Here is a 56,469-nt window from a genome sequence, read left to right as displayed (position 1 = left end):
CGATCGCGATCGACGACTTCGGCTTGCGCCAGCTCGCGAGCGCGCCCTCGCCCATGTCGAGGGCCTCCTCGGCGTGCACGATCGGGATCTTCCCGGCGAAGCCGTGCCGGTCCAGCTCGCGCTGGATCCGCGGCGCCTGCCCGACCAGCACCACCCGGACGCCGTGCGCGCGGACGGCGTCGACCGCGCCTTCGATGATCTCGCCGGGCGCGTGGTCGCCGCCCATCGTGTCGACCGCGATCGGCAGCGGCCGCACCGTCGCCGGACGGCGGGCCGCCGGGCGCGGCGGCTCGCCTTGACCGGTCATGGGCCGCTCCAGAGGGGAGAGGGACGGGTGGCGCGCGCGAGATCCGCAGCTCATCGCATGGTAAGTCCTCGGTTCGGGTGCCTTGGCGGTCCGCGCGCCCGGGGTGGCGAGCCTCACGCGCCCGGCAGGGCGTGCCCGCCGCGCCGGACGGCCCGCCCCGCCGGGCAACGAATGCGCATGATCAGGGAAAAGTCCGGCACGCACCGCATGCGACCCGGTACGGACGGTGATGTACCGGACGTGGAAATGGTGATGAATCGCAAGAAGGTCCTGATCCTGGGCGCCGCCGTGCTCATGGTCCTGGTGGTCGCGGGCGGCGCCGCGTGGCTGCTGGTCACCTCCGGCGGCGAGCTGACGTACAAGACGCAGGCGGCGCTGCGCAAGGCGATGCCGGCCAAGGCCGCCGACGAGCTGAGCGTGCGCGGGCTGACGCTGCGGTCGCCGCTGAAGTGCGCGGACCTGCACGGCTGGACGAAGGGCAGCATGCGGGTGTCCTGCACCGGCACCACGGCCGACAACAAGCAGGTCAAGGTGCTCGGCACCGGCGAGCAGCAGTCGAAGAAGAACTACTTCACGATCCTGGTGGACGGCCGCCCGGTCGTGGAGAACGCGCAGTGCCTCGGCGCCGCCTGCCACAAGAAGGGCGGCTGACCGCCGCGACCTGAGGGCCGGCGCGGTCAGGTGCAGCCGAGTCCGAGGCAGCCCTGGTCCAGCACCCGCCGTCCGGCGACGGTGACGGTGTAGTCCTCGACGGGGTGCGCGCTGTCGGCGTCGCGGGCGGTGCCGGACACCACGACGGGCTGCCCGGCCTTCGTCCGCGCGGTGCAGGACACCCGGACCGTGTCGCCGGTCTTCGGCGTCCGGCAGGACGGGCGGGCCTTCAGCGGGATGCCGCGCTTGTCCAGCTCGGCCACGACCCCGTCGGTGACGGCGTTGCGGTAGGACTCCTCGGAGATCCGCTGCATCACCTTGCACCCGGACAGGGTTGCGGCCAGCGCCGCCGCGGCGAGCAGGGCCAGGACGCGCCTCATACCGTCTCCTCCGCCCGCAGCACCTGCGCGACCGCGTCGGCGACGGCGTCCGGCCGGTCGAGCTGGACCATGTGGCGCGAGTCCGGGAGATCGACCTGGACGCCATGGGGCGTCATCTTCGCCAGCCGCGCGTGCCCCTGCGCATAGGCGCGCTTCTTGGCCTCGCCCTTGACGTCGCCGAGCGCGGTCAGCACGACCAGCGGGACGGCCGGGAACGGGCGGCGCTCGCGGAGCCGCGCCAGGTCGACGGCCTGCTCCCGGTACGCGATGTCCTCCGCCATGACCGTGCCGAGGACGGTCCCGCGCCCGTAGACCGAGCGGACGACCGCGTCCGGGACGGGTTCGCCGCGCCGGCTGGTGTGCTTGAGGACGGCCCGACGGCCGAGCGGCCCGAGGACCTTCGCCAGCCGCGTCGCGCCGAAGAAGACCCCGGCCGCGGTGGCGAGCGGCGTCACGGCGGCCGCGTACCGGACGAGTTCGTGCGGGTGCGGCTCGTAGCTCGGGTCGACCAGGACCATCCCGCGCACGAGGTCCGGGCGGAGCCGGGCGAGCGCCTCGGCGTGGAACCCGGCCATCGAGTGCGCGACGACGATCACCGGCCCGCCGGCCCGCTCGGCGAGCGCGGCGAGCACGCCGGCCTCGCGGCGCAGCGTCGGCGCGGCGATCGCGGCGGGGCTGAGGCCGAGCCCGGGACGGTCGAAGGCGATCACCCGGTTCCGGTCGCGCAGCAGGTCGACGCTGGGCCGCCAGTCGAACCAGGCGCCGCCGAGGCCGGAGCTGAGCAGCAGCGGCGGCCCGCCGGCCGGGCCCTCCTCGACGACGTGGACCTGCTCGCGGCCGACGTTCACGAGCTCGCTCGCGGTGACGGCCGTGCGGCCCCTCGGTCCGGCGCTCGCCGGGCTGCTGCCGCTCATAAACATGTCCTCTCCCGTAGCGGCGACGGGGAGGCGGGGGCCCGCCCGGCGTTCCGGCGGTCGATGTAGAGCGCCCAGGCGATCAGGAGCAGCCCGGCGCACAGGACGGTGATCTGCACGCGCTGGATGATCCCGAGCCAGCGGCCCAGGTACATCGCGAGCAGCGTGCTCAGCGCGAACACGGTCTCGGCCGCCGCGACCACCCAGCCCCAGCGGGCCAGCGCGGGCCACCACCCGTAGCGGCGGGCGGCGAGCGACAGCAGGAACAGCGCGATCACCCCGCAGGTGATCACGACGGTGCTGGTGACGGAGTGGAACTCGTGCGAGAACGACACGTGCTCGGAGCGCTCCCGCAGCGCGCACCAGGTCTCCAGGTTCGGGGCGCAGTCCAGCGGGAACGAGGCGTCGCCGATCGCCCAGACGCCGAACAGGCCGAGGAACGCCCAGCCTGCGGTGGCCAGCGGGCGGCGGCGCAGCCGGCGCAGCGTGCCGGCCGACACGATGATGGACAGGATCCCGGTGATCAGGTCGCCGCCGCTGTAGACGAGGTGGAAGGGCTGGTCGATCGCCGACAGCTCGCTGACGTAGCCGTTGACGACGTCGAGGTCGGGGCTCAGCGCGTTCTCCAGGAAGAAGGAGGCGTAGCAGAGCGCCGCGAGGAACGCCAGGACGATCACATAGCGCGGGGCGACGCCGGGGCCGCCGGGGTCGTGGAGGTCCGGTCCGCCGGTGCCGGGGCCGGGCGCGGCCGCGCCCCGGCCGCCGGCCGGCTCTGCCGGACCGTCTGCGTCATGGGAGTGCACACCAGCCCCTTCGCCCGTCCGCGGTGCCGCCCCCGCCAGTATTTCCGAACATCCTGTCAGCGTGTGACCTGGGGCGCGGTTTCCGGAGTAACCGCTGGCCGAAGCGTGGGCCCCGCGTGACGGAGAGGTTGACGTCCCGTAGTCGTTGAACAAGGGGCGGGACGTCCACGATGATGCAGGGGCGATTTGTCGGGATCCGGGCTGACCAGCTTTTTCCTTACCCTGTAAGGGGTATCAATTCGGTATGAGCCGGTCCCAAACGGTTGAATGGGGGTGTCCTGCGGCTTTTTGATCACCGTCCGTGACGACGCGCCCGGGGGCCCGCTTCCCCCGCTGACATCAAGGAGTACCAACACGTGACACTGGTGAACGACGCGGCTCCCGCAATGCGATCCACCGGTCGCAAGTTCCGCGCCTTCACGGCGAAGCACCTGGACGAGCTCACCGCTCGCGCCGGTCTGTCGCCCGAGCAGCGGCTCGCGACCCGGGCGGTCGCGACGGTCCTGCCCTTCCGGACCAACGCCTACGTCATTGAGGAGCTCATCGACTGGTCGGCCGCGCCGGACGACCCGATCTACCGGCTGGTGTTCCCGCAGGAGGACATGCTCCCCGCCGAGGACGTCGCGCAGCTGTCCGACCTGCTGCGCCGCGAGGCCCCCAAGGCCGAGATCGAGGCCGCCGCGCACGCCGTGCGGATGAGGCTGAACCCGCACCCCGCCGGCCAGCTCGAGCTCAACGTCCCGAGCTTCGGGGACGGCAAGATCCCCGGGATGCAGCACAAGTACGGCGAGACGGTCCTGTACTTCCCCAAGCAGGGGCAGACCTGCCACGCGTACTGCACCTACTGCTTCCGCTGGGCCCAGTTCGTCGGCGAGGCCGACCTGAAGATGGCGGGCGACGAGCCCACCGCGCTGCGCGACTACCTGCTCGCGCACCCCGAGGTGACCAACGTCCTGTTCACCGGCGGCGACGCGATGATCATGGGCGAGCCGGTGCTGCGCCGCTACCTCGAGCCGCTGCTCGAGCTGGAGCAGCTGGAGGCGATCCGGATCGGTACCAAGTCGCTGGCGTACTGGCCGCAGAAGTTCGTCACCGACCCCGACGCCGACGCCATGCTCCGGCTGTTCGAGCAGGTCGTCGAGGCCGGCAAGAACCTCGCCTTCATGGCGCACTTCTCGCACCCGCGCGAGCTCGAGCCGCTCATGGTCGCCGAGGCCTGCCGCCGCATCCGCGACACCGGCGCCGTGATCCGCACCCAGGCTCCCCTCATCCGGACGATCAACGACGACGCCGCGACCTGGGAGACCATGTGGCGGGCGCAGACCCGGATGGGCCTGATCCCGTACTACATGTTCATCGAGCGCGACACCGGGCCGCAGGACTACTTCGCCGTCCCGCTCGCCCGCGCCTACGAGGTCTTCCGGGATGCCTACAAGAACGTCTCCGGGCTCTCCCGGACCGTCCGGGGCCCGTCCATGTCCGCCACCCCCGGCAAGGTGTGCGTGGACGGCGTCGTCGACCTGATGGGCGAGAAGGTGTTCGCCCTGCACTTCATCCAGTGCCGCGACGCGGACCTGGTCGGCAGGCCGTTCTTCGCGCGGTACGACCCCGACGCGGCCTGGCTGGACGACCTCAAGCCCGCGTTCGCCGACCGGTTCCCCTGGGAGAAGTGACCGGACACCGCTGAGCGGCACCCGCGTCCCGCCTGAGCGCCTGCTCAGGCGGGACGCAGGTGGCGGGCGAGAGCCAGCGCGGCGAGCATCGCGGCGGCGCCGCACAGGGCGATGGACGGCCTCCCCGCGCCCGAGGACGACGTCCGGGCCGTCCTGCACGCCCCCGACGCCGTGCGGCGCCTCACCGACGCGCTGGAGGCCGCCTGGACGCGCTCGTCGAGCCCGACTGGCCGGTGCTGCGCTCGATCCTCGAACAGGACATCGTGCACCGCGCCGGACGGCTCGCCGCCTACGGCTGGGCGGAGGCCCTTGACGGGCTGTCCCGGCAGGTCCGGTGGCGCGGCGGCGCGATCGAGATCGACATCCCCGGCGGCGGCGACCACCGGCTGGCGGCGCCGGGCTGATGTTCGTCCCGACCGTCGGCGACCACCTCGCGGTGCTCCGCGCGTCCGGCCTCGTCACCCGCGAGCGCGGCGGCCGCTCCGTGCTGTACCGCCGGACGGCCGTCGGCGACGCGCTGGCCGGCGCCGCGTGAGGCCGCCCCGGCGACCGGGACGGCCTCGACAGGACGTCAGACGCCGAACTCGGGAATGATCGTCGCCCGCGCGATGGTGTGCGCGGTGATGTTGAAGCCCGCCACGGCCGGGGAGACGTCGGAGTCGATCCCGAGCGACTCCACGTCCAGCGCGTGCACCGTGAACACGTACCGGTGCGGGGCGCCGGGCGGCGGCGCCGCGCCGCCGAACTCCTTCTTGCCGAAGTCGTTGCGCGCGTGGATCCCGATCTTGGTGTCCGCGGTCCCGGCGCCGGTGGGCAGCTCGGTGACGTCCGCCGGGATGTCGAACAGCGTCCAGTGCCAGAACCCGCTGCCGGTCGGGGCGTCGGGGTCGAAGCAGGTCACGGCGAAGCTCTTGGTCTCCGCCGGGAACCCGGACCAGCGCAGGTGCGGGGACAGGTTGGGGCCGTCGAAGCCCCAGTCGTTGTACACGTGCTTCTTGCCGAACACCTCGCCCTCGGTGACGTCGTCGCTGGTCACGGTGAAGGACGGGACCTCGGGAAGGTGCTCGTGGGGAAGCGGTGGCCGGCCGGCCATGGCGACCTCCTCGTCAGGGGATCGGTTGTCGCTCCATCTCTATCAGGAGTGGATCACGTCGCGCGGGCCGCGGTGGCATCCGCGGTGACGTGGATCACTTCCCGGCGGCCTCGGTGTAGGCCGCGATGACCTCTTCCGGGGCGCCGTCCATCCGCATCCGGCCCTCGTCGATCCAGATGACCCGGTCGCACATCTCCTTGACCGTGTCCAGCTGGTGCGCGACGAGGAAGACCGCGCCGGCCTCCTTGCGCAGCTCCTCGATCCGCTTCTTGCTCTTGCGCTTGAACTTGGCGTCGCCGGTGGCGAGCGCCTCGTCGATCAGCAGCACGTCGTGGGTCTTCGCCGCGGCGATCGCGAACCGGAGCCTGGCCCCCATGCCGGACGAGTACGTCCGCATCGGGTACTGGATGAACCCCTCCTTGAGCCCCGCGAAGTCGACGATCTTCTGGTACTGGGCCTTCGTCTCCGTGGGGGTCATGCCCATCGCCAGGCAGCCGAGCACGATGTTGCGCTCGCCGGTCAGGTCCTTCATCAGCGCCGCGTTCACGCCGAGCAGGGACGGCTGCCCGTCGGTGTACACCGCGCCGCTGTGCGGCGGCAGCAGCCCCGCGATCGCCTTCAGCAGCGTCGACTTGCCCGAGCCGTTGGTCCCGATGATCCCGACCGCCTCGCCGCGGTACGCGACGAACGACAGCCCCTTGATCGCGTGGACCTCCTTCATCGAAGGACGGTTCTTGCGGCGCAGCACCCGGGAGAACGCGCTGGCGGCGTTGCCCTTCCCGCCCGCGCCGTACACGCGGTAGATGATGTGCAGGTCGTCGACGACGACGATCGGCTCCCGCGCGGGGTCGACGTCGATGGCCGTCCCGCCGCGCACCTTGGTGTCAGCCACGGCCGTAACGCTCCTCGGCACTGAAGAAGAACAGGAACCCGCCGATGATCGCGACGGCCGACCAGATGCCCGCGTAGAGCCACAGCTGGCCGGTGGACTCGCTCAGCTTGGTGTGGACGAAGTGCCGGTACTCGCCGAGCAGCTGGTGCCGGCTCAGCTCCACGTACACGTAGGCGGGGTTGGCCTTGAGGACCTCGCCGATCCACGGATGGGTCTTGAGCGCGTGGCTGCGGGTCAGCAGGTCCGGCAGGCTGAAGATCACGCCGGACAGGTAGAGCCAGGTCCGCATGATGAACGGCAGCAGCTGGCTGATGTCCCGGTTGAACGCGCCGAGCCGGGCCATCACCATGCTGATCCCGACGTTGAACAGCAGCTGCAGCACCAGCACCGGGACGAACATCACCATCTGGACGCTGATCGGCTCGCCGAACGCGAACACGATGCCGAGCAGCACGATCAGCGACAGCAGCAGCTGCTGGAGCTCCACCGTCGCGATGGCCAGCGGCAGCGTCGCGCGCGGGAAGTGCAGGGCCCTGATCAGCGACAGGTTGTCGCCGACGGACTTGGATCCCGACGTGATCGAGCGCTGTGTAAACCCGAACATGAACACGCCCGTCACAAGGAAGGGAATGAAGTCCGGTACGCCGCGCTTGGTGTTGAGGAGGACGCCGAAGATCAGGTAGTAGACCGAGACGTTCAGGATCGGGGTCAGCAGCTGCCAGACCTGACCCAGTCGCGAGTCGGTGTACATCGAGATGTTCTTGGCCGAGGCGAACGCCCAGATGAAGTTGCGCCTGGCCCACACACTCTGGATGTACTTGCGCAGCGGGGGGCGCGCCGCGCTCTGCCTCAATCCGTACCGTGCGGCGTAGGCGGCCAGCGTCTCATGCACGTGAGGAGACTCCGCGATCGTGCCGACCGACTCGCCACCCGGTGAACCGAGCCGTTGCGGGTGACTCATGCCGGGAAGCCTATTGCAGTCGATGATGTGTCAGTGACGTTCACCCGCATGTGACCCCCGAACTGAGATCATTACGGAATCTTGTCGTCGCTCCTGGGGATACCCAGGGCATGCCGTCCAACCATTCTCGGTCACTCCCCGTGCTCCGCGCACCCTGGCCCCCGCCGACCAGCCGCACCGCCTCCCGCGCCCGGCCGCGCGGCCCCCACCGGACGGTGCTGAGCCGCCTCGGGCGCGCCGACCGGTGGGCGTTCGACCGGGTCGCCGGGGCCCGGCTGCCCGGCCTGGAGTACGTCCTGCCCCGGCTGTCGAGGTCCGCCGACCACGGCGTGCTCTGGTTCACCACGGCGGCGGCGCTCGGCCTCACCCGGCGGCCCCGGCTGCGGCGCGGCGCCCTGCGCGGGGCGATCGCGATCGCGGTCGCGAGCCCCATGGTCAACATCCTGGGCAAGCACGCGTTCCGCCGGGCGCGCCCGGTCGTGGACCTGGTGCCGCCGATCCGGATCCGCTGGAAGCTGCCGACCTCGCACGCCTTCCCATCGGGGCATTCGGCGTCCGCGGCGGCGTTCGCGGCCGGGGTGGCGCTGGAGGCGCCCGCCGCGGTCGCGGCGCCGGTCGCGGCGACCGCCGCCGCCGTCGCGTTCGCCCGCGTCTACACCGGCGCCCACTACCCGGGCGACGTGCTCGCCGGCCTCGGCATCGGCGCGCTGGCCGGGCTCGGCACGCGGCTGGTGTGGCCGGCGCGCCCTCCGGTGGCCCGCGTGACCCGGGCCGAGGGCGAGGACGTCCAGGTCACCGCTGACGGGCGCGGCGTCGTCGCGGTCGTCAACCCCGGCTCGGGCGGCGGGGGCGAGGCGACCCGCGGCATCCTGCCGGGCGGCGCCGAGATGGCGGCCGGCCTGCTGGAGCGCGAGCTCCCGGCGGCGGAGATCGTCGTGCTGGAGCCCGGCCAGGACCTGGAGAAGGCGCTCGCGGAGGCCGCCGCGCGAGCGGACGTGCTCGCGGTCGTCGGCGGCGACGGCACCGTCAACGCGGCGGCGCGCGCGGCCCTCGACCACGACGTCCCGCTGCTGGTCGTGCCCGGCGGGACGTTCGACCACTTCGCGCGGGCGCTCGGCATGGAGTCGCCCGCGCAGGCGATCGCCGCGTACCGGGCCGGGCGGCTCGGCCGTGTGGACGTCGCCTACGCCGCGCCCGCCACGGCCGGTGCAGATGAGGGAAGCGAGCGGCTGTTCTTGAACACGGCGAGCTTCGGCGCCTACACCGAGCTGGTCGACCGGCGCGAGCGGCTGGAGAAGCGGCTCGGCAAGTGGCCCGCGCTGGCGGTCGCCGCCGTCCGGACGCTGCGGCACGCCGAGCCCGTCGAGGCCGTCGTGGACGGGCACCGGCGGCACGTGTGGCTGGCGTTCGTCGGCAACGGCGTGTTCGGCTCGCACGGCGCCGCGCCCACCTGGCGCAAACGCCTCGACGACGGGCGCCTCGACGTCCGCATGGTCTCCGCCGGGCGCCGGATGCCGCGCGTCCGCGCGGTCGCGGCGGTCCTCGCCGGGCATCTGCACGTCGTCCCCGGCTTCCGGGCGTGGCGCGCCGGCGGCCTGGAGGTGCTCACGGAGTGTGACGAGCTCCGGCTAGCACGGGACGGCGAAGTGTCGTCCATGCCCCCGGCGATCCGGTTCGGCAAGCACTCCAAGGCCCTCGCGGTCTTCCGCCCGGAAAGCTGACGGGCGCCGCGAGTTCGGCGAAGATTCAGCGGGCCGTAACTCCGCCCGGAGCCCGGCCGAGCCGGGTCGTGACCGGCGCTCAGGGCCCGCGTTTACCGCCGTCCGACCGGGTAGGAGACCGTCGCCCGCGAACCGCTGGAGGAGGCACGCACATGGCGATGGGAGTCAGCCCCGCCGAGCTCACCGACGACGACCTGCTCCGTGAGCTGGGGCATCTGTACGAGACCCGGATGGACGCGCTCCGGCACGCCGCCGACCAGGCCTACGGCGAGCACACCCAGCGGATGGCGCAGCTGGAGGCCGAGTACCTGCGCAGGCGCCCGGCCCGCGAGATCGACCCGCAGCGGCTGCGCGAGGGCGCCCGCGCCCGCTGACCCCGCGCCCCCGCCCGGTGCTCGCCGGCGGGGAGCCGCGCATCGAACGCCGCCCGCCCGGCCGCTTCCGCGCCACCGGCCGGGCGGTCGGCATGCCCGGACGCGCCCGCGCCGGCCGTCCGGCCGCATAGCTTCGCCCGCAAGGCTCGTGTTCGTGTTGTTCCGGCAAAGCCAGGGGTGTCGGGCCGAGCCGGGGAGGAGGGTGCGGTGCCAGGATCCTGACGGGCGAGAGCGCCCGGGATCCTCGGGGGGTGTGATCGGTGGGACGGACCCGGCTGCGGCGGTACGGGCGGGTGTGGGCGGACGAGCCGGGCCTCGGGGAGTGCGTGCGGCGCTGGTGGCCGTTCGCGGTCGGCGCGCTGGCCGCCACGGGGCTGCTGCTCGGCGCGTACCTGTGGGCTCCGCGCAAGTCGGGCGCGTCGGTGGCCGCCGGCGCGGCGCCCCGCGACTCCGCGCGGCGGGACGCCGGTGCCGCGTCCGCACGGCCGATGGCGTCCTACACGACGCGGTTCCAGCCGGGGCAGCCGCGCGTCCGCAACATCGAGCTGGCCGCGCGGGCCCTGGACGGGCGGGTCGTCCGGCCGGGGGAGACGTTCTCGTTCAACGAGGCGGTGGGGCCGCGGACGCGGCGGCTCGGCTACGTCCCCGCGCCCGCGATCATGGGGTCGCGGCTGGTGAAGGACGTGGGCGGCGGCATCTGCCAGGTGTCCACGACGCTGTTCAACGCGGTGTTCCGCGCCGGCCTGGATATCCGGAAGGCGCGCGCGCACACCATGTGGATGCCGGAGTACCCGGAGGGGCGCGAGGCGGCGGTGGCCTATCCGGACCTCGACTTCACGTGGAAGAACGACACGCGCGCGCCGGTGCGCATCCAGGTCGGCTACACGGGTGACTCGCTGACCGTGAGTCTGTGGGGGCGGCGCCGGTACGAGGTCCGGTCGCGGACGTCGAAGCGGTACGGGTTCTCGCCGTACGGGAAGGGGTCGGGGTCCGGGCGCCGGTGCGTCCCGATGGCCGGCCGCATGGGCTTCAAGATCGACGTGTGGCGGACGCTGTTCGCCGCGGGCCGCGAGGTCCGCCGGGAGAAGTTCCATACCGAGTACCGCCCGCAGCCCGAAGTGACCTGCGTGTAGACCCGCAACCGGGGGCGCGCGGGCGCGCGTGGCAGTGTGAGGGCATGACCGTTCGAGAGGGAACGTACGAGCTGGGACCCGGTGACGGGCGGCTGCTGCTCCGGACGAGCCGCAGCGGCCTCGGCCGCCGCGCCGGGCACGACCTGACCATCGAGGCGACCCGCTGGACGGCGCAGGCGGCGGTCCGCGAGCCGCTGGAGGAGTCGTCCGGCACGGTGGTCGTCGTGGTGGACGGCCTGGAGGTGCGGGAGGGCACCGGCGGGGTGAAGCCGCTGTCGGACAAGGACCGCCTGGACATCGCCGACAACCTCCGCAAGGTGCTGGAGGCCCGGCGCCATCCGGAGATCACCTTCACCGCGACGGCGATCGACGCCGGGGCGGGCGAGATCGAGGGCGACCTGACCATCATGGGCCGGACGAAGCCGGTGCGGGTCCGGGCGGAGATCGACGGGGACCGGCTGCGCGGCGGGCTGACCGTCCAGCAGACCCGGTGGGGGATCAAGCCGTACTCGGCGTTCTTCGGCGCGCTCCGGCTCGCCGACGAGGTCGAGGTGGAGTTCGACCTGCGGCTCTCCGACGCCGGATGATCTAGGGCCGCGTGCGGGCGCGGGCCCGGGCGCGGGCGGCGCGGGCGAACTGGTCGTCGAGGCTGCGCGGGAACGGCAGCATGCGGTGCCGGTCCCGCCAGGGCGCGAACTGCCGGACGGCGTTGAACCCGGCGGCGGTGACGATCCGCTCGACGCCCGGCCCGGGCGGGCCCGCGGGGTAGACGTCCAAGTGGGCGACTCCGGCGGGCAGGCCGTCCGGGCGGTGCGGCGAGACGAGCGTCAACGGAGGGGCCGCGCTCTCCATGGCCGCCATGTCCCGCGCGTAGCCGACGAGTTCGCGCGTCTCGGCGTCCGGGCCGCTGTGGACGATCACCCAGCCGCGGACGTCGAGCGGCTCGGACGGCGGGTCGTCCAGCGCCAGCGGCGCGACCTCGCCGGACACCGCGCGCAGGTGGGCCTCGTGGATGGGGTCGAGGGGTTCGAGGACGAACGTCCGGTCGAAGCGCGGCGGGTCGCCGGGCAGAAGCGGCCGGTAGGCGTCCCAGCGCAGCAGCCGCGCGAGGTGGGTGACGCGGATTCTGGGCGGTATCCGGGTGAGCTCGCCCTTCAGGCCGGCCGGGAAGGCGTCCACGACCAGCTCGTCCGGTGCGAGCGCGGCCAGGTCGGTGGACGCGGGACGCACCGTCCAGCCGGACGACACGCGCGGGTCGGCGGCGAACGGCGAGTCCGACAGGACGACGACCTCGTCGTCCACGGCGAAGGTGTGCAGGTACGCGCGGAGCCGGGTGAGGTGCCCGAGCCCGCCGCCGGCCGCGTAGCAGGCGATCAACGCACCTCGCCGAGGACCGCGAGGTACCCGGCGGTCTCGGCGGCCGGGGTGAAGTCGCGGGCGATCCGCTCGGCGCCCGCCGCGCCGAGCGCCGCCAGCTCGTCCTCGCTCGCGCGGGCCGCCCGGTCGATCGCGGCGCGGCAGGCGTGCGGGTCGCCGGCCGGGAACGCGAAGCCGATCGCGCCGTCGGCGACGTCCGCGAGGCCGCCCGCGTCCGAGCAGATCAGCGGCACGCCGAGCGCCGCCGCCTCCAGCGCGACGTTCGGCATCCCGTCGTAGAACGACGGCAGCGCGGCGAGGTCGCAGCTCGCGTACACGGCGGGCAGGTCGTAGCGTTCGAGGAACGGCAGGAACGAGTGCGGAACGGAGTCCTTGCGCTCGGCGAGCCACGCCGTCACGGTCTCCTCGACCTCGCCGACGAGCACCAGGTGGAACCGGTCGGTGCGGCCGGAGGCGACGAGGGCGTCCAGGAAGAACCCGACGCCCTTCTTGTTCTTCAGCTGGCCGATGATCCCGATCGTCCGGCGTCCCGGCTCGACGTTCTCGGCCCGCCAGGCGCGCCCGCGCTCGCGTTCCGACGGCAGGATCCGCCACTGCGCGGTGTCGACGCTGTTCGCCACGAACGTCACGGCCGCGTCCGGGACCAGCGCCTTCACCAGCGGCGTGTGGTTGCGCGCCACCACGCAGACCCGCGCCGACGCGCGCAGCGCGTCCGCCAGGACGCCGCGCCGCCGCATGGAGAACACGCCGACGTCGATGTCGTTGCCGCGCAGCAGCGTGATCAGCGGCGCGTCCACCAGCCGGGCGAGGACGGGCGCGGCGAGCATCGAGTACGTGCCGCCGAACGCGACGACGTGCGTGTACGCGCCGGTGAGGCGCTCGGCCGTCAGCGTCGTCCACAGCCGGCGAAGCGCGTGCTCGGGGTCGTCGCCGAGCGGGGCGGTCAGCAGCCTGCCGCCGTGCTCGCGCGCGACGGCCCAGGGCCGCTCGCGCCGCGTCAGGTGCGCGACGTCGACCTCGACACCGGCGCCGCGCAGCCCCCGGACGATCCGGTCGCACGAGTTGGCCATCCCGCCCTGGCTCGGCGGATAGTGCTCTGTCACCCAGAGGACACGCGTCATCGGTCGTCCCCTCAGCTGTCCACGAATCCGGTGCCGTCGTCCGGACCGAAGTCGCCCTCTCCGTACGAGTAGTCGTCGCCGGGATTGAAGGCGCCCCGGTCGTAGGAGTCGAACGACGAGTACCACTGGTTGTCGTAATACGTCTGCGAGCTGCTCTCGTAGTACCTGCGCCGGTAGCCGCTCGCATAGGACGGGTCGTACGGGTCCGGCTCGCCGCCCGCCCGCGCGGCGCAGGACGGGCAGTACCCGCCCTGCACGGCGTGCTCGGCGCAGACGGGGCGCCCGCATCCCGGGCACGCCGCGACGGCGGGCTGCCCGCAGCGTCCGAGCAGGAAGAACCCGGTGGTCACGGTGCAGCGCGTCACTGCGCCCTCCTCACAGATGCGGCGGGCGGCGTCCAGCGGAACGGCTCGGTCGACACCTGCAGGATCCGCTCGCGCAGCTCGTCGTCCGGCAGCGGCCCGAGCAGCTTGGCGTCCGCGCGGATCGTGAGCCGGCTGCCGGGCTTCACCCGCGCGCGGATCCACCGCGGCGGCGGCGTGCCGGGCGTGCGCGGGGACGCGCCCTTGCCGAGCCGGCGCGCCACGCTGATCATCTGCACCGTCTTCGTCTTGTGCTTGTACTTGACCTTGCCGCGCGGGTTCCGCTTCTTGTACTTGCGGTGCCGGATCCGGTCGGTGACCGCCAGCTCCACGACGCTGCCGTCCCGCAGCTCGGCGCGCATCCGCAGCCACGGGTCGAAGACGAACCACTCCTTCATCGACAGGATCGGCCGCGACACCTGCACGTCCCGCGCGGGGGTGAGCTTCTGCGGAACGTTGTCGCCCCGCAGGTCCAGCGCGACCGACAGCAGGCCCTCGGGCGGCATGTCGGCCGCGAGGACGCGCAGCATCGGCACCAGCACCCGGGACGTGCGCGGGGTGACCCGCCACTTGCGCCGCCTCACCGCCGCCTCGTGGCCGGCGAGGCTCCGGATCACCGGCTCCCACTGGTCGCGCGGCAGCGACACCGAGAACCACTTCTCCAGGACCAGCGCCCGGTGCAGCGGGTGGAACTCCTCGATGGCCGCGCGTTGCCTGCGCCAGAACATGACGACACCCCACCTATCGGTCTGACGGCGCGATCGTACGGTAGACCTCGGCCAGCCGGGCGCGTGACCGCGTCCAGGTCAGGCCGCCGGCGACGCGCTCGCGGGCGCGTGCGCCCATCGCGGCGGCCTCGCCGGGGTACTCCAGCAGGATCCGGACGGCCCGCGCCAGCTCCGCCGGACGGTCCGCCGGGACGAGCCGCCCGTGCTCCCCGTCCGCCATCAGCTCGCGGACCGCCGGCAGGTCCGAGGCGACGACCGGGACGCCCGCCGCCATCGACTCGATCACCTTCAGCGGCGCGCAGCCCTGGTCGAGGTTGCGGGCGCAGCCGGTGAGCGGCGCCACCGACACCTCGGCGTGCGCCAGCCACGCCGCGACCTCCGGGTGCGGCAGCGCGAACCGCCAGTCCAGCCGGTCGGCGACGCCGAGCCGCTCCGCCAGCCGCCGCACCGGCTTCGCGCGCCGCTCCGGGACGGACGAGCAGATCACCAGCCGCAGGCCGGCGAGGTCGCCGAGCCGCGCGAACGCGCGGAGCAGCACGTCGATGCCCTGCCACGGCTGGAGCGCCCCGACGTAGACGATGTACCGGGCGGGCGCGCCGGCGGGACGCGCCGTCTCGCCGGGCAGGTCGGCGCCGTTCGGGACGAGGTGGACCTTCTCCTCCGCCGCCCCGAGCCCCCGGACGGCCGCGCCGATCACCCGCGACGGCACCACGGCCGCGTCGCAGCGGTCCAGGCAGAACCGCTCCAGCTCGCGGATCTTGCCGAGCGCCGCGGGCGAGGCCCATGGCCAGGTGTGGCCCATCTCGATGGACGGCAGCCCGTTGACCTCGAAGACGACCCGGTACCGCCGGCCGCCGGCGGTGAGCGCGGGCAGCGCGCTCCACGGGTCCCGGACGTGCACGATCTCCAGCGACTCCGCGTGCTCGCGCAGCAGGGCCGCCACCCACGCCGAATACGCCTCCGCGCGGTCGATGAGGTTCGGGATCTGCTCCCCGAACCTGACGATCTCCCGCGCGCCCTCCCGCTGGTAGCCCGGCAGCCCGCCGCCGCCGAGCACGCCCAGCAGCCCGCCGCCGGACCGCTCGAACAGCTCGTCGGCCATCTGCGCGATGTGCACCGCCGAGCCCTTGCCCGACGGGAACCGGTCGAACGCGAAATAAGCCGCCCTGTGCCTCATCCGACGGCCACCTCCTGCGCGCGCAGCGACCGGTGCCACGCGATCTGGTCCGCCAGGCCGTCCGCCAGGGACGTCGTGGCCGACCAGCCGAGCAGCCGCGCGGCGCGCCCGCCGTCCGCCCAGGTCAGCGCCGCGTCACCGGCCACCGGCGCCTCCCGCCGGATCTCCGCCCGCACGCCGAGCACCCCGGTCAGCAGCCCGATCGCCGCCCGCACCGCCACCGGCTCGGGATGGCCGACGTTGACGGCGACGCCCGGCGGCAGGTCCTCGACGGCCGCCGCCAGCGTCGCCGCCACCACGTCCCGCACGTGCGTGAACGACCGCGACGTCCGCCCGTCGCCGAAGACCGGCAGCGGGCGCCCGTCCAGCGCCGCCTCCGCGAACCGGTGGAACGCCATGTCGGGCCGCTGCCGGGGCCCGTAGACAGAGAAGTATCTGAGCACCACGGTGCGGAGGCCGTTCCGCGCGGCGAGCCCCGCGAGCCGCTCGACCTCCGCCTTGCTGGCCGCGTAGGGGCTCGCCGGGGCGAGCGGGTCGTCCTCCCGGTTCGGCCGACGGCCCGCCGACCCGTACACCGACGAGCTCGACGCGACCACCACCCGCGGGCGCAGCCGCGCCGGACGCCGCGCGCACGCCTCCAGCAGCCGCGCCGTCGCCAGCACGTTGTCGCGCTCCGCCGCCGCGCGCCCGCCGCCCCACGAGCTGCGCACGCCCGGCCGCCCCGCGAGATGGACGACGACGTCGGCGGCGGCGACCGCGTCGAGATCGTCCACCGCGAGGTCCCGTTCCAGCGCCGTGACGCCGGGCCGCGCCGCCACCTCGCCCCAGGTGCGCCGCGCCAGGTCCGGCGTGGGCGACCGGCCGGGCGCGTCGACGGCGAGCACCTCGTGCCCGGCGCCCGACAGGGCGTCGGTCACATGGCTCCCGATGAATCCCGCCGCACCCGTCACCACCACCCGCACGCGGGCACCCTATCCATCTCCCCGCGTTCTTGGGCAGATCCACAGGAGTCCACTGACCAGCGAAGATCGAACAGGGGGTAGGCGGAACGGCCCTGCCGGACATCTCCGAGCGACACCGACCCCCGTGTGCGCGACCGGACGCACCGGAGCCGCGCCGCGCGGCAGCACCTCCGCCACCGCGGCGAGCAGCCGCAGGAAGTGCGACTTCCCCGCCCCGTTCGGCCCGACGAGCGCCGCCGTCACCCCGTCGCCGACCCGGAACGACACGTCGTCCAGCAGCACCCGCCCGTCGGGCAGCGCATGACTGACATGCCCGACCTCCACGTGACCCACGGTGACCCCTCGCCCTTGAGAACCCGCCGCCGAGTCTCCGGAAGGCGCCGCGACCCCGTCAAACCGTTTTCCGGCGGCGGCCTCAGCGGAGCTCTTCGGCCAGCGCGACGATCACGCCTTCGGGCCCGCGGACGTAGCAGAGCCGGTAGACGTCCTCGTACTGCGCCACCTCGTGCACCAACTCGGCGCCGTGGCGGCGCAGCCGCGCGATGACGCCGTCGATGTCGTCGACGGCGAACATGACGCTGCGGAGGCCCAGCGTGTTCGGCGGCGCGACGGCCGGCTCGGCGCTGAACGCGGCCGGAGCGTGGAACTTCGTCAGCTCGATCTTGCCGTGCCCGTCCGGGGTCCGCATCATGGCGATGTCGACGCGGACGCCCTCGATCCCGTTGACCTGGTCGGCCCAGGGGCCCTCGACCGGCGTCTCGCCCTCCAGTTCCATGCCCAGCTCGGCGAAGAACGCCTTCGCGGCATCGAGGTCGCCGACCACGATGCTGACATGGTCCATCCGCTTGATCGTCATTCGCCGAGCATAGGGACCGCGCACCCGGCCGCGCCGGAGGACGGCGGAGTCAGGCGGATGCCAGGAGCGTCCGGACGTGGGCGGCGGCCCCGTCCAGGGGGACCTTCTCGGTGTCGCCGGTGGCGCGGACGGTCACCTCCGCCGTCCCCTCGGCGAGGCCGCGGCGGCCCACCGTGATCCGGTACGGGATGCCGGTCAGCTCCACGTCGCGGAACTTCACGCCCGCCCGCTCGGCGCGGTCGTCGATCACGACGTCGACGCCCGCGTCCCGCAGGGCGGTGTAGATCCCCTCGGCCGCCGCCGCCACGTCCGCGTCGTCGGACTGCGCGATCACGACGGCGACCTGGAACGGCGCCACCGCGACCGGCCACACGATCCCGCGCTCGTCGTGGTGGGTCTCCACGATCGCGGCCATGGCCCGCTCGATGCCGATGCCGTAGCTGCCCATCACGATCGGCACCCGCCTGCCGCCGGTGTCGAGGACCTCGGCGCCGAGCGCGCGGGCGTACCGGTCGCCGAGCTTGAAGATGTGCCCGATCTCGATCGCCCGGACGATCTCCAGCGGCTCCCCGCAGCGCGGGCAGGGCTCGCCGGCGGTCACCTCGCGCAGGTCCGCCCAGGTCCCGACGGTGATGTCGCGGGCGACGTCGACGCCGCGCAGGTGCATGTCGTCGATGTTCGCTCCGGTGAACATGTCGCGCCGGCCGCGCAGCGCCTCGTCCGCGATCACCGGGAGCGCGACGCCCACCGCGCCGAGGCTGCCCGGCAGCGCGCCGAGCGCCCGCTGGATCTCGGCGGGCTCGGCGGCGCGGATCCCGGCGGCGCCGGTCGCGTCCACGAGCTTCTGCTCGTTGAGCGCGTGGTCGCCGCGCAGCAGGACCAACGTGAGCGTGCCGTCCAGGAGGTAGACGAGCGTCTTGATCTGCCGGTCACCAGGCGCGTCGTACGCCTTCAGGTCGTCGATCGTGCGGACGCCGGGCGTGTCGAAGCGTTCGGGTGCGGGCAGCCCGGGGCCGTCGGCCGCCTCCGGCAGCGCGGAGGTGGCGCGCTCGATGTTCGCCGCGTACCCGCAGGCCGGGGAGTGGACGACCAGGTCCTCGCCGACGTCGGCGGGGCACATGAACTCGGTGGAGCCCGCGCCGCCCATCGTCCCGCTGGACGCCTCGCACGGCAGCGCGGGAAGGTCCAGCCGCGCGAAGATCCGCGTGTACGCGCCGTGGTAGGCCTCGAACGAGGCGTCCAGCCCGGCGCGGTCGATGTCGAAGCTGTAGGCGTCCTTCATGGTGAACTCGCGCGTCCGCATGAGGCCGCCCTTGGGGCGCGGCTCGTCCCGGAACTTCGTCTGGAACTGGTACCACTGCTGCGGCAGCTGCTTGTAGGAGTTCAACTCGCGCGCGACCGTCGCGAAGATCTCCTCGTGGGTCATGCCGAGCGCATGGTCGGCGCCGCGCCGGTCCTGGAGGCGGAACATCTCCTGCCCCATCAGCTCCCACCGGCCCGACCGCCGCCACGGCTCCGCCGGGTGCAGCGCGGGCAGCAGCATCTCCTGCGCGCCGATCGCGTCCATCTCCTGCCGCACGATCTCGATGATCCTCGCGCGAACGCGGACGGCGAGCGGCAGCAGGCTGTAGTGGCCGGCCGTCAGCTGCCGCACGTAGCCCGCGCGCAGCAGCAGCCGGTGGGACGGCGCGTCCGCCTCGGCGGGGTCGTCGCGGAGCGTCGGCGCGAACATCTGGGACCAGCGCATCCCGCGAGGCTAGCGGAGCGCCCCGGCCCGGGGCGGCCGTCCGGGGCGGACCTCCGGATAAAAGTCCTGGGCCGGGGCCGCCGGTCAGTACCCTGGTTGCCGTGAGTCGAGAAGGTGTGACGCCGCAGAGCGAGGATTTCTCCGCCTGGTACAACGAGCTGGTCGTGCAGGCCCAGCTCGTCGACCGCGGTCCGGTTCGCGGCACGATGGTCATCCGCCCGTACGGTTACCGGGTGTGGGAGCTGCTCCAGGCGGACCTGGACCGGCGCATCAAGGACGCGGGGCACGACAACGCGTGCTTCCCGATGCTGATCCCGGAGTCCTACTTCAAGCGCGAGGCCGAGCACGTCGAGGGCTTCTCCCCGGAGCTCGCGGTCGTGACGCACGCCGGCGGCAAGGACCTGGAGGAGCCGCTGGTCATGCGGCCGACCTCCGAGACCGTCATCGGCGAGTACATGGCCAAGTGGATCGACTCGCACCGCGACCTGCCGCTACTGCTGAACCAGTGGGCGAACGTGGTCCGCTGGGAGATGCGGCCGCGGATGTTCCTGCGCACCACCGAGTTCCTCTGGCAGGAGGGCCACACCGCGCACAGCGACGAGGGCGACGCGATGCGCGAGACGATGTGGGCGCTGGACACCTACGCCGCCGTCGCGCGCGAGCTCGCGGCGATCCCGGTGGTCGCGGGGGAGAAGACGCCCGGCGAGCGGTTCGCCGGCGCTGTCCGCACCTACACGATCGAGGGCATGATGCGCGACGGCCGCGCCCTGCAGGCCGGCACGTCGCACTACCTCGGCACGAACTTCGCCAAGGCGTTCGAGATCCAGTACCAGGACGAGGCGGGCAAGCTGACCCTGGCGCACACGACGTCCTGGGGCATGAGCACCCGGATGATCGGCGGCATGATCATGACGCACGGGGACGACAAGGGCCTCGTGCTGCCGCCGCGCCTCGCTCCCTACCAGGTCGTGATCGTCCCGATCGGGCGCAAGGAGCAGGGCGAGCAGGCCGCTGCGGAGGCCCGCCGGCTCGGCGCCGCGATCAGGTCGATGGGCATCCGCGTGCACGTCGACGACAACCGGCCGCAGCTGTCGCCCGGGTTCAAGTTCAACGAGTGGGAGATGCGCGGCGTCCCGATCCGCATCGAGCTCGGCAAGCGCGACATCGAGGGCGGTGTCGCGACCGTCGTCCGGCGGCTGCCGACCGCCGAGGGGCAGGGCAAGGAGCAGATCCCGCTGGACAAGGTGCCCGAGGTGCTGCCCGCGATGCTCGCCGAGTTCCAGTCGTTCCTGCTCGCCCGGGCCGAGGCGTTCCGCGAGGAGCACACCGCCGACGTGGACGGCTGGGACGCGTTCACCGCGCAGGTCGCGACCGGCTGGGCGCGCGCGTTCCACTGCGGCAGCACCGCCTGCGAGGACGAGATCAAGGCCGAGACCGCCGCGACGCCGCGGGTGATCCCGGCCGAGGCGCCGGAGGAGTCCGGCGTGTGCGTCAAGTGCGGGCAGCCGTCCGCCTACGGCAAGCGCGTCATCTTCGGCAAGGCGTACTGAATCTCGGGCCGAGCCGCCGGGATCGGCGGGCGCCGCGCGGTCAGGAGTCCTCCTCCCGCTCCGGGCGGCCGCCCGCCGACAGCCGGGTCAGGTACGGCTGGACGAACCACGCCCACCCGCACAGCGCCAGGACGGCCAGCGCCGTGCCGACCGCCGCCGTGTCCACCGCGAGCGTCTGCACGATCAGCGTGGTGGACGCGGTGATCGAGACCGCCAGCGCGAACGCGCCGAGGATCCCGAACCGGTTCGCCCGCCGGATCAGCAGCGGCTTCTTGTTGAGCTCGAAGAGGATCCGGTGCTGGAACACCGGCGCGATGAAGCAGATCGAGGCGAGCGCCGCACCGAACAGCGCCACGTAGAACAGTGCCTTCCCGGCCTCGTCCACCTCGCTCCAGCGGCGGGAGAACGGGACGGTCAGCAGGAACGCGAACAGCACCTGCACCCCCGTGGTGGCCACCCGGAAGCCCTGGAGCAGCTCCATCAGCTGCCGGTCGAGCCGCTCGTGCTCGGTCTCGTTGCGCGGCTTGGACGAGGGGTCGACGCTCATGGCACCCCTTTACCCGACAGAACGCCGATCAAGGCCGGATCTACGCAATTCGGTCGGACTGTGGGGCCTCCGGCCGCGGCGGCCCGGGGCTCAGTCGAGCGTCGGGGCGTCCACGCGCAGCGCCACCATCGACACGTCGTCGCGCAGGTCGCCGTCGCAGAAATCCAGCAGCGCCTGCTCCACCGCGCCGAGCATCTGCTCCGGGGTGCCGCCCGCGTGCCCCGCCAGTACCTCCAGCAGCCGATTCTGGCCGAACTGCACGCGCGCGTGGTCGCACGCCTCCAGCACCCCGTCCGAGTGCAGGATCAGCGTGTCGCCGACCCCGAGGTCGATGGTGTCGGCCCCGGCCTCGAAGTCCTCGAACAGGCCGAGCGGCACCCCGCCCCGCGACGCCGACCTGATCACCCCGTCCGCGCGGACCACGATCGCCGGCGGATGGCCCGCGGTGCCGAGCGACACCGTCACCCGCTCCGGGACGATCTCCAGCCCCGCCATGACCGCGGTGACGAACCGGTCCTCGTCCAGCAGCGCCTCGTTCGCGATGCCGAGGATCTCGCCCGGCCGCGACTTCCACCGCGCCCCGATCCGCATGCAGTGCCGCGCCGTCGCCGTCACGGCCGCCGCGTCCTCGCCCTTGCCGCACACGTCGCCGAGGACCAGCCCCCAGCCGTCCCCGACCCGGAACACATCGTAGAAGTCGCCGCCGACGTCCGCGCCGTGCGTCGCCGTCAGGTAGCGCGCCGCGACCGTCGCGCCCGGGATCGCCGGCAGCGCCCGCGGCAGCAGGCTCGCCTGCAGCGAGTCGGCGACCTCGGCGCGGCGCCGGTACAGCCGCGCCGCCCGGATCACCAGCGCCAGGTAGCGACCGAGCCGCTGCACGACCCCGAGGTCCATCAGGTCGAACGGCCCGTACTCGCCGCTGGAGGCGAGCGTGATCGCGCCGAGGCACCGGTCGCCGTCCTCCACCGGCACGCTCAGCAGCGACGTCGCGCCGATCTTCGCGCAGACCGGGACGCCGTCGGCGGCCTTGCCCAGCTCGTCCAGACCGTCCACGTGCGGGCGCAGCGCGCTCTGCCGGGTCGCGAACACGTCGTACGGGAGCGTTCCCGGCGCCGGGTGCAGCTCCTGGAGCGTCCGCGCCGCATCGACGGAGCGCTCGTCGTCCGGCCCCATCACGACCTGGCGGCTCAGCACGGGCGCGGCCCCGGGCACGCCGCCGCCCGGCCCCGGGCCGCCGCCGTTCGGGCCGGTCAGATCGATGAACGCCCAGTCCGCCAGCTCGGCGGCCAGCAGCCGGGCGCACCGCCGGACCGCGACCGTCTCGTTGAAGACCGGCTCGTCCAGCAGCAGCTCGCTCGCCGTCGCCAGCACGTCCATCCGGTGCACGATCGTCGCGACGGCCTCGTCGTCGATGTGGGTCTGCGGCTGCGGCCGCGCCTGCGGCGGCGCCGCCGGCTCCGGCACTCGCGGCTCGCCCGCGTCGGCCCGGCGCGCGGCGGACCGCTTCCCGCCGTCCCGCTTAGCCGGAGCGCCGCGTCCCTCCGCGGCGGCGCCCGTGCTCGTTTGCGGGGCCGCTCCGCCCGCGCCCGGCGCGTCCGCCGGGGGGCGCGCGGCGCCCGCCGCGACGACCACCATCGGGTCCGGCTCCCCGCGGATCCACACCCGGGCCAGCGTCACGACGGCGTCCACCGGACGCTCCCGGCCGAGGAACCGCACCGGCACCCGCCGCCGCCGTCCCGTCCGGACCACCGCGGCCAGCTGCGAGCGGACCGCCGCGCGGGTCGCCAGATCGCAGAACGCCGTGAACTGCTTGCCGGAGACGTACCCGGACGAGGTGCCCAGCAGCTCCGCCGCCTGCCGGTTCGCCCGCCGCACGCTGGTGCTCCGGTCGAGCAGGAACAGCGGCACGGGAGCGTCCTGGAAGACCGTCCGCAGCACCCGCCGCTCGTTCTCGGCCGCGTTCGACCCGCCCTGCTCGCCGCCCTGGTCGGCGCCCAGCGTGCGCAGCGCCGTCACCGCCAGCTCGAGCTCCGCCAGCGCCGCGTCCAGGGTGGCGCGCAGGTCGGCCGCGGGCATGCCCGAGGCCTGGCGCAGCTCACCGATGCGCCCCTCGAGATCTGAGATCTCCCTGACCAGAGTTTCGGGTTCGAGCTGATCGGGCTGATCGTGCAAAGGGTCTCCCTGTGTGCCCCGAGGCGAGGTCCGACGACCGGTCTCGCGCCTACGGTCATCCGGACCGCAGTCTCGGCGACTGCATATCGAAGCCTATGCCGGTCGCCTCCGTGCTCCTAGCGCAGGTCCTGGCGAAGCCCTTGATCGCCGACGATCCGCTGGGCCAATGCGGTCAGTTTCACATGCCGTGTCTGGGAGATACGGCGCATCTCGGCGAAAGCCTCGTCCGCGCCACAGCCGAGCGCGTGCATCAATATCCCCTTGGCCTGGTCGACGACGGCCCGCGCCTCCACCGCCTCCTGCAGCTGCGCGGCGGTCCGGTGCACGTCGTCGTACTGCTGCGCGTTCGACATCCGCGCACTGCCCTGCGCCAGCAGCAGCGAGACGAGCCCGAGCCGGTCGGGTCCGAGCGCCTTCGGCGTCACCCCGTACAGCGTCAGCGTGACCAGCACCGGCGGGTTGAGGTGCGGGGACGTGGTGAAGCACCGCACCCCGCGGCGCAGCATGTCCGACACCGCCTCCGGCCAGCGCGCCTCCACCAGGATGTCGTCGCAGCTCAGCGTGCGGCGGTCCATGACGACGTCGAAGATCGGGCCGCGGCCCCGGGACAGCTGCCGGTCGGTGACCTCGGCGAGGTCGGGATGGCTGGCGGCCGCCGCCAGCGGCTCGGGACGTGCCGCGTCCGGCGAGGGCAGCTCGTCCGGCGCGATGTCGCCCGCGTCGTCCGGCAGATCCGGGCCGCCCGTGCTCAGGCCGGAGGCGTCCTGCTGCCTCGGGACGCGCGGGAGGCCGTCCGGCAGCGCCGGCGCCGGATCCGGCGCGGCGCCGAGCGCGGCGACCGCGACGGGATCGCCGAGGGACGCCGGCGGCATCGCCCAGCGGACGCACGCGGCGCCCGCGCACCCGGGCACGGCGCGCGACGCCAGCTCGGACACCTGGTGCAGGGTGCCGACGTCGGAGGACTCCCCGACCATCCCCAGCCGGGCGATCTCCACGGCGAGCTGGTCGGTGAGCACCCTTTCGGTTGGAGCCACGCTTATGACGTTATCCTGCGCCACGTCATGCCCGGGAGGGCCGCCCGCCCCGGGCGGGGCTCAGTTGTTCGGCGGGGCCTTGCTGATCTCGGGCAGCGGGCCGCGCTGCCCGTCCGCCATCGCGAGATCGCCGATGGACACGATGCCGACGGGCCGCCGCCCGCCGTCCACCACCGGCAGCCGCCGGACGGCCCGCTCGATCATCAGCCGCGCCGCCGTCTCGGTGTCGTCCTCGGGGTGCAGGGTGCACAGCTCGGCGGTGCAGACGTCGCCGAGCGGCGTCAGCGACGTGTCGCGGCTCTCCGCGACGGCGCGGACCACGATGTCGCGGTCGGTGACCATCCCGCACAGCTGCCCGGCATAGGTGACCAGGACGTCGCCGATCCCCTCGTCCCGCATCACCCGGGCCGCCTCGTACAGCGTCGCGTCCAGCGGCAGCGCCTGCGGGGCCGGGGTCATGACGTCGCTGACCCTTCGTGGCATCGCGCGCACATCCTCTCGAATAACCGGCGGCCCGCGTGGCCCGTGTGCGCGCTTTACCCACGGTCGGCGCGCCTATGCGGACGGTCTCGACGACCTGGCCGGGACCCAGGTCAGAACGCGAACACCGTGCCGGTGCGGGAGCGCATCACGCAGTCGTTGGCGTAGCGGCCGTGGAACGACACCGGGTCGCCGTGCCAGCGGCCCTTCGCCTTCGCGACGACCGGCGCGTGGATCTGGGTGCACATCCGGCCGTCCGGCGGATGCGCGAACGTCCCGCCGGAGCCGTCGAGCTCGGAGCAGGCGCGGGCGGCATCGGGGTGCCGCCCGCCCGGAGGATCGCAGGTGAGGGTCACCGTGTGCGTCCCGGACGTGGTGCGCCCGGGATGGGTCACCGTGAGCTGGAGCGCCGTCGTCCCGCCGCCGTGGTGATGGGCGGGGACGGCGGGGAAAAGGGCGATCACGGCGCCCGCGAGGACGGCGGTGATGTTCGACATGGCTGCTCCCGACGGTCGGAGGGACCATTGCTCAATGTATCCATATGGCTACCGACCGTGCGGGAAAATGGACGATCCCGCGGTCACGGGGTAACCGCGGGATCGAGTCGGAAGGTTCGAAGGTTCGAGAGCCGGGCGCCGGAGGGTCAGGCGGCCAGGATGTGCGCGGCCCGCTTGTGGCCCGCGAGGGCCTCGCGGAGCTGCTTGCGGCCGCGGTGCAGCCGGGACATCACCGTGCCGATGGGGGTGCCCATCATCTCGGCGATCTCCTTGTAGGCGTAGCCCTCGACGTCGGCGAGGTAGACGGCGTCCCGGAAGTCCTTCGGCAGCGCGCGCAGCGCGTCGATCACCTCGGAGTCGGGGATGCGGTCCAGCGCCTCGGACTCGGCGGACCGGAACCCGGACGAGTGCGCCTCGGCCTGCGCGATCTGCCACTCCTCCAGCTCCTCGGAGCCGGCCCGCTGGGGCTCGCGCTGCTTCTTGCGGTAGGTGTTGATGAAGTTGTTGGTGAGGATCCGGTGCAGCCAGGCCTTGAGGTTCGTGCCCTCCTGGAACTGGTGGAAGTTCACGTAGGCCTTGGCCAGGGTCTCCTGGACCAGGTCCTCGGCGTCGGCGCTGTTGCGCGTCATCCGCACGGCGCTGGCGTACAGCGGGTCGGCCAGCGGGAGGACGTCGCGCTCGTAGCGCCGGGTGTTCTCCATGTTCTCGATGGTCTCGGTGTGCGCGGCGGCGGCCGGAACGCGCGCGGCGGACGTGCGGACGGGCATGGTGACAGCGGTCATCATCGCTCCCCGTGGTCGTGACCCCGTGAGGGGCCGGTTGCTGGCGCGCGCTCTGCGGCGCACGCGTGCCGGGCGGAATGACCGCCCCCCGTACAGGTGGTACGCGCCACCGTTCCCGACGGGTTCGGGCCGGCGTTTGGCACGCTCCAGCGACGTGGTCGTCGCAGATCCGTGCCCGTCTCCGGGGGAGACGGTCCGGCGTGGTCGGGGGCTCGGCTCCGCGAGCGCGCGGGCCGGGCTGCGGGCGCGCGTGCCGGCGGTGCCAGGGCGACCCCGGGGTCCGGGACGTCGCGGGCCGTGCTCGGTCGGGCGCATCCACGCTTCAGTGGCTTCCCGATAGGTAAGACGCGGGGAGGGGGCCGAAAGGTTGCGTGGCGTCCGTCACACAGCGTGGCGTGCCGGCCCGACCAGGCCTGATGTGGCGCTATAAGCGCCTTTGCGGGCCCCCGCTTGGTCGGCGTCCGGCAGCCCGGCGGCGTCAGGAGGGGAGGTGGCCGGCCAGGACGGCTCCGACCAGCTCCTCCGCGAACTCCTCGGGCGCCTCGGGCAGCCGGGCACCCGCTGCGACCGTCTCCGGCCCCGCGAGCCGGATCAGGAACGCGTGCTGCTGGCAGCCGCCGAGCAGGGCGGCGGCGATGGCCGGCAGCGGAGCCCCGGCCGCCAGCCGTCCCGCCCGCCGCTCCGCCTCCAGATAGCCGATCAGCGCGGCGTGCCCGAGGACCGGACCGGCCGCCGGGCCGCCGGGCGGCCCGGACGGCGGCCCGCCGGGGGAGCCGGGCGGGAGCGCCGGGTCCGGGGCCCGGCCGGTCGCGGCCACGGCCTCGCGCTGCGCCTGGACGGGCCCGTCCGCGCGCAGCCAGGCGATCAGGTCCGGGTCCGCGAGCACCGGCCCGATCATCGGCAGCAGCTCGCCGTAGAAGCGCACCATGCCGGCGGCCAGCCGGATGAGGTTGCCCTCGACCGTGCCCTTCCCGGCGGACCCGGCGAGGGCCGCCATGGCGGTCCGCGCCGTGGCGGTGACCTCGCCGAGCGCCGCCGCGAACAGGGCGGTCTTGTTGGCGAAGTGGTTGTAGAGGCTGCCTTCGGAGACCCCCGCGCTGCGTGCGATCTCCTTGGTCGTCGCGGCCGTGATCCCGCGCTCCCGGATCACCTCGACCGCCGCCGCCAGGATCCGCTCCCGCATCGGCTCCCTGCCCGCCCGTGCGCGCGCCGCCGTGCCCGCCGTTCCGCCCGCCGTCCCGTTGGCCGTACCGCTCGCCGTTCTGCGCGCCGTCACCTGCGCCACCTTCCCTTCCCTCGCCGGACGGTAGCACCTCCAGCGTACTGAGTGAGCACTCACCCGTACCTGTGCGGGCGTGCATCCCTGCCGACTTCTCGAGAACCCGGGTGAATGTCGCTCACTCGAGGTAACGTCCCGTTCACCGCGGGTTGCCGGATGCGGTCCAGCATCGCCCAGGGGAGGGGTCCGCGTGACCATCGCCGGAAAACAGCCGCCGCTCATCGGGGCCGCCGCGCCCCCGCCCGACCAGCGGGCCGGGGGCCGGCCGCCCCGGTTCCTCGACCAGCCCCTGCTCGGCGTGGTGAGCATGGCCGCCTTCACGCTCAACGAGCACGGCCGCATCAACCACTGGAACCACGCCGCCGCCGAACTGTTCGGCGCCGGCCCGCTGAAGGCCGCGGGCCGTTCCCCCGCCTCGCTGCTGCGGCTGCCGCAGGAGCACCGCGGCGCCTTCGAACCCGAGGTCTTCGGCCACGTCTGGTGCGGCTCCTGCATGGTGCCCCGCGCCGACGACGGCCACGCCGCCGAGGTCGGCTGGTGGGTGTACCCCATCGAGCCGGACGGCGACCGCGGCCCGCGCGACGTCCGCGTTCTCGCGCTGGCCGCCGACCTGCGCCGGCTCCGCGAGGACGGCCCCGGACTGGCCATGGACGACGTCCTCGTCGCCGCGCCCGACGGGGCCGTGCGGCGCGCCGCCGGAGCCCGGCTGCTGCGCGTCGAACCCGTCCTCGTCCCGGTGCTGGACGCGTCCGCTCCGGACGGATCGGCCGGAGACGGCCGCACCGCCGGCGGTGCGCACGGGGACGCGGCGCTCGTCCGCGGCCTCGGCGAACTGCTGCCCACCGCCGGAGCCGCCGCCACCGAGGCCATCGTGTCCCGCCTGCTCGCCCTGGGCCGGCCCGCCGTCTCCATCAGCTTCACCTTGCGGCTCCCCGTCGTCCCGCACGTCGGCGACATGCCGCGGGCCCTGCGCATCCGGCCCCGCGCCGTCGCCCCGCACGGCTCCGCCGTCCCGCCCGTCCTGGTGTCCGGGAGCGGCGAGAGCCGGGTGCTGCCCGTGCCCGCCGGGCTGCCGATCGGCGTCGGCGGCGAACCGTTCGAGACCATGGAGATCGAGGTCGAGGACGGCTCCCGGCTCGTCCTGTGCACCGACGGGCTGCTGGAGCGCCGCGACCGCGACATCGACCAGGGCCTCGAGGAGCTGCGCGTCCTGCTCGCCGGGCCCGACCGCCCGCTCGAAGCGACCTGCGACGCCCTGCTCGACGTGCTCGCCACCACCGCCCCCGCCGACGACATCGCCATCGTCGCCGTCGGCCTCGACGGCATCCCCAAGGACGACGTCGCGCTCTGGGAGCTCGAACCCGAGCCCAGCATGGTCCCGCGGATCCGCGCCCAGGTCGCCTTCAAGCTCGCCGAATGGCGCCTGGACGCCGTCGGCGACACCGTCCAGCTGCTGGTCAGCGAGCTGGTCACCAACGCCCTGCTGCACGGCGCCGGGTCCATCGTGCTGCGGCTCATCCGCGGCGACGCCCTGCTCTGCGAGGTCTACGACGACGGCCAGGACATGCCGCACCTCCGGCACGCCGACGCCACCGCCGAATCCGGGCGCGGGCTCCAGCTCGTCAGCCACGTCGCCGCCCGCTGGGGCACGCACCGCACCGACGGCGGGAAGGTGGTGTGGTTCGAGCACCGCCTCCCCGAGTGAACCCGGTGGTCGGGGGCCCGGCCGCCGGCGTGAACCCGGTGGTCGGGGGCTCGCCTCCCGCCTGTGGGAGGTAACTGTCCCCTCGGCGACAGATAGTTTCCAACGTCCCCGTCGGCTGAGATCGATAGTGTCGAAGCGCATCAATGGCCCATCGGGGGACGATTTGGGCGAGAACCTGACCCTGCCGGTCCCGGAGACCCTCTACGCCACCTACGCCGTCGCGCTCACCGCGCCGATCCCCGACCCCGGCGAACTCGCCCACGACGAGATCGCCGCCCGGACCCGGCCCCCGCTGCGCGACCTCGTCCTCGGCATGCTCGGCAGTCCCATGGTCACCCTCGACCAGCGGCCCGCCACCGAGTTCCCGCCGCTGCCCGCCGATCTCCTCGCCGCCTACGGCGCCTCGCCCGCCGCGCTCGCCGCCCTCGACACCGCCCCCCACATCCTCGCCGTCCGCGCCGCCTACCGCCCCGGCCACCCGCCCGCCCACGAATGGGCCGCCCGCGCCATCGCCGGAGCCGTCGCCGCCGCCCGCACCGCCCCCGTCATCGACGTCTTCACCCCGCGGATCCTCGCCCACGACGACCTCACCCGCTCCCTGCCCGGCCCGGACGGCGCCGTCCGGCTCACCGACTGGATGCTGCTCCCGCACACCTCCGGGCCGCACGGCTTCTGGTTCACCACCAAGGGCCTCGCCCGGTTCGGTCTCCCCGAACTGCAGACCGAGAACGTCCCGCCCGCCCTGGTCGTCCCGTGGGGGCGCCTGCTCAACGGCCTCGCCCGCCGCGTCCTCGACCTCTGGCAGGACCGCCTCCCCGCCGGCGAGCAGCCCCTGGTCGTCGACCTGCCCGAGACCGTCTCCGTCGGGCTCGCGGACGTCGCCGCCGCGCAGGGCACCGACGAGCCCCCGGACCGCGAGGTCACCGTCCGGCTCCGCCTCGACACGCCCGGCGAGCCCGGGACGTCCGGCGCCCGCGACGAGACCGGCGCGCCCGAGGAGCCCGTCCTCACCGTCCTGCCCGCCGAGGACGGCCCCGACCGCCTCGAATCCCTCTGCGCCGCCCTCTTCGGCGCCCAGGACGGCCGCCGTTGATGCCCGTCCCGCTTGCCGACCCCCGCGTCCAGAGCGCAGGATCGTCACCGTGAGATTCGGCCCACGCGACCGTCCAGGCCCCGATTCCGAGGACACCGGCCCGCCCGCACCCCACCCCGGCGACGTCCATGTCGCGGGGAGGAGCAGGTCCCGCCCGGAGGAGCCCGCCGACTGGAGCCCCGTCCAGGCTCCGCCACCGCCGGCCCCGCCACCGCAGGTTCCGCCGCCCGCAGCCGAATCGCCTTACCCCCCGGGCACACCTCCCTCACCACCGCCCGCCTCCCCGGAACCGCCGTGGACACCGCGCGGCGCCATCTCCCGCGCCCCGGCGGATCCCCCGCCCGCGTGGACCCCTCACACGCCCGAGACCTCGCCCGCTGCGTCACCGCCCGAGCCCGCGCCCGCCCCATGGGGCACGCAACCCGCGTCCCCCACCGAGCCAGCGGACACAGGCTCGCAGTGGGCGCCCCACGTCCCGGAGGCGCGCGCGCCCGAGCCCTGGGTGCCGGAGACTCCCGCGCCCCCGCCTCCCGTCGAGCCGCCGGCCACGCGGGATGCGGACTGGTCGCCGCGCGATCCGGAGCCGCAGGGCGAGCCGCCCGCCGACCCGGCGCCGTGGTCGCCGCACGAATCGAGCGCCCGGACGGCAGGGCCGCCTTCCGAGCCGGCCGCCGAGGGTGCAGCGGCTCCCTGGGGCTCGCAGGATCCGGGCGCCGCTGCGGCGGGTTCCGGTGCGTCCTATTCGCCGTACAGGTCGTCCGAGGTGCCCTCGTCCGAGGGGCCGCCGCGACGGGAGGCGCCGCAGTGGGCGCCGCACGGGACCGGTGTGCCCGTGCCCGAGGAGGAGCCCACCGAAGCGACACCGGAGGACGAGCCGGAGCGCTGGGTCGTCCGCGAGACGTCCGAAGAGGCGGCGGGCATGCGGAGCACCGGCCGCCACGAACGCCCCGGCACCGCAGAGCCCTTCCTGCCCGGTAAGGGACTGTCCGCCGAACCACCGCCCTCGTTGACGAAGCCGGACGTGACACGGCCGGAGACCCCGCGGCCGCCGGTCCGCGGACTGTCCGCGCAACCGCCGTCCTCTCCCGCCCAGCCGCCCGTCGCGCCGCCGCCCGGTCCCATGGCCGATCCCGGACGGCGCCGGGCACTGGCGGACGCGTTCATGATCGAGTTCGTGGGGAGCGCCACCTGGCGCGCGATGCTGGCCGTCCTGGAGGGCGCGTTCCCCGGGCTCGGCATGGCGGCGGCGCTCTCGGGACGCGCCGACGAGATCCGCGGCATGGCCGACGGCCTGGACCGCACCTCGTCCTCGAAGCTGGGCCTGCCCACCTGGCTCGACGACGCCGGCATGGTCTTCGACCTCAGCGCGCACCTGAACGCGCGGAACGCCCCGCGGACGCCGCTGCGGGCGCGTCCCGGACGGCCGCGGGCGTCGCGGCCCTACGCGGGGGCGTTCGTGATCGACACCCTCGACCCGCTCCGCTACCACCGCGCGGTGGGCGGCCCGAGGGAGCCCCGCGACCTGCCGGAGGACGCGGCGCCGGCGACGCCGTCCGACCGGGCCGAGGACGACAGCGGCGTCGTGATCGTCGCGAACCTGACCTCGGCGGGCGTGCGGGTCCTCGACTCGCTGTCCCTCTGGCGGTACGCGGGCCGCGTGGTCACCGGCACCCTGCACGAGCCGTCCCGGCCGCGGACCCGGAGCCGCGCCCGGCGGGCGCTGCGGGCCCTGCGCCGCGTCGTGGTCATCGACCCCGACCTGGGCGTCGGGCTGTGCCTGCAGACCGACGCCGGGCACCCGCCCCGCTGCCTGCTGGCGTTCGGCGTCGACCGGGCCGACGACGCCCCGCCCCGGTTCGTCCGGCCCTGATCAGCCGTCCGGACGGAGCCAGGACAGGTCGGCCCGCCGATCGCCGGGGAGCTCGCGGAGCCGTCCCGCGAGCTCCGCGGGATCGGCGGCGGGCGCCTCGTCCGGCAGCACGCCGCACAGCAGCTCGCTCCGGGTCCGGACGACGGCGAACCGGCCGAACCGCGCGATGCCGCCGCCGCGCAGGTGCGCCAGCTCGCCGAGCAGCGCGCTCAGCGCCCCCGGATCCTCCGCGTCGATCAGGGTCCTGACCTGCGACAGCAGCGCCTCGCTCAGCTCGTCGTCACGGCGGCCGGACAGGAAGTAGACGGTGCCGAGATAGGAGCCGTCGGCCGCCTGCGGGGACCGCTGGTCGCGGACGCGGACGCGCAGCCCCCACTCAGCGGCGCACCGCTCGTAGGCGTCGGCGAGCAGCGCCTCGGCCTCTCCCTCCTCGCTGAGCAGGATCCCGGTGACGACGCCCTCCTCGCGGTCGACGCGCTCGAGCATCTCCCGGTGCAGCTCCCGCACGTCCTGCTCCACCGTGTCCAGGGAGCGGGCGAGCGCGTGCTGCGCCTCCCGGTCGAGGCCGAGGCCCGCCAGGTCGCCGGCGAGGTCGGCGGTCTCCTTCTCCAGCCGGTCGATCCGTCCGGAGAAGGCCTCCAGCCGGTCGAGGACCTCCGCGGACGCGCCGTCGGGCAGCGGCTGTGGGATCGGGATACCGGACGGTTCGGCCGCGGCGACCTCGGCCCGGAGCGCTTCGTGCCGTTTGGCGAGTTCGGACAGCTGGGCGCGCAGTTCGCGGACGTCCGCCTGCGCTTGCGGGAGCCGCTTGTCGGAGGCCAGGTAGAGTTCGCGTCCGGCGATCGCAAGGCAGAGCAGGACCAGGATCACGGTGGTCATGTGACTCCTCGGGAGGCGGGCTGCCCTCTCGACCCTAACCATCGGGAGGCCGGTTGGCCGAGACCGCGCCACATCCGGTCCGGAAACGCCCGCCATATCCGCTCGTGACCGCTACGTCGCTATCGCCGTCCCACGGTTCTGGACGAGCGGAAGGAAGATCTCGTCGACGATCGACCGGATGCGCGCGGGCTCCAGCGGCTCCAGGTCCATGAGCAGGTCGTGGCGGACCAGGTCGAACGGCAGGGCGAGCACCGCGGGCGGGATCCGCTCGAGGTCGATCTCGCCGCGGTCGTGGGCGCGCTGGTAGATCGTCCGGATCCGGGACCGCCGCCGGTCGCCCAGGATCCGGTCGCGCGCCTGCGCGGGCGTGAGGCCGGTGCCGGCCAGCAGACCCGAGAAGGCGGCGGCCGCGGCGACCGCGAAGAACGCGGCGCGGGCCCGGCCCATCCCGGTCAGCGCGGCGAGCAGGTCGCCGCGCAGGGTGCCGGTGTCGGGGAGGTCGACCGGATGGCCGTTGCGGTAGTGCTCCAGCGCGGCGAGGACGAGCTGGTCCTTGTTGGCCCAGCGGCGGTACAGCACGGCGATGCCGGTGCCGGCGCGGGCGGCGACGGACTCCATGGTCAGCTTCGCGAAGCCGGTTTCGACCAGCTCGTCCCAGGCCGCGTCCAGCAGCGCGGCCTCGAGCTCGGGCCCGCGCCGGCGTTGGCGGGCGGATCCCGCGGCGGAGGGGGTCACGGATCCCAGTATAAGGAAGGTTTGCCTTCCGTATTGAGGCGGCCTACTCTCTTAAGAGATGGATTCCTCTCTTAAGTCGGAGCTGAGACGATGACGGACAGCACCAAGGTGCCGCCGCACGTGCGGATGGCGCTGATCGCCCTGATCGTGGGCGGGATCGCCGCGATCCTCGACTCGACGATGGTGACCCTGGCCATCCGCACCCTCGCCGTGAAGCTCCACTCGACCGCCGGCACGATCCAGTGGGTCACCACCGGCTTCCTGCTCGCGATGGCCGTCGCGATCCCGATCACCGGATGGGCGGAGCGCCGCTGGGGCGGCAAACGGGTCTGGACGGCCGCGCTGACGCTGTTCGTGCTGGCCTCGGTCCTGTGCGCGGCCGCCTGGAACGACACCGCCCTGATCGGCTTCCGGGCGCTGCAGGGCTTCGGCGCCGGACTGATCTTCCCGCTGATGCAGACGCTCGCCGTGCGAGCCGCCGGCGGGCGGATCAGCAGCCGGCTGATGGCGGCCGTCAGCCTGCCCATCGCGCTCGGCCCCATCCTCGGCCCGGTGATCGGCGGCGTGATCCTCAACTGGCTGAGCTGGCGCTGGCTGTTCCTCATCAACGTGCCCGTGATCGCCGTCGGCCTCCTGCTCGCGTGGCGGTACCTGCCCGCCGACCGCCCCGTCTCCCCGCGCGGACGCCCGGACTGGATCGGCCTGGTGCTGCTCGCGCCGGCCCTGAGCGGCATCCTGCTCGGCCTCTCGCAGCTGTCCGAGGACGGCGGGCTCGACCACGCCGGAGTACTGGCGCCGCTGCTCGCCGGGGCCGCCCTGCTGGCGGCGTTCCTCGTCCGCGCGGCACGGCCCGGCGAGCGCGAACCGGTCGTCGACGTCCGGCTGCTGCGCGTCCGCTCGCTCGGCAGTGCCTCGGCGGTGCTGTTCACCGCCGGCGCGGCGATGTACGCCGGCATGTTCCTGCTGCCGCTGTACTACCAGCAGCTCCGCGGCGACAGCGTGCTGGACGCCGGTCTCCTGATGATCCCGCAGGGTGTGGGGGCGCTCGCCGCCCGCTTCGGCGTCGGCCCGCTCGCCGACCGGTTCGGGGCGCGCGCCGTGACGATCGCGGGCTTCCTGCTCGCCGCTATCGCCACCGTCCCGTTCGCGCTCGCCGGACCGGGCACGAGTCTGTGGTGGCTCGGGGCCGTCCTGCTGGCCCGAGGTGTGGGCGTCGGAGCGGTGCTGATACCGCCGATGTCCGTCGCCTACCAGGACGTCCGGCCGGAGGGCATCCCGCACGCCACGATGAACACCCGCATCGCTCAGCAGGTGGGGGCCTCGTTCGGCACCGCGATCGTGGCCGTCGCCCTGCAGTCGCTCCTCGACCACGGCGCCACCGGCGCCTTCCAGGGCGCGTTCTGGTGCGCGATCGGCATCACCATCGCCGCGGTCGTCCCCGCCATCGTCCTCCCGGCCGCCGGACCGGCGCCCCAAGCCCGCTCCGCAACTCCAACCCACGAACCCGCAACCGGCCAAGCCCCCGAAAAGGCGGCCTGACCTCCCGCAACGCCCCCACCGCGCCCCCGGCGGCACGACCCCTCGCCCCGGCTCCCGAACGATGGCACCACAGGGCGGATGCGCCCTCGAGCCCGTCACCCCCGGCCAGACACGACCCGGATCAGCACGCCCCGACCTCACGACGTGGCGAAAGCACCTCCGGCTCAGCGTCGCCTTGATGACACTCCCAGCGAGTCGTCGTCACGCCGCCAGGCGCGGCTCGCGTCGGCATGCCCCGGCCCGGCCTCACCACGTGGCCAAAGCAGTTCCCGGGCAGCGTTACGTCGCCCCGCTGGGCCGCACACGTGCCGTCACGACCGGTCGAACGCGCGGGACACGACTGGATCACCACGTGGTGGCCCCGGGGGCGGGCCGCTCGCCGTGGCCACCGGGAGAGGCGAGGACGAACCGCCTCCCGAGACGACCGCCTTGCGGCATGCGCTCGTCCGCCGCGGTCCTCCTTCGCCGCCGCGCGCTCTCGCCCGGGTCTGACCCGACCGGGCTGAGCGCCTCGGCCTCTCGTCGTCACATCGCCCGCCCGCCGCCGCAGAGGCGCGGGCCCGTCGCGCTGCTTCCGATCCGAACCGGATGGGTGGCGCGGTCCGTACACCTACGTGGGTCACGACCTGTGGACCGGGATGGCGGCGACGTTCTCGCTCTTCCTTGGATGATCCTGGGCGGCGTAACCGTAGGGCAGGGGCCGACTCGCGGCGGCGCGAGGCCGAGCGGCGTCGATCCAGGCGGTGTCACTCGGGCGGCTTGTCCTCGGCCACGCGGTAGTCGAGGAGGACGAGCCGGTCGTCGATCACGCTGGTGCCGATGAGGTCCAGGTCGAGCGCGGGCAGTTCGGCGAAGACCGGTCCCTCGCCCTCGGCGCCGTGGATCATGGGGAAGGCCATTACCCGGACGCGGTCGACCAGGCGGTGCCGGAAGAGGCTGCGCACCAGCGACGGGCTGCCGATGGTGCGCATCGGGAGCCCGTCGTCCATGGCCTTGAGCCGCGGCACGGCCGTCTCGACCGGTTCGTCGATGAGCGTGGTGTTCGCCCATGGCAGCGGTGGCCGGAGCGTCTTGGAGAAGACGACCTTGGGCAGCGCGGTCATCCGCGGGAACGTGGGATCGTCGCCGGTCGCGACGATCTCGGCCATTTGCCGGTACGTCTCGGCGCCCATGAGCATGACGTGCTCAAGATCGAGCTGGGCGTGGATCCACTCGAAGAGGCCCGGCCCCTCGTACCCCCAGTACGCCCTGGGTTTCGGGCCGCCGCCGCCGAAGCCGTCGACGGTGCTGAACATGTCGACCATCAGCTCACGCATCTGCCCTCCCACCGGTCGTCGTGACACGGATGCAAGCACGGACGTCCGACATTCGTCACCGTCCTGGACGGACCATGCGGCGGTCCGGACTCGCCGGTCCGCGACGTGCGACGCGCGGCGGCCGACCTTGGTGCCGCCCCCGAGCAGCATGGTGTTCGGGCGGTCCCTCCACCCCTGGCGTCGCCGTATTGAGGGCGGGTCAAACAGGCGAGCGCCGGTACGGCGGCGCGGGACGGCCGCCGTGGCGCCCGGCCGGACGTCCATCCGGAGGTCAGCCGAAGAGGCCGCCCAGCAGGCCGCCGAGGACGTCCGCGGCGACGTTGCCCGCGATGTCGGCGGCGATATCGCCCGCTATGTCACCTGCTACGTCGCCCATGGCGTCCATGGCCATGCCTCCGGCGACGCCCGCCACGACCGCACCGCCGACCAGGCCCGCGGTGGCGATACCGGGCCCGTGGTGGTGACGGTGGTGCCCGTGGTGCATGTGGACGGGGGGCGGCGGATACGGCGCGGGCCCTGGAGGCGCGGGTGGCGGCTCGCCCGGCCCGTAGTGCATGGGGCCGCCCGGTGCGGGCGGAGGCGGACCCGGCGGCGCCGGCGGCGGGCCTGCCTCCGGGCCGTGCCCGAGGACGGGCCCCGGAGGCGGTGGGTACCCACCTGCCGCACCGGGCGGGTATCCACCTGGTGCGGCGGCGTGCTGACCAGGCAGATCGGGCGGTACCCCACCGCCGGCCGCACCGCCCGGCGGCGTGCCGAAGCCCGGGGCGCTGCCCGGTGGCAACCCCGCACCCGGTGCGCTCCACGGCGGTGGCCCACTGCCGGGCGGGCCGTTCGGCGGCATTCCGGCGCCGGGTGCGCTGCCGTGGGCGGGCGGTGGAAATCCTCCGGGAGTCTCGCCATGGGACACCGGCGGCGGGAAACCTGGTGCGCCGTGGTGCGCGGCCCCCGGGGGAGGCGGCGGGAATGCCTGGCCCGCCGGGACGTTCGCCGCGGGCGGCTGGTGCCCCGGACCGCCCGGTGACGGGAAGCCCTGCCCAGGCGGCGGAGGCGGGAAGTCTTGGCCTGGTGACGCGGGACTCGGGCCGCCGGGCGGGTAGGCGGGGGCGGCGGCGTGGCCGCCCGCGCCGGGCGCGGGCGGTCCGAACTGGCCCGGCGGCGGAGGCGGGAAACCGGGACCGGACGGCCCCGGGGCGCCGGACGCCGGGTAGCCCGCCCCGGGAGGGCCCGGTGGCGGGAGGGCCGAGGCGGCCGCCGCGTGGCCCGGACTCTGGTGCGGGACCGGAGGCGCGCCCGGGGGCGGGCCGGGCGGCGGGAACTGGGCGTTGCCCGCGCTGCCGTAGTCCCCGCCCGGGGAGGCGGGGCCGGGCGCGGGCTGCCCGGGTGACGGCGGTGGCGGCGGGAAGGTCACCTGGCCGCCGTAGGCGGACCCTCCGGCCGGCGGACTCGCGTGGGCGGCGCGGGGGAGCGCGGCGGCCGCGTCGAGCCACTTGCCGATCCTGGCGTTCCAGTCGGTCTCGGCGGCCTCGGCGTGCCCGACCTTGAACACGCCGAACGCCTCGTCGGACGGGGCGGCGCGGTCTTCGGCGCGCAGGACGAAGGCCACCTCGCGCGGGCTGGCGACGAAGGTCAGCCCGATCTGGTCGAGCCGGCCGTGGAAGGCGGACGGCGGCGCGAGGTGGATCTCCTGGTGGAACGGCAGGTGCCGGGCGACGCCGCGCAGTTCGGATTCCTCGAACGTGACGTGCCTGATCTGGAAGCCGAGCCGCGCGATGGCCGCCAGCACCCACTGCTGGGATTCCAGCGGCTCCACCGAGATGGGGTCGACGTCGCCGGGGTCGGGCTGCCCGGCGACGTCGACCTCGGTGCACAGCCCGATGGTGAAGCCGGGCAGCTCGCGCCCGAGGACGGTGGTGAACGGCAGCTCGTACGGCAGCGGGATGGAGAACGACAGGTCGCGCTGCCGGGCGGGCTCCAGCGTGAACCGGCGGGTCAGCGCGCCCCGGTAGACCTCGGGGCCGGCCGTCTCGCCGCGGCCGTCGCTCATCCGCGGCATCAGCGCCAGCGTGACGTGCCGCACCTCGAGAGGGCGGTCGCCGCCGCGCACGTGGACCTGGCCCGCCACGACGCCGCCCGGCTTGCAGTTCGGCTCCGCGAGGATCGTGTCGACGGACGGCCCGCCTGCCATCTGCCCGTAGGACACCGGCCGTTCCCTTCTCCCGACGCGCGGGGCGTTCCCCCGCAAATGTCAGACGGACTCCACCATGCCATCGGTTCGTCCGCGCCGCAGTTCCGTGCCCCCGCCCCGCGCCGCCGACCCGTTGTGTCGGCCCGTGCCGCCGGGGCCGCTGTGCTGTCGGGGCCGCTGCGCCGCCGGAGCTGCTGTGCTGTCGGAGCCCGGTGGCGCTGGCCCGTGTCGGCGGACTCCCTGTGTTGTCGGACTCCCTGTGTTGTCGGAGCCGCTGTGTTGTGGGGGCCCGGTGGCGCCGGCCCGGGCCGGCCGGCCGCGGCGTCGAGGCCGCGGCCGGGGCCGGGACGGACGAGAGTCACTCCTCCTTGGAGGTGACGGTGACCGGGGCGTAGCCGAGCTTCTCCAGCGGTTCGCGGATCTGCGCGGCGTCGCCCACGGCGATGATCGTGAGCGCCTCCGGGTCGATGTGCTTGCCGTAGGTGCGGGCGACACCGTCCGGGGTGGACGCCCGCACGGCGGCCAGGTAGTTGCTGGGGTAGTCGGCGCCGAGCCCGCTGGCGGACGCGTCGGCGAGTTCGGCGGCGACGGCGCGGGCCGTCTCGTACTCGGCGGGCGCACGGTCGGCCAGGGCACGGACCGACGAACCGTGCTCCTCGGCGTCGATTCCCCGGGCGATGACGCTGCGCAGCCCGGTGAGCGCGTCCGCGACTGCGTCGGCGGTCACCTCGGTGTGCACGGCGCCCTGCGCGATGAAGAGCCCGCAGTGCCGCATGCGCAGCAGTCCCGCGCGCACACCGTAGGTGTAGCCCTTCTCTTCCCGCAGCACCGCGTTGAGCCGGGACGTCAGACCGCCGCCCAGCACGTGGGAGGCGACCACCAGGGACGGCCAGTCGTGGTGGGAGCGGTCGGGCACGCCGTGCCCGAGGGCGAGGTAGGTCTGCACGGAGCCGGGACGGTCCACCACGACGATCCGGGCGGCGGACTCGGGCATGATCCGGTCGGCGGTCGGGAGCGGCCCGCCGCCGCCGGCCCAGCCCTCCAGCGCCGCGGTGAGGGCCGTGTCGGCGTCGGTGCCCGCGAGGTCGCCCGCGACGACGGCGGTCGCCTCGGCGGGCACCACCGAGGCGTAGAAGTCGCGGATGTCGGAGCCCTGGAGCGCGCCGATCGAGCCGCGGGTGCCGCCGGTCGGGCGGGACGCGCGGGCCTCGGCGGGGAACATCACGGCGCGCAGTTCCCGCATCGCGCGGGAGCCGGGGTCGGCGTCCTCCTGCGCGATCTCCTCCAGCCGTTCGCGGACGAGGCGGCGCACGTCCGCGTCGTCCAGCGCGGGACGGCGCACCACCGAGGAGAACAGCTCCAGGGCGGGGCCGAGCCGGGTCACCGGGACGTCCAGCGCGATCCGCAGCGCGGTCAGGTCGGCCGAGGCGTAGAGGCTGGCGCCGAGCCGCTCGAACGCCGCGGTCAGCGCGGTACCGCCGCCGGGCTCGGTGCCCTCCAGCAGCGCGTGCGCGGTGAGGGTGGCGACGCCGTCCAGGCCCGCGGGCTCGCGGCCGGCGCCGGAGTGCAGCACGAGCCTGACCGCGGCGAGGCTCCGGCCGGGCAGGTCGACGCGCAGGGTGGCGGGCCCGGCGGGGACCCGGCCCGCGGTGCCCGCCGGGAACGCCCACGGCGGGACCGGCCCGGGCACCGGGCGGGGCTGGAGCGCGAGGCCCGCGGTACCGGGAGGCAGGTCGGGGCTGGGACCGGTCACGACGGCGTACCTCCGTAGGTCAGGGCGGTGCGGCCGCCCGGGGCGAGCCAGCGGCCCGCCATCTCCTTGATCGCGTCCGCGGTGACGGCCGCGGCACGCCCGGGGGCGGTGAAGACCCGGGCGGGGTCGTCGAACTGGGTGGCGTTCTGGGACAGCGCGTTGGCGAGCCCGGTGACCGTCTCGGTCTGCTCCAGGAAGCCCCGCTCGGCCTGCGCGGTGGCGCGGGCCGTCTCGTCGGGGTCGGGGCCGTCGGCGGCGAACCGGGCGAGCTCCTCGTCCAGCACGGCGGCGATCTTGTCCGGTTCGGGCCCGATGGCGTCCACGATGGCCAGCGACTGCCCGGTGGCCAGCCGGGTCACGCCCGCCCAGACCTCCGTGGCGATCTGGTCGCGGCGGACCATCCGGTCGTAGAGCCGCGACCCGGAGCCGCCGCCGAGGATCTCCACCGCGAGTTCGGCGGCCTCGATGTCGTCGCCGCCGTCGGCGGGCAGCGTGAACATCGCGAAGTACGCGGGGGACGGGACGTCCTCGTCGAGGGTCTCGCCGCGCACTCCGGTGAGGGGCCCGAGGTCGCCGGGCCGGGGCGGCGGCTTCCGCGGCCCGGCGGGGATGCCGCCGAAGTACCGCTCGATCGCCGCGATGGTCTTCTCCGCGTCGACGTCCCCGACGACGGACAGGACCGCGTTGCCGGGCGCGTACCAGGTCCCGAAGAAGTCGGCGCAGTCTTCGAGGGTGGTCGCGTCGAGGTCCTCCATGGACCCGATCGGGGTGTGCGCGTAGGGGTGCCCTTCGGGGAAGGTGAGGGCGCACAGCCGCTCGAACGCGGTGCCGTAGGGCTGGTTGTCGTAGCGCTGGCGGCGCTCGTTCTTCACCACGTCGCGCTGGTTGTCGAGGTTGGCCTGGGTGAGCGCGGCGGGCAGGGTGCCCATCCGGTCGGCCTCCAGCCACAGGGCGAGCTCCAGGTGGCTGATGGGGACCGTCTCGTAGTAGTTGGTGCGTTCGAAGGAGGTGCTGGCGTTGAACGCGGCGCCGGCGCTCTCCAGCAGCGCGGCGTGCTCGCCTTCGGCGACGTTGGCGGAGCCCTGGAACATCAGGTGCTCGAAGAGGTGCGCGAGCCCGGTGCGGCCGGCCCGCTCGTGCCGTGAGCCGACGCCGTACCAGATGTTCACGGCGGCCAGCGGTACGACATGGTCCTCGCGGACCACCACGCGCAGGCCATTGCCGAGCGTGTGCTCATGCAGCGGCTGTTCTGCCACGGAGCGCTCCCGTCCGTTCGATGATCGGCTGGCGGACAGCACCGCGCGTCGGTGGGCCATGCCCAGGCGGCGGGCTTGATCTCTGACTCACCGTACCGGTTGCGACCGGGCCCGGCGCCTGCACGCCGAACTGTGGATAACTCCGCGACGCGACGCCCTGAATCTCAGTAGAAAAGCTGACAAGTCAGCCGGGGAAGTGGGGGCGGGGAGGCTTCGGAGCCGGGACGCGGAGAAGCGCGCCGGCCGCGTCCCGACCGCCGCGGCGATCAGGACGCGGCGGCCTCGTGGGCCGCGATGGCGTCCTCCAGCGACCGGTGCAGCACGAAGATCTTGGTGAGCTGGGTGACGTGGAAGACGCGCCGGACCCGGTCGTTCACCCCCATGAACGACATGGAGCCGTCGCGCGCGCGGAGCCGGTGGTAGATGCCGACCAGCACGCCGAGGCCGGTGGAGTCGAGGAAGGTGACCTCGCCCAGGTCGATCACCAGGTGCAGGCCGCCGCCGTCGATGACGCCGAGCAGTTCCTCCCGCAGTCGGGGGCTGGTGAAGACGTCGATCTCGCCACTGATCTTCACCACGGTGAGGCCTTTTTCGACGCGGTGCTCGACGGCGAAGTCCACCGGTGCTCCCTCTCTGCCGCTCATCGGGGGACAGTCCCCTATACCCAGCGCGGCGGCGCGTTATCCCTCCGGGATGCCTCTAGGGCGAACGGAACAGCGCCCATACGACCTTCCCGTGGGCGAGGGTGCGCCACCCCCACCGGACGCTGAACGATTCGACCAGGTGCAGGCCGCGGCCCGTCTCGGCTATGTAGTCGGGCTCCTTGCGGCGGGGCGCGGTCCGGCTCGCGTCCATGATCCCGCACAGCAGCCAGGAATTCCGGTGCATGAGCCGCAGCCGGATCGCGGACGGGGCGGAGCCCAGCGGGTCGGCCGGGTCGTCGTACACGCCCTCGCGGTGCACGTCGTCGCCCGGCCGTCCGCAGGCCGCCCTGCCGCTGTGCCGCAGCGCGTTGGTGACGAGTTCGGAGACCACCAGGCCCACATCGTCGGCCAGTTCCGGCAGGTCCCATTCGGACAGCCGGGAGAGCGCGAAGTGCCGGGCCTCGGTGACCGACTCGGGATCGGGCCGGACGGTGAAGGAGACCGTCGTCCCGGCGAGCTCCGTGAGCGTGGTGACGGCCGCGTCCAGGCGCGGGGGGAGATCACAGGACTCGGGTATCGGCGTCGAGTGCGCGGCATGGTCCCGTGGGACCGCCGGCCCCGTGAGGGGGCCGAGCTCCCACCGCGTGTCGTCGTGCGCCTGGCGTGACGTCATTCCCCGGACCCCGCAGAGTGATCTCGTTGTGCAGCCGTGGCTCGGAAGTCTCGTGCGTTATCCTGCGCATCGTAGCGTGCGAATGCAAGGCCCAATGCACGTGCATCCGGGTTGTGAGGGTGTGGGGCGGCCGGGTTGCACGCGGGTGATCGGAGGTAACCGCAGGACACGGAGGCCAGTGGCACACTAGGTTCGCTGTCCGCCGAATAGCCGGGAGGTTGGGCGTGACTCCAGAGACGCCGGGAAGCGGGTCGACGGTTCGTCGGATCCTGCTCGGGTCCCAGCTGCGCCGTCTGCGCGAGCAGAAGGGCGTGACCCGTCAGGACGCCGGCTACGTCATCCGCGCGTCGGAGTCGAAGATCAGCCGCCTGGAGCTCGGGCGCGTCAGCTTCAAAGAACGCGACGTGGACGACCTGCTCACGCTGTACGGCGTCGGCGACAAGGCCGAGCGCGAGGCGCTGATACAGCTGGCGCGGGAGGCCAACACCCCCGGTTGGTGGCACCGGTACAACGACGTTCTGCCCGGCTGGTTCCAGACCTATGTGGGCCTGGAGGAGTCGGCGGCGTTGATCCGCACATATGAGCTGCAGTTCGTCCCGGGACTTCTGCAGTCGGAGGGGTATGCGCGTGCGGTCATACGCCTGGGCAACGCCGGAGCCGACGAACACGAGATCGACCAGCGCGTGGAACTGCGCCTGCAACGGCAGGAACGGCTCACCGGCCCGGACGCACCGCGTCTGTGGGCGGTCATCGACGAGGGGGCGCTGCGGCGCCCCATCGGGGGGCCGGAGGTGATGCGGGGCCAGTTCGAGCACCTCATCGAGATGTCGAAGCTGCCCAACGTCACCATCCAGATCATGCCGTTCAGGTTCGGCGGCCACGCCGCCGAGGGAGGGGCGTTCACGATCCTGCGCTTTCCCGAGCAGGACCTGCCGGACGTGGTTTACGTCGAGAACCTCACCGGCGCCATGTACCTGGACAAGCGCGACGACGTCGACACCTATCTGCAGGCGATGGAACGCCTGTGCGTCGACAGTGCGACCCCGGAACGCACCGTCGAGCTTCTTGGTGATTTTCTCAGAGAGACATGATGCTTCAGACCGACTACGACAACGGGATGCCCGCGACCAAGCTCCAGGGGGCGCGGTGGCTGAAGTCCCGGCGAAGCAACTCCCAGGGGAACTGTGTAGAGATCGCCGAGCTGCCCGGTGGGCAGGTCGCGATGCGCAACTCCCGCCACCCCGAGGGCCCGGCCCTCATCTACACCCGTCCGGAGATCGAGGCCCTCATCCTCGGTGCCAAGGACGGCGACTTCGACCACCTCATCGCTTCCCGTAACTGACACTTCTGGAAAACCGCCAGCAACGCCGCTCGGGCCTCAGCGGACCGCGCGGCACGCCGAACCGCGACGGGTCGGCTACGGGGCACCCGACGTCGACCCGTCCGCCAACGCGCGACAGAACACGGCAGAGGCCACCCAGGCGCGAGGGTGGCCTTTTCTTTCTGCCCGGACGCCGGGTCAGCCGCAGTTTCCATAGGGGGCGGTAGCGCCGTTGCCGCCGAAGCGGACGCACACGCCGGGCGCCTTCACGTACACCGGTCCCGCGTACCACGCGTACGAGCCGCTGTCGCCGGTACGGCTGCCGCCCTGGGCCTGTAGCCACACCGACACGGCAGAGGCCTTGCCCACGTTCTTGGTCTTCATCGTGACGGCGCAGTTCTTCTGAGTGCTGCTGCTGTACAGCAGATATGCGACGCCTCCGGAACCGGCCACGGAGCGCTGCACGCTGTAGCCGCTGCCGCACGCCTGCTGCGGCGTGTACTTGTTGGGCGGCTCGTGGACGGGAGTGGAGCCGCCGCCACCGCCTCCGGTGCCCTTGGTGGGCGTCGTACCGCCAGGCTGCTGCTGCCCGCCGCCGTGCTTCTTGTTAGGGCCGGTAGGGTCTTGCCCCTTTCCCTGTCCTTGCGGCTTGCCCGTGCCCGGCTGCTTCGGCTTCGCCGGGCCGTTCGCCGATCCGGCGGTACCGCCGGCGCCGGCCGAGCCGTCATCCGCGCCGGGGCTCCGGTCGGAGGCCGCCACGCCTTGGCCGTCATTCCCGCCGCCGCCCGATTTAGTGGCGGCCCATACGGCACCGCCGCCCACGACGACGGCGGCCACCGCGACCGCGGCCGCGATCGGCACGAGACGCCGACCGTGCTTCCCGCCGCCCGTCGGCTGCGCGTAGCGCGCCCCTTGAGGGGCTTGAGGGCCTTGAGGGGCGGGCAGGGGCGCGTAATGGGCACCGGCCGGCTGCGGGGTCATATCGCCGTACGGCAGCGGCTGCGGCGCCGTCGTGCTCCGCGGCCCGGTCGGGTCGGTGACGTGGTCGGGCGGGAGGAACGCCCCCGCCATCATCGACGGTGGAGCGTTCGGGTCCGTCGACCCCGGGTGGCCTGGCGCCGCGTTCTCCACCGGGAGTCCCGGGAACGCGGGCAAGGGCGGCACCGCGGCGGCCACCTGGGACGTGCCACTGGCCGCGCCCACGAGACGCTCCTGCGCCTCCCGCGCGGTGGGGCGCTGTGACGGCTCCTTGGCCAGGCACGCCAGCACCAGGTCGCGCATCGGCCCGGACAGGTCGCCGATGTCCGGCTCACCGGTGATGATCCGGTGCATGACGGTGCCCATCTCGTCATTGCCGAACGCGGGCCGCCCGGTGGCGGCGAACACCATGGTGGTGCCCCAGGCGAACATGTCGGAGGCCGGGCCCACCTGGCCGCCGGTGAAGTGCTCGGGCGCCATGTAGGCGGGTGTACCGACGTTCTGGGTCTCACCCGCTGCGCCCAGCGCGCGCGCCACCCCGAAGTCGATGACGCGGGGACCGTCCGGCCCCATCATCACGTTGTGGGGCTTGAAGTCGCGGTGCACGATCCCGGCCTGGTGGATCGCGGTGAGCGCGGTCAGCGTGCTGATGGCGAGGCGTTCGAGTGCGCCCCCTCTACGGGGACCCTCCTCGCGCACCACGCGGTGCAGGGACAGCCCGGGGACGTACTCGCTGACGATGTACGGCTGGTCGCCCGCGAGGTCGGCGTCCAGGACCTGCGCGGTGCAGAACCGGGCCACGCGCTTGGCGACCTCGAGTTCCCGCACGAACCGGGCCCGCGCGGACTCGTCCCCGGCCAGCCCGCCGTGCAGCAGCTTGATCGCGACATGGTCGGAGGAACGGGCCGAGGCGTCCGCACCGGCCGGCCGGCCCAGGAAGACCGCGCCCTGACCGCCCTCGCCGAGGCGGCCCAGGATCTCGTATCCACCCAGCTCGGTAGGGTCGCCCGACCGCAGCGGATGGGCGTCCGGCATCGTCCTGTCCGTCACACCACTCGCTCCCCGTCGCTTCCGTTCCGTCCCGCAAGACTACGGCCAACGATGGTATGCGCTTCGTAAAACGGGTGATCCAACCCCCTCGTCCGGCATGCCGAAGCCCTCGCGCGGATGCGCGAGGGCTTCGGCGCGGCGGCCGGATGTGGCCGCGCGTGCTGGGGTCAGGCCGGGTCCGGCGCCCGCCGCTCGGGCTGCGGCTGCTCGTCCCGGCCCGTGGAGCGGCCCGGTGGGCCCTCCGGGGCGTGGTGTCGTTCCAGGCGCGCGGCGACCGCGAGCGCGCGCAGCGATGTGGACTTCACGTGCTTGCGGCCGTGCTCGATGCGGGGCCGAAGGATGCTGCTGGGCATGGCTCGCCTCCAAGGGGGTCGTCGTGGACGTGACGTAGGTGCTACCCCACCGGCTCAGGTTCGCACGCTAGGTGCAACCGCAAGATCGATCCGGCTATTCCGAGTGATCGTTCCGTTTAGCGGCGAAAGTTCCGCTACTGCACGGGACGGTGGCGGGCCTTCTCGTGTCCTGCGGGGAGCTGGTTTGTGCCGCCGTCCCTGCGGCTGTGAGGATGGCCGCCGTGCAAGGAGCGATCCGATGACGAACTCCCACTCGCCGCCCGACGTATCGGCCATGCGGTTCTTCCGGAGCAGGCGCTTCTTCACGTTCATCTCCTGCTACGCGGCCTTCGTCATCGTGGTCTGCGTCGCGTGGCTCGCCTTCGCACCGGCGGACTCGCGCACGGGCTTCCTCGTCGGCTTCCTCCTCGGCGCGGTGATCGCGGCGGTTCTGATGACCGTCCGGCTACGGCGGGAGCACCGGCGCCACGTTTCCTGACAGCTCCCCTACAAGCGCGATGCCGACGGCGTAAGGATTCCTCTACAGTCGTTCGCCGAGCCACCCATGCCCCCGGGGGAGAAGGCGATGCGCGCGATCGGACTCGTTGCGGCCGGAGTCTTACTGGCGTCCTCCTGTCCGGCCTTGCCGGTGTCCGCCGCAGGGGCGGCCATCGCGCCCGCGGGCCCTATGGCGGAGCCTTCACCGAAGTCCTCGCCGCCTACGAAGCCGTCGACGAAACCGACGTCGAAGCCGTCAGCCAAGCCTTCCGCCAAGACGACCCCTGCGCCGTCCACCAGCGCGCCGCCGGTGCGGCAGGAGCCGGTCACATGCGACCTGCCGCGCGGCTACCGTGGCGCGATCAAGGAGCCCTGGGCTCAGAAGCGGCTCGCCTTCCAGCGCGTGTGGACGTTGACCCGTGGACAGGGGGTGACGGTGGCCGTCGTCGACAGCGGTGCGGACATCGGCCACACCATGCTGGACGGACGCGTCGCCGACTACACCGATCTCACCGGAACGGGCAAGAAGGACTGCGCCGGGCACGGCACCGGCGTAGCCGCGCTCATCGCTGGACGCGATCTGAGCCCCCAAGGGGTCCCGCTCACCGGCGTCGCTCCCGCGGCCCGGCTCGTCATCGTCAAGCAGCAGAACGCCGACCGCGACGAGCACGGTGGCGAACGCCTTCCCAGCGCCATACGCAGGGCGGCCGATGCAGGCGCCCAGGTCATCAACGTATCGATAGCGGCCGCACCGTCGTCGGCCCTGCAACAGGCCGTCCGCTACGCGCAGAGTCACGATGCGGTCGTCGTCGCCGCCGCGGGCAACGCCGCCAAGGACGACGGGAACGACGGTCCCGCCTACCCGGCGAGCTATCCGGGCGTCATCTCCGTCGCGTCATTGGGGGAGGACGGTCACCGCATCGACTCGTCCGGCCTGCGGTCCCGTGTCGACATCGGTGCCCCCGGCAAGGGCCTCACCATCGCGTGGCCGGGTGGTGGCTACGACCCGCAGGTGGAAGGGACGAGTTTCGCCGCCGCCTACGTGTCAGGTGTCGTGGCGCTGGTACGGGCGAGCCACCCCGCCCTGCATCAGGACCAGGTCGTCCGGCGCGTTCTGTCGACAGCCGACGGCAACGTGGGTGACGGCACAGGGCGCGGCATGGTGAACCCGACGCAGGCCGTCACCGCGATAGTGCCCGGTGAGAACACTCCGGGGGCGGCGACCGCGCAGCCCGCACCGCGTCCGGTGAAACTGGCCGCACCATCGCACCCGGACGCCCGCACCACCGACGTCGAAATGGGCGTTGCGGCGGGTGCCGTGGGGCTAGCGGCACTGGCGGCACTGTGCGGCATCGTCGTCCCCATGGGGAAGCGCCGCGGATGGCGTCCCGGACGGGTCGTCCTAGGCGACCGGGAAGAGGACGAGGAGCCGATCGTCACCGGTACCGAGGGCGGCACCATCGGCGCCCACCATTGAGCCGCCCTCTCAGGCGTCCCATATGGCGGTCTGCACGAGGCGAGCGCCGTTCCGCCTGTCGGTGAGGGTGCCGCGCCCCGCCGGCAGCGGCGTCGGACGCACCTCGCCGAAGAGCGCGCCCTCCTCCTTGCTGCCGGACATGATGAGCGCCGGTGCCGCCAGGTCCTTCAACTGCTGGATGACCGGGTCGTACAAGGCGCGGCCCATGCCGCCCATGGTGCGGGACAGAACGAGGTGGAGGCCGATGTCGCGCGCTTGGGGGAGGAGGTCCAGCAGTGGTAGCAGCGGGTTGTTCGCCGTGGCGACGAGGTCGTAGTCGTCGACGACGACGAACACGTCGGAGCCCTTCCACCACGACCGCTTACGCAGCTGCTCTGGTGTCAGGTCGGCGGGCGGCAGACGGTCGTTGAGGGCGTCGACCAGGTCGGCCACCAGCTCCGTGGCGGCGGATGCCGACGCGGCGTAGCCCACTCGGTGGTCGGTGTCGGCCGTGTCGAGGAGGGCGCGCCGGTAGTCGATGAAGATCAGCCTCGCCTCGTCCGGGCCGTGCCCGGCCGCGATGCCCTCGGTGATCAGCCGCAGCAGGTTCGACTTGCCGCACTCGGTGTCGCCGACGACGACGAAATGCGGGTCGGCGGCGAAGTCCAGCAGGACCGGCGCCAGGGCGTGCTCGTCGAGCCCGACGGGGACCCGCCATTTCGGCGTCTCAGCGTCCCCGAGAGCCTCCCGGAGGGCCGAGGACGGCAGCAGGTCCGGGAGGAGCCGCACGGGCGGCGCAGGGGGCCCCTGCCAGGCTCCGGCGACCGCTTCCACCATCTTCGCCACGCCGTCGCCGAGGTCGTCGGCGGTGCCGCTCCCGTCCAACCGCGGCAGGGCGGCCAGGAAGTGCAGGCGGTCGCGGGTGAGGCCGCGCCCGGGACGCCCCTCGGGGACGTTCTCGGCCAGCCGCCGGTCGATCTCCGACTCGTAGGAGTCGCCCAGGCGCAGCTCCAGCCGCGTTCCGAACACGTCCCGGATCCCCATCCGGAACTCCGACCACTTGCCGGCCGTCGCCACCACGTGCACGCCGAAGCCGAGCCCGCGTGCCGCCATGTCGGTGATGACCTCCTCCAGGTGCTCGTACTCCTGGCGCAGCGTCATCCACCCGTCCACCACGAGGAACACGTCTCCGAACCCGTCCCCGGGGATCCGGCCCGCCGCCCGCAGACGCCGGTACGTCGCGATGGTGTCGATGCCCTGTTCGGCGAACTCGCGCTCGCGCCGCTCGAGGAGCGTGGACACCTCGGCGACCGTCCTGCGGACGAGGTCGGCGTTCAGCCGGTTGCTCACACCGCCCACATGCGGCAGCCCCGAAAGGCCGCCGAGCGTGCCGCCACCGAAGTCCAGGCAGTAGAACTGCACCTCCTCCGGCGTGTGCAGGAGTGCGAGCGACGTGATGAGCGAACGCAGCATCGTCGACTTGCCCGTCTGCGGCGCGCCCACGATCCCCACATGCCCGGCCGCCGCCGACAGGTCCACCCAGAAGGGGACGCGTTGCTGGTCGAAAGGCCGGTCGACGATCCCCACCACGGCGGCGAGCCGGCCGCGGCCCTCCCACCCCGCCGCAGTGAGCCCATGCTCGCGCGTAGGCGTCAACGGAGGAAGCAGCTGGTCGACCGTAGGCGGGACGTCCAGCGGCGGCAGCCAGATGCGGTGCGCTGCGGGCCCCTGCCCGGCGAGCTGGTCGATGACGGCCTTGAAGAGGGTCTCGCCGGACTCCCGCCCGGCATCGGGCTGCTCGAGCGCGGGCTGATGCGGAGTCTGCGGCGGGACATAGGCCGTGCTGTAGGGAATGATCTGCCGCGGCGTCGCCGTACCGGCAGCGGCCGTCTGTGTCCGCTCCTCCTCTTCGACCGGGCCCGACACGTACGCCGCCTTGAACCGGACCATGTCGCTGACATCGACCTTCAGGTAACCGTTGCCGGGCTGGGACGGCAGCTCGTACGCGTCCGGCACGCCCAGGACCACCCGCGACTCCATGGCGGAGAACGTGCGGAGCCCGATCCGGTACGACAGGTGCGAGTCCAGCCCGCGAAGCTTGCCCTCCTCCAGCCGCTGCGAGGCGAGCAGCAGGTGCACCCCCAGCGAGCGCCCCAGCCGCCCGATCATCACGAACAGTTCCGCGAACTCCGGCTTGGCCGCCAGCAGCTCGGAGAACTCGTCCAGGACCACGAACAAGGTCGGCAACGGCGCCAGCTGAGCGCCCTGCTCGCGCGCGCGCTCGTAGTCCCGCAGCGAGGCGTAGTTGCCTGCGGCTCGCAGCAGCTCCTGCCGCCGGATCATCTCTCCCTGCAGCGCGTCGTACATGCGGTCGACGAGCGGCAGCTCCTCTTCCAGGTTCGTGATGACCGCGGACACGTGCTGCAGACGCTCCAGCCCCAGGAACGTCGCACCGCCCTTGAAGTCGACCAGGACGAAGTTGAGCGTCTCCGACGAATGAGTGACCGCCAAGGCGAGAACCAGCGTGCGCAACAGCTCGGACTTACCCGAACCGGTCGCACCGATCAGCAGCCCGTGCGGGCCCATGCCGCCCTGCGCGGACTCCTTGATGTCGAGCTCCACCGTACGGCCGTCCGAGTCGATGCCTATGGGCACACGCAGCCGGTTGCGCTGCGCGCGTGGCTGCCAGGTGGAGCGAAGGTCGATGGCGTAGGGCCCGGCCAGGCCGAGCAACGACGTCAACGTGAGATTGCCGGCCAGCGCGTTCTGCTCCGGCTCGTCCGCCGCGCCGGCCCGTAGCGGCGCCAGGCGAAGCGCGAGACCTTCCGCCTGCACGGGCGTGAACCAGTCGGCCTTACCGAGCGGACTGGACACGTCCTTGCCGGTGTGGTCGCGCTCCAGCATCCGCATGCCGTCATCGGTGACGTGCAGGCGCAGCATGGTCGCGTCCGACGTCGGTGCCACGGAACCGCTCAAGTCGACGACGCACACGCCCTTGATGCCGTCCGCGCCTATCTGCGAGTCGGCCGGGACAACGCCGTCGTCCACCACCACCACGTGGAACGGAAGATCCTGAGGGTCGACCCCTGGGGAGAAACGAGGACGGTCCTTCAGGTCGTCCCCGAGCAGAGCCTCCAGGTCCGCTAGCGAGTGCCCCGTGAGGCGCACCGGTCCCGCAGCGTCGTGCTCTGTGGGGTGCAGGCAATGCGGCAGCCACTTCGCCCATTGCCAGTGCCTCATGCGGTCCGGCGACGCGCAGACGGTGAGGCGCACATCGTCCGGCGTATGGAAGGTGACCAGCTGCGCCACCAGCGCCCGCGCCATGGCCCGCGCGGCGATCGGGTCGCCCGTCACCGCGATCCGCGCGAACGCCGGCAGGGAGACCGCCACGGGCAGGTCGGGGACCGTCGCATGGGCGCGCATGAACCGCCGTAGCGCGCCCGCGCACATCGGCTCCAGATCCTCGATCGGTTTGGTCTCCGGGGTGACGAGTTCCAGGGCGAGCCTCTGCCGGCCCCGCCCGATCCGCACCTGGCCGAAATCCTCGTCCGAAGGACGCCGCTCCCACAACCGGTGGCTCATCGCCACCGACCACAGTGCCCGCGGACTGGGCCCGCTCCACTCCAGGGCCTCCCGCTGCTGCGCGGCGGCCTTGCGCACGCGCGCGCGCATCTGGTCCAGGTACCGGTAGTAGTCGCGGCGCGCCCCGTTCAGCCGCTGCTTCCGCTCGCCCGCGCCCTGCCCCATGTGCCCGAAGCCCATGCCGACCATCGACAGGACGAACAGACCGGACGCCACCCACATGATCGGGTTGCCGCCTCCGGCGCCGCCCGCACCGCCCATGAACATCAGCCCCATGGCGGCACCACTGGCCGCCATGGGCAGGTACATCAGCGCGTTCGCGAAACCCTGGCTGATCGTCTCCGGGATCTCCGGGGGCGGCTCCAGCACGATCTCGCCCTCGGGCAGCCGCGGAGGCGGCCGCCTTTCCGGCCGCCGCACCAGCACGATTCCCACGGCCGCGTCCCTTCGCATCGCCATGACCCGGAGTCAATTTGCGGTCATCCTAGTGATCCCGGCCCCTGACCGCCGCCCGATGTAAAGCCATTCTCCGGGTGGCGGAGAACGGTCGCGGCTGATAGTGAATGTGCGGTCATCGCTACGATCGGAGGTCGCGTGAATACCTCGACGGGCGCCGACCTGTGCCGCGTGGTCGTCGTCGCCCCGCACCGCAGGCTGGACCTCTCGCTGCCCGGAGACATTCCCCTTTCCCACATGCTTCCGACGTTGCTGCAGGTCGCGGGGCACAATTTGGCCGACGCGGGGCTCGCGCACTCCGGCTGGGTGCTGCAGCGGCTGGACGAGGCGCCCCTCGACGAGTCCCGCTCGCTGTCCGCCCTCGGCGTCCGCGACGGGGAGATCCTCTACTTCCGGCCCGAGCTGTCGCAGTTCCCCGAGGTGGCGTTCGACGACGTGGCCGACGTCGTCGCCACCGGGGTGAACGAGTACGCCGACCGCTGGCGGCCCGAGACCACCCGGCGCTTCGGCCTCCTCGCCGGCGCGGCCGCCCTCGGCCTCGGCGCGGTGGGCGTGGCCTTGGCGGGCCCTCCCTGGGGACTGCTGGCGGCCGCATCCGCCGGCATCGCCGCCGTGCTCCTGCTGGCGGGCATCGTCCTGTCGCGCGCGCTGGGCGACTCCGGGGCCGGAGCCGTACTCGGCTACAGCGCGCTTCCCTACGCGTTCCTGGCCGGTCTCCTGGCGCCGGCCAGGCCCGTGCCTCTGTTGCACCTGGGGACGCCCCACCTCGCGGCGGCATTCGCGGCGGTCACCCTCGCCGCTGTCGTCTCCGCCTTCGCCATCCACGACGGCCTGCCGACGTTCCTGGGTATCGCGTTCGTCGCCCTGCTCGGACTGGTGTCCGCCGCGCTCGTCCAAGGGCTCGGGCTGTCCCCGTCCGGGATGGCCGCCCTGGACGCCTCCCTGTGCCTCGCCGTCACGGCCCTCATCCCGTCCCTGGCGTTCCGCCTCGCACGCCTGCCCTTGCCTCCCGTGCCGGAGAACGCCGAGGAACTCCGCAGCGCCCAGACCTTCGACGGGCCGACCCTCCTGCGCCGCACGCGCGAAGCCGACCGGTTCGCCACCGGACTGGTGTCGGCCGTAGGGCTGGCGGGGCTCGGCGCACAGCTGTTACTGCTGACCACGCACGGATGGCTGCCCGTGACGATGAGCCTCTGCCTCTCCGCAGTGCTCTTCCTGCGCGCGCGTGTGTTCCACGGCCGTTCGCAACGCCTCTGGATGCTGCTTTCGGGCCTTGCCGGGCTCGCCGTCCTCGCCTTGCACCGAGCCGTCACGGCCGCCCCCGCCGTGGCCCTGGCGACCGTCGTCCTCCCCGCCGCACTCGCCGTCATCGTCATGACGGCCATGGCCCTCACGCTCCCGGCTCGCAAGCCGTCGCCCTTCTGGGGGCGCGCGGGCGACATCGTCGACATCCTGCTCATCATCAGCCTGCTGCCGCTCGCGTTGGGGCTGCTAGACCTGTACTCCTGGCTGCGCGGGCTGGCCGGCTGATGCAGACCCGCAAGGACCTGTACCAGGCGCACCGCCTGATGACCCAGCGCGTTGCCCTGGCGCTCCTCCAGGGCCGGCCGAGCGCCGCGGAGTCCCCGCTGCGCCGCACCGGTGTCGGGACGCTCTGCGGCGTCATGGTGGCCGTCCTGGTCGCGGCCGGCTTCGGCATCACCGGCCTCATCTTCAAGGGCGGCGCCCGCAACCTCGAACGCCCCGGCGTCCTCGTCATCGAGAAGGAGACGGGCGCCACCTACGCCTACAGCCGGCAGGACCGCAAGCTCGTCCCGTTCCTCAACTACGCCTCCGCCCGCCTGGCCATGCCGACGTCCGACATCCAGCGCAAGACGGTCTCATCCAAGTCCCTGGCGAAGTACCCCCGTGACCCGCTCACCGGTATCCAGGGCGCCCCCGAATCGCTGCCCGCACCAGGGAAACCCGGCCACACGTCATGGTCCTTGTGCGCCCGCACCACAGCGCCCCCGGGAGGCTCCACGGTTTCTCTGGTGGGCGGACCCGACATCGGAGGCCGGCCCCTCACCGACGCACAGGGCGTGGTCGTCAGCGGCGCCTCCCAGGACTGGCTCATCTGGCGCAACAGCCGGATGCGGATCACCCCGAAGGCGGCTCGCGGCCTCAGCGCCGAGCAGCCCGTCCCCGTGGACGAACGCTGGCTGAACGGCCTTCCGCAGGGGCCCGACTACGCAGCCCCCTCCATCCCCCAGCGAGGGCATGAGTTCCCCGGCCCCGGCAACACCCCGGCGCCCGCCGGCCAGGTCTTCCATGTCGCCGCCATAGCGGGCACTCCGGAACGGTGGTACGTCCAAATGCCGGACGGTCTCGCCAGCATCTCCGCCACACAGGCGCGGCTCCTGCTCGACTCCCTGGCGGCGGGCCCGCCGCGCGACATCACCCCTGCACAGGCCGCGTCTAAGCCGTCCCAGAGCAACCTGTACGACCACGCCCTGCCGGACATGCCGCCGCGCATCGTCGCCTACGACCCGCAGCAGCCCCTGTGCACCGTCTACCGGAACGCTTCCCGGCTCTCCACGGACGCCCGCTTCACCATCGGCGGCAGCCTCCCTGCACCGTCTGGGCGGACGTCCTCCGGCCTCGACCAGGTCGTCCTCCCCGGCGGCGGGACGTTCGCGGGCACCCTCTCCGGCCCCGGCCAGCCGCTGCAGACCTTCTCCCTTCTCACCGACCAAGGCCTGCGCTACCCGATCCCCACGGCCGACGACATCGCGAAACTCGGCTACAGCACGAAGGACGCGACCCCAATTCCGGCGAATCTATTGCAACTACTCAAAGAGGGGCCAACTCTTACATCGTCGGCCGCAGTGCGGCCGGTTCCGGCCAAATGACGATGGAACCGATCAGCCCCTTGACCGATTGTGCTGATCAGCCGAAGACGGCCTCCCGCGCCTAGTTATCCACAGGCGGCTTACCTGATGGACAGCCGGATTCAGCGGTCTCTACGCTTCATCTTGCTCGTTGTCACGAGGCGTGTCGCCATACCGGCGGACGGAAATTCGTCGCCGGTGCAGGCGAATGCCGTCCGTGGCGCTCCCCAGTCGAGTCGAAGGAGAACGGCGATGAGCAACCGGTCATCGGTGAACCGGCAGCACATGCAACAGGCGGCCGGCAACGTCCAGGACGCCCACGGCCAGATCGGCCAGATCAAGAACCAGCTCAACACCCACCACGCCGAACTGCAGAGCGCCTGGAAGGGCGAGTCCTCCGCCGCGTTCACCCAGGTCTACAACCTGTTCGAGACCGAGTTCGCCAAGGTCCTCAAAGACCTGGACCTCATCCACGAAAAACTCGTGCACACCCAGGCCAAGTACCAGACCGCCGAACAGAACAAGACCGCCCGCGTCAACACCCTCAAAGGCCTGGTCAACGGCTGACGACCCCCACCACCCACCAGGAGAGCACCATGAGCACCGACTACACCTACGTCGACTTCGGCGGCATGCAGAACGCCCAGGCCAACTTCACCAGCGCGCTCAAGAGCTACCAGTCCGTCCTGGACACCCTCGACAGCC

At 73.2% G+C, this 56,469-nt stretch carries 54 protein-coding genes and 1 pseudogene (1 of these 55 only partly in view); 20 read left to right on the top strand and 35 right to left on the bottom strand.

The features are described from left to right. On the bottom strand, positions 1-307 hold the start of the coding sequence (gene plsX / locus F8568_RS41695) for a phosphate acyltransferase PlsX (protein ID WP_151599553.1). 914 nt of this gene lie to the left of the window's left edge; the window shows 307 of its 1,221 coding nt (coding positions 1-307); its start codon is at positions 305-307; its stop codon lies beyond the left edge, outside the window. Positions 308-559: 252 nt separating this feature from the next. On the opposite strand from plsX, the gene F8568_RS41690 reads away from it, so the two are divergent. After that, positions 560-958 carry a hypothetical protein gene (locus tag F8568_RS41690; RefSeq protein ID WP_236009998.1) on the top strand — a complete coding sequence of 133 codons (399 nt, stop codon included), beginning with the start codon at positions 560-562 and terminating at the stop codon, positions 956-958. 26 nt (positions 959-984) lie between these two features. Here the strand turns inward: F8568_RS41690 and F8568_RS41685 are convergent, their stop codons facing one another. From F8568_RS41685 to F8568_RS41675, 3 genes are read right to left on the bottom strand one after another with little or no spacing between them, the layout of a single operon-like run. Beyond that, positions 985-1,338, bottom strand: coding sequence for a hypothetical protein (locus F8568_RS41685; RefSeq protein WP_151599549.1), 354 nt, complete (start codon positions 1,336-1,338; stop codon positions 985-987). Further along, the gene (locus F8568_RS41680) at positions 1,335-2,252 is read right to left on the bottom strand and encodes an alpha/beta fold hydrolase (RefSeq protein ID WP_151599547.1); all 918 of its coding nucleotides are present in this window, start codon (positions 2,250-2,252) and stop codon (positions 1,335-1,337) included. The genes F8568_RS41685 and F8568_RS41680 overlap by 4 nt, the downstream gene beginning before the upstream one ends. Then, complete coding sequence (locus F8568_RS41675) at positions 2,249-3,055, bottom strand: DUF998 domain-containing protein (RefSeq protein ID WP_328601273.1); 807 nt, start codon at positions 3,053-3,055, stop codon at positions 2,249-2,251. The genes F8568_RS41680 and F8568_RS41675 overlap by 4 nt, the downstream gene beginning before the upstream one ends. Before the next feature lie 386 nt (positions 3,056-3,441). Between F8568_RS41675 and F8568_RS41670 the strand changes: the two genes are divergently transcribed. Beyond that, positions 3,442-4,728 (top strand): KamA family radical SAM protein, encoded by a 1,287-nt coding sequence (locus F8568_RS41670; RefSeq protein WP_151599585.1) that lies wholly within the window; start codon positions 3,442-3,444, stop codon positions 4,726-4,728. Positions 4,729-4,772: 44 nt separating this feature from the next. On the opposite strand, the gene F8568_RS41665 is transcribed toward F8568_RS41670, so the two are convergent. After that, positions 4,773-4,913, bottom strand: coding sequence for a hypothetical protein (locus F8568_RS41665; RefSeq protein ID WP_160573956.1), 141 nt, complete (start codon positions 4,911-4,913; stop codon positions 4,773-4,775). Between the two features lie 48 nt (positions 4,914-4,961). Here F8568_RS41665 and F8568_RS41660 point away from each other — a divergent pair, with 48 nt between their 5' ends. Both F8568_RS41660 and F8568_RS41655 read left to right on the top strand, forming a co-directional pair. Beyond that, on the top strand, positions 4,962-5,132 hold the full coding sequence (locus F8568_RS41660; protein WP_160573955.1) for a hypothetical protein: 171 nt from the start codon (positions 4,962-4,964) through the stop codon (positions 5,130-5,132). Beyond that, on the top strand, positions 5,132-5,263 hold the full coding sequence (locus F8568_RS41655) for a helix-turn-helix domain-containing protein (protein WP_160573954.1): 132 nt from the start codon (positions 5,132-5,134) through the stop codon (positions 5,261-5,263). Before F8568_RS41660 ends, F8568_RS41655 begins: the two co-directional genes overlap by 1 nt. A 36-nt stretch (positions 5,264-5,299) precedes the next feature. Here F8568_RS41655 and F8568_RS41650 read toward each other — a convergent pair whose 3' ends face one another. The 3 genes from F8568_RS41650 to F8568_RS41640 form a co-directional block, all read right to left on the bottom strand. Continuing rightward, entirely contained in the window at positions 5,300-5,821 is a 522-nt protein-coding gene (locus F8568_RS41650) for a YbhB/YbcL family Raf kinase inhibitor-like protein (protein ID WP_151599545.1), read from the bottom strand. Positions 5,822-5,915: 94 nt separating this feature from the next. Further along, on the bottom strand, positions 5,916-6,713 hold the full coding sequence (locus tag F8568_RS41645) for an ABC transporter ATP-binding protein (protein ID WP_328601271.1): 798 nt from the start codon (positions 6,711-6,713) through the stop codon (positions 5,916-5,918). Continuing rightward, a complete protein-coding gene (locus F8568_RS41640; protein ID WP_328601270.1) occupies positions 6,706-7,605 on the bottom strand; it encodes an ABC transporter permease in 900 nt (299 codons plus the stop codon). Before F8568_RS41640 ends, F8568_RS41645 begins: the two co-directional genes overlap by 8 nt. 209 nt (positions 7,606-7,814) lie before the next feature. Here F8568_RS41640 and F8568_RS41635 point away from each other — a divergent pair, with 209 nt between their 5' ends. From F8568_RS41635 to F8568_RS41620, 4 genes are all read left to right on the top strand, one after another. Continuing rightward, positions 7,815-9,395 (top strand): bifunctional phosphatase PAP2/diacylglycerol kinase family protein, encoded by a 1,581-nt coding sequence (locus F8568_RS41635; protein ID WP_328601269.1) that lies wholly within the window; start codon positions 7,815-7,817, stop codon positions 9,393-9,395. Positions 9,396-9,547: 152 nt separating this feature from the next. Beyond that, entirely contained in the window at positions 9,548-9,769 is a 222-nt protein-coding gene (locus tag F8568_RS41630) for a DUF6158 family protein (protein ID WP_151545029.1), read from the top strand. Positions 9,770-10,029: 260 nt separating this feature from the next. After that, positions 10,030-10,902 carry a VanW family protein gene (locus F8568_RS41625; protein WP_151599539.1) on the top strand — a complete coding sequence of 291 codons (873 nt, stop codon included), beginning with the start codon at positions 10,030-10,032 and terminating at the stop codon, positions 10,900-10,902. Positions 10,903-10,946: 44 nt separating this feature from the next. Next, on the top strand, positions 10,947-11,489 hold the full coding sequence (locus F8568_RS41620; RefSeq protein ID WP_151599537.1) for a YceI family protein: 543 nt from the start codon (positions 10,947-10,949) through the stop codon (positions 11,487-11,489). A gap of 1 nt (position 11,490) precedes the next feature. Here the strand turns inward: F8568_RS41620 and F8568_RS41615 are convergent, their stop codons facing one another. The 9 genes and pseudogenes from F8568_RS41615 to F8568_RS41575 form a co-directional block, all read right to left on the bottom strand. Next, positions 11,491-12,279 (bottom strand): hypothetical protein, encoded by a 789-nt coding sequence (locus F8568_RS41615; protein WP_151599535.1) that lies wholly within the window; start codon positions 12,277-12,279, stop codon positions 11,491-11,493. Beyond that, entirely contained in the window at positions 12,276-13,400 is a 1,125-nt protein-coding gene (locus tag F8568_RS41610; RefSeq protein WP_151599533.1) for a glycosyltransferase family 4 protein, read from the bottom strand. The genes F8568_RS41615 and F8568_RS41610 overlap by 4 nt, the downstream gene beginning before the upstream one ends. 11 nt (positions 13,401-13,411) lie before the next feature. After that, positions 13,412-13,765, bottom strand: a complete 354-nt coding sequence (locus F8568_RS41605; RefSeq protein WP_151599531.1) for a hypothetical protein — start codon at positions 13,763-13,765, stop codon at positions 13,412-13,414. After that, on the bottom strand, positions 13,762-14,490 hold the full coding sequence (locus tag F8568_RS41600) for a hypothetical protein (protein WP_151599529.1): 729 nt from the start codon (positions 14,488-14,490) through the stop codon (positions 13,762-13,764). The genes F8568_RS41605 and F8568_RS41600 overlap by 4 nt, the downstream gene beginning before the upstream one ends. Before the next feature lie 13 nt (positions 14,491-14,503). Then, positions 14,504-15,667, bottom strand: a complete 1,164-nt coding sequence (locus F8568_RS41595) for a glycosyltransferase family 4 protein (protein ID WP_151599527.1) — start codon at positions 15,665-15,667, stop codon at positions 14,504-14,506. After that, complete coding sequence (locus tag F8568_RS41590; RefSeq protein ID WP_328601268.1) at positions 15,664-16,629, bottom strand: NAD-dependent epimerase/dehydratase family protein; 966 nt, start codon at positions 16,627-16,629, stop codon at positions 15,664-15,666. Before F8568_RS41590 ends, F8568_RS41595 begins: the two co-directional genes overlap by 4 nt. Positions 16,630-16,776: 147 nt before the next feature. After that, positions 16,777-16,962 (bottom strand): annotated as a pseudogene (locus tag F8568_RS49105) (ATP-binding cassette domain-containing protein); the annotation flags it as partial. 82 nt (positions 16,963-17,044) lie between these two features. Then, complete coding sequence (locus F8568_RS41580; protein ID WP_202125970.1) at positions 17,045-17,470, bottom strand: VOC family protein; 426 nt, start codon at positions 17,468-17,470, stop codon at positions 17,045-17,047. A gap of 64 nt (positions 17,471-17,534) precedes the next feature. Continuing rightward, on the bottom strand, positions 17,535-19,232 hold the full coding sequence (locus F8568_RS41575) for a proline--tRNA ligase (RefSeq protein WP_151599520.1): 1,698 nt from the start codon (positions 19,230-19,232) through the stop codon (positions 17,535-17,537). 101 nt (positions 19,233-19,333) lie between these two features. Here F8568_RS41575 and proS point away from each other — a divergent pair, with 101 nt between their 5' ends. Next, positions 19,334-20,782, top strand: coding sequence for a proline--tRNA ligase (gene proS / locus F8568_RS41570; protein ID WP_328601267.1), 1,449 nt, complete (start codon positions 19,334-19,336; stop codon positions 20,780-20,782). Between the two features lie 40 nt (positions 20,783-20,822). Here proS and F8568_RS41565 read toward each other — a convergent pair whose 3' ends face one another. From F8568_RS41565 to F8568_RS41530, 7 genes are all read right to left on the bottom strand, one after another. Next, the gene (locus F8568_RS41565; protein WP_151599518.1) at positions 20,823-21,329 is read right to left on the bottom strand and encodes a DUF6328 family protein; all 507 of its coding nucleotides are present in this window, start codon (positions 21,327-21,329) and stop codon (positions 20,823-20,825) included. A 90-nt stretch (positions 21,330-21,419) separates the two neighbouring features. Continuing rightward, entirely contained in the window at positions 21,420-23,501 is a 2,082-nt protein-coding gene (locus F8568_RS41560; RefSeq protein ID WP_328601266.1) for a SpoIIE family protein phosphatase, read from the bottom strand. 116 nt (positions 23,502-23,617) lie between these two features. Then, complete coding sequence (locus F8568_RS41550) at positions 23,618-24,535, bottom strand: ANTAR domain-containing protein (protein ID WP_328601265.1); 918 nt, start codon at positions 24,533-24,535, stop codon at positions 23,618-23,620. Positions 24,536-24,595: 60 nt separating this feature from the next. After that, entirely contained in the window at positions 24,596-25,018 is a 423-nt protein-coding gene (locus F8568_RS41545; RefSeq protein ID WP_151599516.1) for a CBS domain-containing protein, read from the bottom strand. 110 nt (positions 25,019-25,128) lie between these two features. After that, positions 25,129-25,512, bottom strand: a complete 384-nt coding sequence (locus tag F8568_RS41540) for an SSI family serine proteinase inhibitor (RefSeq protein WP_151599514.1) — start codon at positions 25,510-25,512, stop codon at positions 25,129-25,131. A gap of 146 nt (positions 25,513-25,658) precedes the next feature. After that, positions 25,659-26,213, bottom strand: coding sequence for a sigma-70 family RNA polymerase sigma factor (locus F8568_RS41535; RefSeq protein WP_151599573.1), 555 nt, complete (start codon positions 26,211-26,213; stop codon positions 25,659-25,661). A gap of 559 nt (positions 26,214-26,772) precedes the next feature. After that, positions 26,773-27,570 carry a TetR/AcrR family transcriptional regulator gene (locus tag F8568_RS41530; protein ID WP_160573953.1) on the bottom strand — a complete coding sequence of 266 codons (798 nt, stop codon included), beginning with the start codon at positions 27,568-27,570 and terminating at the stop codon, positions 26,773-26,775. Between the two features lie 193 nt (positions 27,571-27,763). Between F8568_RS41530 and F8568_RS50800 the strand changes: the two genes are divergently transcribed. From F8568_RS50800 to F8568_RS41515, 3 genes are all read left to right on the top strand, one after another. Continuing rightward, the gene (locus F8568_RS50800) at positions 27,764-29,278 is read left to right on the top strand and encodes a SpoIIE family protein phosphatase (RefSeq protein ID WP_160573952.1); all 1,515 of its coding nucleotides are present in this window, start codon (positions 27,764-27,766) and stop codon (positions 29,276-29,278) included. Positions 29,279-29,441: 163 nt separating this feature from the next. Further along, positions 29,442-30,371: a hypothetical protein gene (locus tag F8568_RS41520; RefSeq protein ID WP_236009997.1), complete on the top strand. Its 930-nt coding sequence runs from the start codon at positions 29,442-29,444 to the stop codon at positions 30,369-30,371. Positions 30,372-31,134: 763 nt separating this feature from the next. Beyond that, the gene (locus F8568_RS41515; RefSeq protein ID WP_160573951.1) at positions 31,135-32,241 is read left to right on the top strand and encodes a hypothetical protein; all 1,107 of its coding nucleotides are present in this window, start codon (positions 31,135-31,137) and stop codon (positions 32,239-32,241) included. Here F8568_RS41515 and F8568_RS41510 read toward each other — a convergent pair whose 3' ends face one another. Together F8568_RS41510 and F8568_RS41505 are read right to left on the bottom strand one after the other, a co-directional pair. Beyond that, positions 32,242-33,120 carry a hypothetical protein gene (locus tag F8568_RS41510; protein ID WP_151599506.1) on the bottom strand — a complete coding sequence of 293 codons (879 nt, stop codon included), beginning with the start codon at positions 33,118-33,120 and terminating at the stop codon, positions 32,242-32,244. Positions 33,121-33,231: 111 nt separating this feature from the next. After that, the gene (locus tag F8568_RS41505; protein ID WP_151599504.1) at positions 33,232-33,855 is read right to left on the bottom strand and encodes a TetR/AcrR family transcriptional regulator; all 624 of its coding nucleotides are present in this window, start codon (positions 33,853-33,855) and stop codon (positions 33,232-33,234) included. A 90-nt stretch (positions 33,856-33,945) separates the two neighbouring features. Here F8568_RS41505 and F8568_RS41500 point away from each other — a divergent pair, with 90 nt between their 5' ends. Continuing rightward, positions 33,946-35,394, top strand: a complete 1,449-nt coding sequence (locus tag F8568_RS41500; RefSeq protein WP_151599502.1) for an MDR family MFS transporter — start codon at positions 33,946-33,948, stop codon at positions 35,392-35,394. A 746-nt stretch (positions 35,395-36,140) separates the two neighbouring features. On the opposite strand, the gene F8568_RS41495 is transcribed toward F8568_RS41500, so the two are convergent. The 6 genes from F8568_RS41495 to F8568_RS41470 form a co-directional block, all read right to left on the bottom strand. Beyond that, positions 36,141-36,710: a dihydrofolate reductase family protein gene (locus tag F8568_RS41495; protein ID WP_160573950.1), complete on the bottom strand. Its 570-nt coding sequence runs from the start codon at positions 36,708-36,710 to the stop codon at positions 36,141-36,143. Between the two features lie 271 nt (positions 36,711-36,981). Beyond that, complete coding sequence (locus tag F8568_RS50030; RefSeq protein ID WP_160573949.1) at positions 36,982-38,910, bottom strand: sporulation protein; 1,929 nt, start codon at positions 38,908-38,910, stop codon at positions 36,982-36,984. 343 nt (positions 38,911-39,253) lie between these two features. Beyond that, a complete protein-coding gene (locus tag F8568_RS41485) occupies positions 39,254-40,648 on the bottom strand; it encodes a M16 family metallopeptidase (protein ID WP_328601264.1) in 1,395 nt (464 codons plus the stop codon). Continuing rightward, positions 40,645-41,904 carry a M16 family metallopeptidase gene (locus F8568_RS41480; RefSeq protein WP_151599499.1) on the bottom strand — a complete coding sequence of 420 codons (1,260 nt, stop codon included), beginning with the start codon at positions 41,902-41,904 and terminating at the stop codon, positions 40,645-40,647. Before F8568_RS41480 ends, F8568_RS41485 begins: the two co-directional genes overlap by 4 nt. Before the next feature lie 266 nt (positions 41,905-42,170). Next, positions 42,171-42,548 carry an STAS domain-containing protein gene (locus F8568_RS41475; protein ID WP_151599497.1) on the bottom strand — a complete coding sequence of 126 codons (378 nt, stop codon included), beginning with the start codon at positions 42,546-42,548 and terminating at the stop codon, positions 42,171-42,173. A 55-nt stretch (positions 42,549-42,603) separates the two neighbouring features. Continuing rightward, on the bottom strand, positions 42,604-43,221 hold the full coding sequence (locus tag F8568_RS41470) for an ATP-binding protein (RefSeq protein ID WP_151599495.1): 618 nt from the start codon (positions 43,219-43,221) through the stop codon (positions 42,604-42,606). A 269-nt stretch (positions 43,222-43,490) separates the two neighbouring features. Between F8568_RS41470 and F8568_RS41465 the strand changes: the two genes are divergently transcribed. Next, complete coding sequence (locus tag F8568_RS41465) at positions 43,491-44,312, top strand: helix-turn-helix domain-containing protein (RefSeq protein WP_151599567.1); 822 nt, start codon at positions 43,491-43,493, stop codon at positions 44,310-44,312. Further along, entirely contained in the window at positions 44,309-44,563 is a 255-nt protein-coding gene (locus F8568_RS41460) for a DUF397 domain-containing protein (protein WP_375040175.1), read from the top strand. Before F8568_RS41465 ends, F8568_RS41460 begins: the two co-directional genes overlap by 4 nt. A 177-nt stretch (positions 44,564-44,740) precedes the next feature. Here the strand turns inward: F8568_RS41460 and F8568_RS47310 are convergent, their stop codons facing one another. Further along, the gene (locus tag F8568_RS47310) at positions 44,741-46,570 is read right to left on the bottom strand and encodes a serine/threonine protein kinase (RefSeq protein WP_328601262.1); all 1,830 of its coding nucleotides are present in this window, start codon (positions 46,568-46,570) and stop codon (positions 44,741-44,743) included. Positions 46,571-46,737: 167 nt separating this feature from the next. After that, a complete protein-coding gene (locus F8568_RS41450; RefSeq protein WP_151599493.1) occupies positions 46,738-46,923 on the bottom strand; it encodes a hypothetical protein in 186 nt (61 codons plus the stop codon). Between the two features lie 238 nt (positions 46,924-47,161). Here F8568_RS41450 and F8568_RS41445 point away from each other — a divergent pair, with 238 nt between their 5' ends. Both F8568_RS41445 and F8568_RS41440 read left to right on the top strand, forming a co-directional pair. Further along, positions 47,162-47,401 carry a hypothetical protein gene (locus F8568_RS41445; protein ID WP_151599491.1) on the top strand — a complete coding sequence of 80 codons (240 nt, stop codon included), beginning with the start codon at positions 47,162-47,164 and terminating at the stop codon, positions 47,399-47,401. A gap of 87 nt (positions 47,402-47,488) precedes the next feature. Beyond that, the gene (locus F8568_RS41440) at positions 47,489-48,877 is read left to right on the top strand and encodes a S8 family serine peptidase (RefSeq protein ID WP_151599489.1); all 1,389 of its coding nucleotides are present in this window, start codon (positions 47,489-47,491) and stop codon (positions 48,875-48,877) included. Positions 48,878-48,886: 9 nt separating this feature from the next. On the opposite strand, the gene eccCa is transcribed toward F8568_RS41440, so the two are convergent. Further along, positions 48,887-52,897, bottom strand: coding sequence for a type VII secretion protein EccCa (gene eccCa / locus F8568_RS41435; protein ID WP_236009996.1), 4,011 nt, complete (start codon positions 52,895-52,897; stop codon positions 48,887-48,889). A gap of 135 nt (positions 52,898-53,032) precedes the next feature. On the opposite strand from eccCa, the gene eccD reads away from it, so the two are divergent. The 3 genes from eccD to F8568_RS41420 all read left to right on the top strand — a co-directional run bounded on the left by eccD (position 53,033) and on the right by F8568_RS41420 (position 56,331). Beyond that, positions 53,033-54,424 (top strand): type VII secretion integral membrane protein EccD, encoded by a 1,392-nt coding sequence (eccD, locus tag F8568_RS41430; RefSeq protein ID WP_151599487.1) that lies wholly within the window; start codon positions 53,033-53,035, stop codon positions 54,422-54,424. Further along, positions 54,424-55,785, top strand: coding sequence for a type VII secretion protein EccB (gene eccB, locus F8568_RS41425; RefSeq protein WP_151599485.1), 1,362 nt, complete (start codon positions 54,424-54,426; stop codon positions 55,783-55,785). Before eccD ends, eccB begins: the two co-directional genes overlap by 1 nt. Positions 55,786-56,016: 231 nt before the next feature. After that, a complete protein-coding gene (locus tag F8568_RS41420) occupies positions 56,017-56,331 on the top strand; it encodes a WXG100 family type VII secretion target (RefSeq protein WP_160573948.1) in 315 nt (104 codons plus the stop codon). Positions 56,332-56,469: the final 138 nt, after the last annotated feature.

This window comes from Actinomadura physcomitrii (assembly GCF_008923205.2).
Lineage (GTDB): Bacteria > Actinomycetota > Actinomycetes > Streptosporangiales > Streptosporangiaceae > Spirillospora > Spirillospora physcomitrii.
Note: the sequence above shows the minus strand (reverse complement) of the source record. Positions and strands in the feature narration are given on the sequence as shown.

Bases quoted from the DNA above. Each gene is read 5' to 3' on its own strand.
- F8568_RS41690 (WP_236009998.1), top strand. From the start codon at position 560: ATGAATCGCAAGAAGGTCCTGATCCTGGGCGCCGCCGTGCTCATGGTC.
- F8568_RS41685 (WP_151599549.1), bottom strand. From the start codon at position 1,338: ATGAGGCGCGTCCTGGCCCTGCTCGCCGCGGCGGCGCTGGCCGCAACC.
- F8568_RS41680 (WP_151599547.1), bottom strand. From the start codon at position 2,252: ATGAGCGGCAGCAGCCCGGCGAGCGCCGGACCGAGGGGCCGCACGGCC.
- F8568_RS41670 (WP_151599585.1), top strand. From the start codon at position 3,442: ATGCGATCCACCGGTCGCAAGTTCCGCGCCTTCACGGCGAAGCACCTG.
- F8568_RS41655 (WP_160573954.1), top strand. From the start codon at position 5,132: ATGTTCGTCCCGACCGTCGGCGACCACCTCGCGGTGCTCCGCGCGTCC.
- F8568_RS41650 (WP_151599545.1), bottom strand. From the start codon at position 5,821: ATGGCCGGCCGGCCACCGCTTCCCCACGAGCACCTTCCCGAGGTCCCG.
- F8568_RS41630 (WP_151545029.1), top strand. From the start codon at position 9,548: ATGGCGATGGGAGTCAGCCCCGCCGAGCTCACCGACGACGACCTGCTC.
- F8568_RS41620 (WP_151599537.1), top strand. From the start codon at position 10,947: ATGACCGTTCGAGAGGGAACGTACGAGCTGGGACCCGGTGACGGGCGG.
- F8568_RS41610 (WP_151599533.1), bottom strand. From the start codon at position 13,400: ATGACGCGTGTCCTCTGGGTGACAGAGCACTATCCGCCGAGCCAGGGC.
- F8568_RS41600 (WP_151599529.1), bottom strand. From the start codon at position 14,490: ATGTTCTGGCGCAGGCAACGCGCGGCCATCGAGGAGTTCCACCCGCTG.
- F8568_RS41595 (WP_151599527.1), bottom strand. From the start codon at position 15,667: ATGAGGCACAGGGCGGCTTATTTCGCGTTCGACCGGTTCCCGTCGGGC.
- F8568_RS41580 (WP_202125970.1), bottom strand. From the start codon at position 17,470: ATGGACCATGTCAGCATCGTGGTCGGCGACCTCGATGCCGCGAAGGCG.
- F8568_RS41575 (WP_151599520.1), bottom strand. From the start codon at position 19,232: ATGCGCTGGTCCCAGATGTTCGCGCCGACGCTCCGCGACGACCCCGCC.
- F8568_RS41565 (WP_151599518.1), bottom strand. From the start codon at position 21,329: ATGAGCGTCGACCCCTCGTCCAAGCCGCGCAACGAGACCGAGCACGAG.
- F8568_RS41545 (WP_151599516.1), bottom strand. From the start codon at position 25,018: ATGCCACGAAGGGTCAGCGACGTCATGACCCCGGCCCCGCAGGCGCTG.
- F8568_RS41540 (WP_151599514.1), bottom strand. From the start codon at position 25,512: ATGTCGAACATCACCGCCGTCCTCGCGGGCGCCGTGATCGCCCTTTTC.
- F8568_RS41535 (WP_151599573.1), bottom strand. From the start codon at position 26,213: ATGGAGAACACCCGGCGCTACGAGCGCGACGTCCTCCCGCTGGCCGAC.
- F8568_RS41510 (WP_151599506.1), bottom strand. From the start codon at position 33,120: ATGACCACCGTGATCCTGGTCCTGCTCTGCCTTGCGATCGCCGGACGC.
- F8568_RS41500 (WP_151599502.1), top strand. From the start codon at position 33,946: ATGACGGACAGCACCAAGGTGCCGCCGCACGTGCGGATGGCGCTGATC.
- F8568_RS41495 (WP_160573950.1), bottom strand. From the start codon at position 36,710: ATGCGTGAGCTGATGGTCGACATGTTCAGCACCGTCGACGGCTTCGGC.
- F8568_RS41475 (WP_151599497.1), bottom strand. From the start codon at position 42,548: ATGAGCGGCAGAGAGGGAGCACCGGTGGACTTCGCCGTCGAGCACCGC.
- F8568_RS41470 (WP_151599495.1), bottom strand. From the start codon at position 43,221: ATGACGTCACGCCAGGCGCACGACGACACGCGGTGGGAGCTCGGCCCC.
- F8568_RS41460 (WP_375040175.1), top strand. From the start codon at position 44,309: ATGATGCTTCAGACCGACTACGACAACGGGATGCCCGCGACCAAGCTC.
- F8568_RS41450 (WP_151599493.1), bottom strand. From the start codon at position 46,923: ATGCCCAGCAGCATCCTTCGGCCCCGCATCGAGCACGGCCGCAAGCAC.
- F8568_RS41445 (WP_151599491.1), top strand. From the start codon at position 47,162: ATGACGAACTCCCACTCGCCGCCCGACGTATCGGCCATGCGGTTCTTC.
- F8568_RS41440 (WP_151599489.1), top strand. From the start codon at position 47,489: ATGCGCGCGATCGGACTCGTTGCGGCCGGAGTCTTACTGGCGTCCTCC.
- eccCa (WP_236009996.1), bottom strand. From the start codon at position 52,897: ATGGCGATGCGAAGGGACGCGGCCGTGGGAATCGTGCTGGTGCGGCGG.
- eccB (WP_151599485.1), top strand. From the start codon at position 54,424: ATGCAGACCCGCAAGGACCTGTACCAGGCGCACCGCCTGATGACCCAG.
- F8568_RS41420 (WP_160573948.1), top strand. From the start codon at position 56,017: ATGAGCAACCGGTCATCGGTGAACCGGCAGCACATGCAACAGGCGGCC.